This is a genomic window from Plebeiibacterium sediminum, assembly GCF_026013605.1.
GTDB classification, from domain to species: Bacteria; Bacteroidota; Bacteroidia; order Bacteroidales; family Marinilabiliaceae; genus Saccharicrinis; species Saccharicrinis sediminus.
On sequence record NZ_JAPDPJ010000009.1, the window covers coordinates 1 to 57,671 of the forward strand.

General features: G+C 34.1%; 42 protein-coding genes and 1 riboswitch (1 of these 43 running past the window's edge). Of the genes, 29 read left to right on the plus strand and 13 right to left on the minus strand.

Going from position 1 to position 57,671, the window contains the following annotated elements:
* Positions 1 to 27 precede the first annotated feature (27 nt).
* From OM075_RS05860 to OM075_RS05880, 5 genes are all read right to left on the minus strand, one after another.
* The gene (locus OM075_RS05860) at positions 28 to 1,029 is read right to left on the minus strand and encodes an MFS transporter (protein ID WP_301189554.1); all 1,002 of its coding nucleotides are present in this window, start codon (positions 1,027 to 1,029) and stop codon (positions 28 to 30) included.
* Between the two features lie 168 nt (positions 1,030 to 1,197).
* Positions 1,198 to 2,301 carry an ROK family protein gene (locus OM075_RS05865; RefSeq protein WP_301189555.1) on the minus strand — a complete coding sequence of 368 codons (1,104 nt, stop codon included), beginning with the start codon at positions 2,299 to 2,301 and terminating at the stop codon, positions 1,198 to 1,200.
* 4 nt (positions 2,302 to 2,305) lie between these two features.
* Positions 2,306 to 4,042, minus strand: coding sequence for a class I mannose-6-phosphate isomerase (locus tag OM075_RS05870; RefSeq protein ID WP_301189556.1), 1,737 nt, complete (start codon positions 4,040 to 4,042; stop codon positions 2,306 to 2,308).
* Between the two features lie 41 nt (positions 4,043 to 4,083).
* The gene (locus tag OM075_RS05875; protein WP_301189557.1) at positions 4,084 to 6,438 is read right to left on the minus strand and encodes a GH92 family glycosyl hydrolase; all 2,355 of its coding nucleotides are present in this window, start codon (positions 6,436 to 6,438) and stop codon (positions 4,084 to 4,086) included.
* Between the two features lie 473 nt (positions 6,439 to 6,911).
* Entirely contained in the window at positions 6,912 to 7,637 is a 726-nt protein-coding gene (locus OM075_RS05880) for a GntR family transcriptional regulator (RefSeq protein ID WP_301189558.1), read from the minus strand.
* 219 nt (positions 7,638 to 7,856) lie between these two features.
* Between OM075_RS05880 and OM075_RS05885 the strand changes: the two genes are divergently transcribed.
* The 10 genes from OM075_RS05885 (at position 7,857) to OM075_RS05930 (ending at position 21,138) form a co-directional block, all read left to right on the plus strand.
* Positions 7,857 to 8,564 carry a hypothetical protein gene (locus tag OM075_RS05885; RefSeq protein ID WP_301189559.1) on the plus strand — a complete coding sequence of 236 codons (708 nt, stop codon included), beginning with the start codon at positions 7,857 to 7,859 and terminating at the stop codon, positions 8,562 to 8,564.
* 196 nt (positions 8,565 to 8,760) lie between these two features.
* The gene (locus OM075_RS05890) at positions 8,761 to 9,453 is read left to right on the plus strand and encodes a DUF2202 domain-containing protein (RefSeq protein WP_301189560.1); all 693 of its coding nucleotides are present in this window, start codon (positions 8,761 to 8,763) and stop codon (positions 9,451 to 9,453) included.
* Between the two features lie 445 nt (positions 9,454 to 9,898).
* On the plus strand, positions 9,899 to 12,307 hold the full coding sequence (locus OM075_RS05895; protein WP_301189561.1) for a TonB-dependent receptor: 2,409 nt from the start codon (positions 9,899 to 9,901) through the stop codon (positions 12,305 to 12,307).
* Positions 12,308 to 12,352: 45 nt separating this feature from the next.
* Positions 12,353 to 13,633, plus strand: coding sequence for a DUF4374 domain-containing protein (locus OM075_RS05900; RefSeq protein WP_301189562.1), 1,281 nt, complete (start codon positions 12,353 to 12,355; stop codon positions 13,631 to 13,633).
* 69 nt (positions 13,634 to 13,702) lie between these two features.
* Positions 13,703 to 14,899 (plus strand): PepSY-associated TM helix domain-containing protein, encoded by a 1,197-nt coding sequence (locus OM075_RS05905; RefSeq protein WP_301189563.1) that lies wholly within the window; start codon positions 13,703 to 13,705, stop codon positions 14,897 to 14,899.
* Positions 14,900 to 15,557: 658 nt separating this feature from the next.
* Positions 15,558 to 15,754, plus strand: a riboswitch (cobalamin riboswitch).
* 115 nt (positions 15,755 to 15,869) lie between these two features.
* Positions 15,870 to 17,783 (plus strand): TonB-dependent receptor plug domain-containing protein, encoded by a 1,914-nt coding sequence (locus OM075_RS05910; RefSeq protein ID WP_301189564.1) that lies wholly within the window; start codon positions 15,870 to 15,872, stop codon positions 17,781 to 17,783.
* Between the two features lie 9 nt (positions 17,784 to 17,792).
* Complete coding sequence (locus OM075_RS05915; RefSeq protein ID WP_301189565.1) at positions 17,793 to 18,797, plus strand: FecCD family ABC transporter permease; 1,005 nt, start codon at positions 17,793 to 17,795, stop codon at positions 18,795 to 18,797.
* Positions 18,790 to 19,593, plus strand: a complete 804-nt coding sequence (locus OM075_RS05920) for an ABC transporter ATP-binding protein (RefSeq protein WP_301189566.1) — start codon at positions 18,790 to 18,792, stop codon at positions 19,591 to 19,593. Before OM075_RS05915 ends, OM075_RS05920 begins: the two co-directional genes overlap by 8 nt.
* Before the next feature lie 5 nt (positions 19,594 to 19,598).
* On the plus strand, positions 19,599 to 20,141 hold the full coding sequence (locus tag OM075_RS05925; protein ID WP_301189567.1) for a cob(I)yrinic acid a,c-diamide adenosyltransferase: 543 nt from the start codon (positions 19,599 to 19,601) through the stop codon (positions 20,139 to 20,141).
* Positions 20,142 to 20,235: 94 nt separating this feature from the next.
* Positions 20,236 to 21,138, plus strand: a complete 903-nt coding sequence (locus OM075_RS05930) for an ABC transporter substrate-binding protein (protein WP_301189568.1) — start codon at positions 20,236 to 20,238, stop codon at positions 21,136 to 21,138.
* A 688-nt stretch (positions 21,139 to 21,826) separates the two neighbouring features.
* Here the strand turns inward: OM075_RS05930 and OM075_RS05935 are convergent.
* The 3 genes from OM075_RS05935 to OM075_RS05945 all read right to left on the minus strand — a co-directional run bounded on the left by OM075_RS05935 (position 21,827) and on the right by OM075_RS05945 (position 25,580).
* Positions 21,827 to 23,125, minus strand: coding sequence for a flavin reductase (locus OM075_RS05935; protein WP_301189569.1), 1,299 nt, complete (start codon positions 23,123 to 23,125; stop codon positions 21,827 to 21,829).
* Positions 23,115 to 24,281: an FMN-binding protein gene (locus OM075_RS05940; RefSeq protein WP_301189570.1), complete on the minus strand. Its 1,167-nt coding sequence runs from the start codon at positions 24,279 to 24,281 to the stop codon at positions 23,115 to 23,117. The genes OM075_RS05935 and OM075_RS05940 overlap by 11 nt, the downstream gene beginning before the upstream one ends.
* 534 nt (positions 24,282 to 24,815) lie before the next feature.
* Complete coding sequence (locus tag OM075_RS05945; RefSeq protein ID WP_301189571.1) at positions 24,816 to 25,580, minus strand: DUF6261 family protein; 765 nt, start codon at positions 25,578 to 25,580, stop codon at positions 24,816 to 24,818.
* Between the two features lie 727 nt (positions 25,581 to 26,307).
* On the opposite strand from OM075_RS05945, the gene OM075_RS05950 reads away from it, so the two are divergent.
* On the plus strand, positions 26,308 to 28,092 hold the full coding sequence (locus tag OM075_RS05950; protein ID WP_301189572.1) for a DUF6119 family protein: 1,785 nt from the start codon (positions 26,308 to 26,310) through the stop codon (positions 28,090 to 28,092).
* A 135-nt stretch (positions 28,093 to 28,227) separates the two neighbouring features.
* Here the strand turns inward: OM075_RS05950 and OM075_RS05955 are convergent, their stop codons facing one another.
* The gene (locus tag OM075_RS05955; protein ID WP_301189573.1) at positions 28,228 to 28,836 is read right to left on the minus strand and encodes an NAD(P)H-dependent oxidoreductase; all 609 of its coding nucleotides are present in this window, start codon (positions 28,834 to 28,836) and stop codon (positions 28,228 to 28,230) included.
* Positions 28,837 to 30,153: 1,317 nt separating this feature from the next.
* Here OM075_RS05955 and OM075_RS05960 point away from each other — a divergent pair.
* Positions 30,154 to 31,839: a transporter-like protein gene (locus tag OM075_RS05960; protein ID WP_301189574.1), complete on the plus strand. Its 1,686-nt coding sequence runs from the start codon at positions 30,154 to 30,156 to the stop codon at positions 31,837 to 31,839.
* Between the two features lie 118 nt (positions 31,840 to 31,957).
* On the opposite strand, the gene OM075_RS05965 is transcribed toward OM075_RS05960, so the two are convergent.
* The gene (locus OM075_RS05965) at positions 31,958 to 32,716 is read right to left on the minus strand and encodes a YdcF family protein (protein WP_301189575.1); all 759 of its coding nucleotides are present in this window, start codon (positions 32,714 to 32,716) and stop codon (positions 31,958 to 31,960) included.
* 364 nt (positions 32,717 to 33,080) lie between these two features.
* On the opposite strand from OM075_RS05965, the gene OM075_RS05970 reads away from it, so the two are divergent.
* The 5 genes from OM075_RS05970 to OM075_RS05990 all read left to right on the plus strand — a co-directional run bounded on the left by OM075_RS05970 (position 33,081) and on the right by OM075_RS05990 (position 38,334).
* Positions 33,081 to 33,821: a hypothetical protein gene (locus OM075_RS05970; RefSeq protein WP_301189576.1), complete on the plus strand. Its 741-nt coding sequence runs from the start codon at positions 33,081 to 33,083 to the stop codon at positions 33,819 to 33,821.
* A 218-nt stretch (positions 33,822 to 34,039) separates the two neighbouring features.
* Positions 34,040 to 34,420: a thioesterase family protein gene (locus tag OM075_RS05975; protein WP_301189577.1), complete on the plus strand. Its 381-nt coding sequence runs from the start codon at positions 34,040 to 34,042 to the stop codon at positions 34,418 to 34,420.
* 647 nt (positions 34,421 to 35,067) lie between these two features.
* Positions 35,068 to 36,429, plus strand: coding sequence for an MFS transporter (locus tag OM075_RS05980; protein ID WP_301189578.1), 1,362 nt, complete (start codon positions 35,068 to 35,070; stop codon positions 36,427 to 36,429).
* Position 36,430: 1 nt separating this feature from the next.
* Positions 36,431 to 37,429 carry a glycoside hydrolase family 43 protein gene (locus OM075_RS05985; protein WP_301189579.1) on the plus strand — a complete coding sequence of 333 codons (999 nt, stop codon included), beginning with the start codon at positions 36,431 to 36,433 and terminating at the stop codon, positions 37,427 to 37,429.
* Between the two features lie 470 nt (positions 37,430 to 37,899).
* Entirely contained in the window at positions 37,900 to 38,334 is a 435-nt protein-coding gene (locus tag OM075_RS05990; RefSeq protein ID WP_301189580.1) for a DUF4488 domain-containing protein, read from the plus strand.
* Between the two features lie 31 nt (positions 38,335 to 38,365).
* Here the strand turns inward: OM075_RS05990 and OM075_RS05995 are convergent, their stop codons facing one another.
* Together OM075_RS05995 and OM075_RS06000 are read right to left on the minus strand one after the other, a co-directional pair.
* Entirely contained in the window at positions 38,366 to 38,605 is a 240-nt protein-coding gene (locus OM075_RS05995; RefSeq protein WP_363321541.1) for an AAA family ATPase, read from the minus strand.
* An 85-nt stretch (positions 38,606 to 38,690) separates the two neighbouring features.
* Positions 38,691 to 39,053, minus strand: a complete 363-nt coding sequence (locus tag OM075_RS06000; protein ID WP_301189581.1) for a hypothetical protein — start codon at positions 39,051 to 39,053, stop codon at positions 38,691 to 38,693.
* A 600-nt stretch (positions 39,054 to 39,653) separates the two neighbouring features.
* Between OM075_RS06000 and OM075_RS06005 the strand changes: the two genes are divergently transcribed.
* Together OM075_RS06005 and OM075_RS06010 are read left to right on the plus strand one after the other, a co-directional pair.
* Positions 39,654 to 40,739 carry a methyl-accepting chemotaxis protein gene (locus OM075_RS06005; protein WP_301189582.1) on the plus strand — a complete coding sequence of 362 codons (1,086 nt, stop codon included), beginning with the start codon at positions 39,654 to 39,656 and terminating at the stop codon, positions 40,737 to 40,739.
* A 296-nt stretch (positions 40,740 to 41,035) separates the two neighbouring features.
* Entirely contained in the window at positions 41,036 to 41,662 is a 627-nt protein-coding gene (locus OM075_RS06010) for a hypothetical protein (RefSeq protein WP_301189583.1), read from the plus strand.
* Between the two features lie 54 nt (positions 41,663 to 41,716).
* Here the strand turns inward: OM075_RS06010 and OM075_RS06015 are convergent, their stop codons facing one another.
* Positions 41,717 to 43,522: a glycoside hydrolase family 15 protein gene (locus OM075_RS06015; RefSeq protein ID WP_301189584.1), complete on the minus strand. Its 1,806-nt coding sequence runs from the start codon at positions 43,520 to 43,522 to the stop codon at positions 41,717 to 41,719.
* Between the two features lie 94 nt (positions 43,523 to 43,616).
* Between OM075_RS06015 and OM075_RS06020 the strand changes: the two genes are divergently transcribed.
* The 10 genes from OM075_RS06020 to OM075_RS06065 all read left to right on the plus strand — a co-directional run.
* Positions 43,617 to 45,818, plus strand: coding sequence for a bifunctional alpha,alpha-trehalose-phosphate synthase (UDP-forming)/trehalose-phosphatase (locus OM075_RS06020; protein ID WP_301189585.1), 2,202 nt, complete (start codon positions 43,617 to 43,619; stop codon positions 45,816 to 45,818).
* 166 nt (positions 45,819 to 45,984) lie between these two features.
* Positions 45,985 to 47,595, plus strand: coding sequence for a sensor histidine kinase (locus tag OM075_RS06025; protein WP_301189586.1), 1,611 nt, complete (start codon positions 45,985 to 45,987; stop codon positions 47,593 to 47,595).
* Positions 47,570 to 48,223, plus strand: coding sequence for a response regulator (locus OM075_RS06030; RefSeq protein ID WP_301189587.1), 654 nt, complete (start codon positions 47,570 to 47,572; stop codon positions 48,221 to 48,223). The genes OM075_RS06025 and OM075_RS06030 overlap by 26 nt, the downstream gene beginning before the upstream one ends.
* A 198-nt stretch (positions 48,224 to 48,421) precedes the next feature.
* Complete coding sequence (locus OM075_RS06035) at positions 48,422 to 48,832, plus strand: response regulator (RefSeq protein ID WP_301189588.1); 411 nt, start codon at positions 48,422 to 48,424, stop codon at positions 48,830 to 48,832.
* Positions 48,833 to 48,842: 10 nt separating this feature from the next.
* Positions 48,843 to 49,949 carry a methyl-accepting chemotaxis protein gene (locus OM075_RS06040; protein WP_301189589.1) on the plus strand — a complete coding sequence of 369 codons (1,107 nt, stop codon included), beginning with the start codon at positions 48,843 to 48,845 and terminating at the stop codon, positions 49,947 to 49,949.
* Positions 49,950 to 50,356: 407 nt separating this feature from the next.
* Positions 50,357 to 51,433 carry an efflux RND transporter periplasmic adaptor subunit gene (locus OM075_RS06045; RefSeq protein ID WP_301189590.1) on the plus strand — a complete coding sequence of 359 codons (1,077 nt, stop codon included), beginning with the start codon at positions 50,357 to 50,359 and terminating at the stop codon, positions 51,431 to 51,433.
* Positions 51,430 to 54,492 carry an efflux RND transporter permease subunit gene (locus OM075_RS06050; RefSeq protein ID WP_301189591.1) on the plus strand — a complete coding sequence of 1,021 codons (3,063 nt, stop codon included), beginning with the start codon at positions 51,430 to 51,432 and terminating at the stop codon, positions 54,490 to 54,492. Before OM075_RS06045 ends, OM075_RS06050 begins: the two co-directional genes overlap by 4 nt.
* A gap of 7 nt (positions 54,493 to 54,499) precedes the next feature.
* Positions 54,500 to 55,840 carry a TolC family protein gene (locus OM075_RS06055; protein ID WP_301189592.1) on the plus strand — a complete coding sequence of 447 codons (1,341 nt, stop codon included), beginning with the start codon at positions 54,500 to 54,502 and terminating at the stop codon, positions 55,838 to 55,840.
* 178 nt (positions 55,841 to 56,018) lie between these two features.
* Complete coding sequence (locus OM075_RS06060; RefSeq protein WP_301189593.1) at positions 56,019 to 57,095, plus strand: sensor histidine kinase; 1,077 nt, start codon at positions 56,019 to 56,021, stop codon at positions 57,093 to 57,095.
* A 16-nt stretch (positions 57,096 to 57,111) separates the two neighbouring features.
* Positions 57,112 to 57,671 carry the 5' portion of a LytR/AlgR family response regulator transcription factor gene (locus tag OM075_RS06065; protein ID WP_301189594.1) on the plus strand. 217 nt of this gene lie beyond the right edge of the window, so only the first 560 of its 777 coding nucleotides appear in the window; its start codon is at positions 57,112 to 57,114; its stop codon lies beyond the right edge, outside the window.

Here is a 57,671-nt window from a genome sequence, read left to right on the forward strand (position 1 = left end):
GTGTTTCAGATGTAAAATTCTTCTTGTTTAGGTTAACAAAAATTTTGCATGATTATTAATTATACAATTTAGACCCAACTTTTTTACATGATCCCCAATTACCCCAAATAAAACAAAGACAAAAGGCTTATAATAGGCAAAAATGAGTATTACTAAAGCCAAAACTGCCACAATAATATTTAACTGAAAAAACTTATGGGAGGAGAATTTAGCCAAAATGATTGCCCCTGCAAATGCGCCTAAAGTCCGCAGTGCAAAATATACACTAGGACCATAACCTGCTTGAATAGAATCCAATGAACATCTCTCCATTAAAATTTTAGGGGCTGCAGTGTTCATGCCAACATCAACTCCAACAACGAATACAATACCCAGAAATAATAGGAAAATAGTTTTATCCTTTAAAATTCCTAAAGCACTCCCAAAGGTACTCATCTTATTATGAATTGACTCTTCCTCAATTGGCGTAAACATTAACCACACAGTTGAGAATACCGTAATAACAGCATAAATTGGAAAAATATATTGCCAATTATTCAACTGTGTTGCGGCCAAAGCTGCAATAAATGGAGCACTAAAGGATGAAATAGCCTTAACAAATTGTCCGGCTGTTAAACTACTTGTTAATTTATCGCCCGCTACTACATTACTCAACAACGGATTTAAAGAAACCTGAAGTATTGTATTAGCTACTCCCAATAAAGCAAACGCCACTAACGACATAACAAACGAATATTCTATTAACGGAATAAACATTGCCACAACAGTAATAATATTACTTAGCAAAACGGTTTTCTTACGCCCTATTTTATTCATTAACATACCTGTTGGTATTGAAAAAATAAGAAACATGGAAAACAAAGCTACTGGAATGAGATTGGATAAAGTATCTCTAAAATCAGGACTATAAGCTCCCAAAAGATCTTCTTTAACATGCGAAGCTGTTATACCTACTACATCGCAAAATCCCATTACAAAAAAGCCAAACAGAACGGGTAATATTTGGGAAAGTGAATGATTTTTTTTCATGTGTTTAATATTTGTTTCACTTGGTCACATGGAACTCACCTATTTAGTCATCCTCGTGTGCGAGAACACCTTCTCATGGCTCGTTTCATCTGTATAAATTTAATTCTAAGAGTCGTATAGAATCCGCCATTTCAGCGATCCTCTTGTATAAGAATCCGTAATCACGACTCATTTCATACTATCAATCTGATGTAAAGCATAAGCATAAGCTCCCAACGAAATAGCTTTACTGGCACCCAGTTTCGAAACAACAATACCTGTTTTCTTTTCTGCCATATAAGGAACAGTCCTATGACTTCCGGGAATTTTTAATTCAACAATACCATCCTGAAGAAACAAATCCAATTGTTCTTTATCCATTAAATTATACACTTGAGCCTGTGATCTTGGAAACACTTCTCCATTTAATGTACTTATTGAATGATTCAACTCCTTTACCATTGCTGGTAAAATATATTCATATGCACCGCTTAAACCACCACCAATAACAACAATGCCATCTATTATTGTATTTGCCATAGCAATAGTATCCCCGGCCATCTCTCCCAATTCTTCAAAACTCTTTACTGCAGCTTCTCTATCGCCAGCTTTTAAACCCTGTGCAACCTTATAAATTTCTTCCGGAGTCAACTTTAAAGAATCTCCACTTAATTCTTTATAAACCCTTGTAACTGCCCTTTTACTAACACTCTCTTCTACAATACACTTGGGATACTTTTTATTCCTGAATACCCAGACATCTCCACCACAAGCATTATCGCCCAACACTAACTCCTGATTAACAACAGCACCTCCTCCAAAACCAGTTCCAAGCGTAACCCCTAATAAATTGTTATATCCTCTGGAACTGCCTTTTTCTTTAAGTAGCCTATTTATATCACTTAAAGCACCCGCCAAAGCCTCACCATAAGCAAATAAGCTTCCATCATTATTAATAAAGACAGGTATGTTAAATTCATTTTCAAGAAAAGGACCTAAAGGCACACCTCCTTTAAAAGACGGGAAGTTAGGCAAATCTCCTATTATTCCATTCGCATAATCAGCAGGTCCGGGAAATGCAAAGCTAAGGGCAACAGGTTTTTCTGGCAACTGCTGAATAACCTCTTCAAATCCATTTTTTATTACGTTCAAACACTGGTCCAAATTATCAGGAATGGCCGTTTTTCTTATCGGCCTAACGACCTCTTCATTTCCCTGAATGGCAGAAAATACAAAATTAGTACCTCCTGCATCAAGAGTTGCTACATATCTATGATCGGAATTGTATTTCATTAGATTATGCGTTTTTTCTTACAAATGCCTTAATTGTTCCTATCGTTTTTCCTTCACTTTCTCCATAGGGACGAATAATATAATCTCCCACACCGGCCGGAACGATAAAGGTTTCTGCATAATGTACAACAAAAGGCTCAAATGAACCAACCGGACTTTCAACAATAGCTTCACGTCCTTCTATTAAGTTTAACACATTTACTCCCCCATCCGTGTTATGATGTAGGGGTTTTGTAAACCAGTGCCGACGTGTTTCAATAAACTCTCTTTTGTGCAAGCCGGTACGCTCCTCAATCCAACCATCACCTTCAGCTAGTTTTGTTACCTGATTTACCAATTCATTTTTTGCAAAATAGGTATCTCGACTCCAATCAATTACCTTACTGGCATGCTTAATATTAATAGGTCTTGGTTTTCCATCAAGTCCCAATCGTCCCCAATCCCATAACTTAAACGTAAATATATAAGGTGTAGCACTAATTTCCAGTACCATGGCATCTTTTCCGGAACAATGTATGGTTCCTCCCGGAATTAAGAAATGATCATGCTTTTTTGCCGGAAATGTATTAACAAACTTATCAGCATTGAATCCTTGATCCTCCTTTTGTGCTTCGTTTAATTCATGAATCATTTGTACCGGATCCACATCTTTTTTCAGTCCTAAATAGACTTCCGCATTATCTTTAGCATCTAAAATATAATAACTTTCATCCTGCGTATAATTCATGCCAAAATTTTGTTGAATATAGGTGGTATCAGGATGAACCTGCAAACTTAAATTCCCTCCACCCATAGTATCTAAGAAGTCGAAACGAATTGGAAACTCCTGACCAAATCTGGCTTCTACCTCATCACCCAGTAATTCCTTACTTTGAAAGAAAACTAAATCTACAGAAGGTATTTCCACCACCTCATTATTAAAACCAAGCAACAAACTATTCTCTTCAGGAACACAATCAAAACACCAGGCATGATTAGGCTTTCCTTCCGTTTCCAAATCACAAACCTCTTCCATCCAATGGCCTCCCCATGGTCCCGGATCAAAAAATGGCACCAATCTAAAAGGCTGTTGTACTGCCTTTTTTAGTCCCAATTTAACCTGATCCATCTTAACCAGCTTTGGATTATTTTGTTTATTAGTATCCAAAAGATAATCACATTTAAAAAACCATTCCTTTTTAAACTTATCACAAACACGCCAGTCAACGAAAAAACCTCTTTTATACTGCAAATTAAATGGCTCACAACAATTTTTCACTCCCAATCCATTGACTTCATTGCGTCGCATTCTTAATTGAATTTCCCAACGAGCCATATCTGCATATATTTTTACATCTGCATTCGGAACACAAAGAAATGCTCCCGGACCACAAACTATTACCGGATCATCATTAGTTTTACTTTGAAGATTAATCTGAGCATTCGTAAGCTTTTTCATATCAAAAAAATCAATCAGATCTAATCTGGTTATAAAACCAAATATGGCATCATCCGTAACGTCAGCCTTTGTTAATTGTAGAACCTCTTCGTATGATTTCAATAAAGTATGGGTATCCAAAAAAACACCTTCATTTTCTAAAGCATGCTTAAATTCTAAAAAATCTACACCCGGATAACATTCAATTGCAATAACATTGCCTTTTGTATTTCTTAATACTTGAATAATTTCAGCCCACCCACTAACAACTTCACCTTCAAGGTTAATTGTAGGTAACTTATCAAAATTTGATTTTATACTCATTTACTAGTTTTTTAAATGCGTTTAATTACAATTATATTCCTTTATTGAATTGCTTTATTTGGTGTGTTATTCATTTCAAGAATAAGCTTACCACCATTTACCACATTCGAAAAACCAATAAAAGGTTTTGAGATTGTTTGATTATTTAACTCTATAGCCTTTAAATATTTATTTTCTTTAGAGTTATTATGTGCTTCAATAACAAATGTTTTACCTAAATAATAATCTTTATTTAACTGTATTGTTACCTTATCAAACAAGGGGCTACCAACCTGAAATTGAGGATTTGGATCTGTCAATCCTTTTACATCAAATAATCCCATTGCAGACATCACATACCATGCACCCAATTGTCCCTGATCCTCATCCTGACCGTATCCATAACCATGAACTCCATCAGTACCATAAAACTCATCACAAATAGCCCTTACCCATTTTTGAGACAACCATGGCTTACCCGAAAAATTAAACAGCCATGAAATATGTAAATTTGGTTGATTACCATGATTATACAACGCCTGTAATCCAGAAAACGCATTAACAGTTTTACCTCCACCAAAAATATTTTCCTGAGAACGAATAAAAATACTATCTAAACGATTATTAAACTCATCTTCGCCAATCAGGGAAATAAGTTGTTTAGGTTGATGCGGAACGTAAAAAGTATATTGTATCGCATTTCCTTCCTGAAAACCTACCCAGGGAGCTCTTGGATCAAAATCTTCAATAAATTTACCATCCTTACCTCTCGGCCTGATCAAGTTTGTTTCCGGGTCGTACAAATTTTTCCAGGAATCAGACATCTTCATCAGACGCATATAATCAGCATCTTTACCTAAAGAATTGGCAAACTGCGCCACTGCATAACTCGAAAAAGAATACTCTAAAGTATGAGAGGCACTAAAGGGAGAACCTTCCGGAATAGTATTAAAACCTATATCACCAATGTACGACACATAACCATTTTGTACAAATGCGCCAACATCCATTTTACCTGCCCCTTCAATTCTATCTCGCCACTCAACTTCATTTTTTAATGCCGCCTCATAACCTTTTTCAATATCAAAATCCCTGATACCACAATTGTATGCCGATGCAATTGCCAAACTTGTGAAATTTGTACCTACTCCCGATACATATTTACTATTTGCAATACCATCTCCCAACCATCCTGTTTCATTATAAACCAATAACTGACTTTGTACCCAATCAGAATAATATTCAGGATAAGCAATAGACCACAACTGTGTTAAATTCCAAAAACCACCCCAAATAGCATCTGTATTATAGTAACTATGCACAGGTATTCCATCCTTATCTAAATTAATACTGCCTACATCTCCATTATTCATAGGATATGCTCCGTTAACATCATTAACTAACCCTCTGCCCAATAAAGCATGATATAAACCTGTATAAAACTTAACTTTATCTTTCTCATCACCACCTTCAGCAACAATTCGTCCCAAATATGTATTCCATGTATCAATAGCCTTGCTTTTAGCTTCAGCAAACCCCATACTTCCTGCTTCAGCTGCCAAATTAAGCTTTGCATTTTCGATAGATGTATAAGACTGACCTATTTTAACGGTAATTTCCTCTTGATTGCCAGTTGAATAATTTAGTACAGCACAAACACCCTTACCTTTTAATTCCTTGGTTGGCAACACATCTTTACTCCGGTAAAACACACCTGAGCCTTTAGCAGCCTTATCCACCTCCGCATAAAAAAACATTCTCACTTCGGCTTCCGGTTGATATTTTTTTACATACTCTGGCTTTGTAATCACATAACCCTCAATGCTTTTATCATCCACAATCTTCACAAAAGCATCAATTACTTTACCACTTTCCCCAAGCTGATTTCCTACATCAAAAATAATATTTGCCTCCTCCGTCTTTGGGAAAGTATATTTTTGAAATCCAACTCGTTTAGTCGCTGTTAATTCAGCCTTTACATTGTAATCTTTTAATAAAACAGAATAAAATCCCGAGGTAGCGTATTCATCTTTTTTATCGAACTGGGATCTATATCCTTTGGAAGGATCTTCTAAAGTTCCCGGGATTGTTTGAACAACACCAACCGTTGGTTGAATTAATAATCCTCCAACCTGAAACTCATGAAAACATGCAAATCCTTCTATTGATTGATGCCCATCTTCATATCCTACCGCTTCCCATCCTTGCTCATTTCCATAGGTTCCATTTGTAGAAGGACCTAATTTTGACATTCCAAATGGTACAGCTCCTGGCGTATAAAAAAACCACCTACTATGTGTACTCCCAATATTAGGCTTAACATAATCACTTAACATCGTAACTGATTTTACTGTCTTATTCTTATTGCAACCAACTGCAAACAACATAACGATTATGTAAAAAAATACATTCTTCATTTTAATAGTATTTGTTTCTATTTGTATTTCTAATTACTGTGATCCCAAGCAACAGTTTATTTCATGCATCAAAAAGAGTCATCTATCACTTTATATAAGAGATTTTATCATTGTGATAACATAAAACAACACTTCAAATGTAGTAACATATATAATACAAAACAAATCCAATCTCCATCTTCTGATTATTCCAAAGAATTAATCCCTTCATAAAATCACACAACTCAATGATCCCCAAAATAATCGAACACAATAAAACAACCCATAGTTTTTATAAAATCTAAATCATTATGTACCTACATATAGTAACTAAATCACTCTTTATACAATCAAGCCCTTTAATAAATATCCGGTAGCACACCTTTAAGCCAGTACTAATCCGAACAAATAGATAACAGCCTTATTCTAAGACAAAAAAAAGGCAGGATATTCACATTCTAACATCCTGCTTTTTATTAAGTTATATCAGTAATCTAACGATTAAATACAATCGAATATTTAAAAGAATCAGCTTTATATAGTCCAACATTATACTCAACCGGATTTCCATCAGCATCATATACTTTCCTTTCCCTTTTAAAAATAGGCACTCCCTCCGATACCTTGAGTTTTTTTACACAAATTGCACCTGCCGAAACAGCACTTATTTCCTCTTGTGAAGTCTTTACTGTAATTCCATAATCTTTTTCTAAAATTGAATATAATGGCTGACTAAAATTCTCATCTCCTGTCAATCCTATCTTAGGATTAAAATAAGATACAAATAAAACGAATGGACCTTCAACAACACCACCTCTTAGTCTTTCCAATCTTAAGATTTCAGAACCTTCTTCAACCCCAAAAAAGACTGCCAATTCCTTATTTGCTTTCTCCCAAGTAGTATGCATCTCATAATTTCTTACTTCTATACCCATGGCATGCATCTCCTGAGTAAAACTCATCCATTCTTGACCATATCCTGTAATTTTGCTTTTTGCAACCCTGGTTCCAACCTTCTTTTTTCGCGTTAGTAAACCTTCAAAAACCAATTTATTAATTGCCTGCCTCACAGTTGTTCTTGAAACTCCTAATTGCTGAGCCAACTCCAACTCTGCCGGCAAAATCGAGCCATCATCCTTATACTCCTTCCTTTCAATTAAACTTCGAAGATAATATTCAACCTGTTCGTGAAGTGGTACACTGTTTTTTCTATTAATCATCATACTAAGATTTACACAGATACATATAAAACAAATCATTCTTTATGTAGGTACAAATATACAAATACTAATTCTTTTACAAAAACTCATCTGATGAAACTCATAATCTTTTACTTTTCTGGTGCTGTTTACTTACAAACTTCTACATTTATAAAACCTCATTTTAGTAAACCACAATAATTCATTATGTTTACCAACTAAAATTTTAAAATCTAACCCATGAATAAGAAAGAAGATAACTTTATTGAAGAATCATTAATAAGTGATACACATTTAACGCTGCGACGAAATTTAGGGATTATTGGTATTGCCCTGGCTCCTCTTTTAATCTGCCTGAACCATTTTCAAATACTGCCTTCCATAAGTCATTATTACTATTCCGAATCGAATGTACTTTTTATTGGATTATTGTTTGCCTATGGTTTGTATCTGTTTTCGTACAGGGGATATAAAAAAGATAAAACTAAGCTCGACTTTATTAACGATAACTGGGTAACTAATTTTGCGGGGATCTTAATTATTATAGTAGCATTTATTCCTACAAAAGCCGACCTTCAGCTTATAAACACTTATCATCTTTTTAATCCCCCAAGAGGTCATAACAACAATATACTTAACACCATTCATTTAATATGTGCCACAGGATTTTTCCTGATCATGGCCTATTTATCTTATTTCCGATTTACCAGAACGGACAATTTGCACGAATCAGAAAAAGAAAGAATTACTAAAAAGAAAAGAAACCGTATGTATAGAATATGCGCCATTATGGTTCTTATATCGCTATTATTTATTTTAGTTTTTGAGTTTATGATAACACCTCCTTTTTCTCAATGCATTGTGCTTATTGGTGAAGCTGTTGCATTATTCTTTTTTGGACTGGCGTGGCTGGTTAAATCAAAATCTCTGGCAATTATAAAATTATAACAAGATCAATTTCCCTTATTACTCAAACACATCCTATAATTAATACTCCTTCCGATTTGTTTTTGGATAGGAGTATTTTTTTTCTGCATATACCTGATTACAAAAAAAACAAATATTACCCGTAGGAAATATTCGACATCTGTGTCTAACATTTAAATGATCACCAGAACGTAAGTATTATTTAAATATTAGGGTTATGAAAAAGATAAACAGAACGTTGATTATTGCAGGCTTAATGGCCTCACAACTAATTTTTGCCGCATCGTGCGATGAAAAAGAAATAATAGAAGAACAAGTTACAGAGCTTGCTTACAGCAGCAATGAAGAAATAAACATTGATGATTTATTAGCAAATTTTGTTGATACAGAACCATTAACTACAGCAGAAACAAAAATGCTTCAATTTATGAAAGAAGAAGAAAAACTGGCTCGCGATGTTTACTATGCCTTAAATGAAATATGGAATGCAAGAGTATTTACCAACATTTCAAAATCGGAAGAAAGACATATTGCTGCAGTGATGGGACTGGTAGAATACTACAATTTAGGAAGTACTGAAGTTTTAGCTCCGGGAGAATTCGAAAGTGAAGAATTTAAAGCCTTGTATGATCAGCTGGTTGAACAAGGCTCACAGTCTATTGAGGAAGCAATGAAAGTTGGTGCTCTCATTGAAGAATTGGATATCAAAGACCTGCAGGAAAAATTGGATGCCACCAGTAATGAAAATATTACAATGGTTTTTAACAATTTACTTCGCGGATCCCGAAACCACCTTAGAGCATTTAACCGTCAGCTGGTAAAATATGGCATTACTTATTCTCCTCAGTACATCTCTCAAGATCAGTACGATGAAATTATTAATGGACCAAATGAAACGGGTAACAGATAATATTACAACTCGTATTATCCCTCAAAATATATTGAACTACCATTTTGAGGGATATTTTTCACTTAACGTCTCCGAAAAATTCCACATACCAACATATAGCTAATAAAAATTATTACCCTCCTATCCCTTTGCACCATAACAAATCAATCCTTTATAGCCCAAATCACTTTTGCTGTCCTAACTAAACAAATGTTAAAATCGCTATTTAAGCAAAAGTATACTTAATTATATTTCAAGCTTATATTAACTATGCTCATACACTGGTAAACGTTATCCTGAAATATCAGTTATCTACAAAGTTGTGTATAGTTTATTTCAAACAATAACCTCCCCTATTATAGTTATTCATAGCATCTCCTACATAAAAGCCTACTTTTAATTCCCTATAAGTTGTGATTTCAAGACTTGGGTAAATACCTGATTTTTGCTCAAAAGTTTTAGACACATGACTATTTATAAGAAGTACCGAATACCAAACATACATTTTATCATTACTCTTACCCTTATTTTTGGGTGTGCACAATTAATAAGCGGACAAAAACCGCCGTGTACCATACGAGGAATTATATACGACAATGAAGGAAATACTTTACCTAATGCCAGTGCGTATATCAAGGAAACATTTAGAGGTGTAAGTTCAGATGCAAAAGGTAAATTCAGTCTGAGCGTAAATGAAGGAACACATACTTTATGTATTCAAATGCTTGGATTTAGACCATTGGAGCAATCGGTTACGGTTGGTAATAATGAAGAGAAGTTTCTCCAAATAAAACTAAAGCCTGATAATGTAAAACTGGATCATGTGAATGTTATTGGGCAATCGGTTGTAAAGCAAATTAACAAAACAGCCTACAATGTTGTAGCCATTGATGCCAAACAATTTCATAACAACACAACTGGTGTAGCACAGGTGTTAGATAAAATAGCAGGTGTAAAAATAAAAGAAGACGGAGGTGTTGGCTCCAATACCAATGTGTCTATCAACGGATTTACAGGTAATCATATTAAAATATTTATGGATGGCGTTCCTATGACTGGGAATGGTTCTACCATGCAGATCAATAAAATTCCCATCAATATGGCCGAGCGTATCGAAGTTTACAAAGGCGTAGTACCTATTGAATTAGGTGGTGATGCCTTAGGTGGTGCCATAAACATTGTTACCAGAAAATCAGATATGAGCTATGTTGATGCTTCTTATTCTTATGGATCATTTAATACACATAAATCATATGTAAGCATAGGAAAAACTACCAAGGAAGGTTTCATAGGTCAACTGGATGTTTTTCAGAACTACTCAGATAACAACTACAAAGTTAAAACTCAGCTTCTGAACCTGGAAACCAATAGGTACTCATCAGAAGAAAGCTGGTTTCGCCGATTCCATGATCAATACCATAACGAAGGATTCATGGCTCGAGCCGGAGTAAAAGATAAAAGCTGGACCAGCCGTTTTATGGTTGAGGTGAACTATAATCAGGAATACAATCAGATTCAGAATGCCAACCTGATGAAAATTGCCTACGGAGGAAGAGAAAGCAAATCAAAGAGCATTATTCCTGCAGTTTATTATAAAAAGAAGGATCTGGGATTGGAAAACCTTGATTTGTCGTTTACCGGAAAATATAGTTTTGTACAAACCAATAATGTGGATACTGTAAGAGGACAATACAACTGGGCCGGCGACTTTAGATACAACAGCAATTTAGATAGCGAGTATCAAAGAACATTAGGCGAATTCAACAGTAAAACGGGTTCTTATGTTACTACCTTAAAATATACATTGCTAAACCAACACGCTTTTGTTTTAAACAATACAACAACCTCTTTTTCAAGAGAAAATACAGATTCCGAAGCAAACTCAGAGAACAGCAATGAATCTGACTTTATCAAACGTAGAAACATTAAAAACATTACCGGATTCAGCTACGAATATAAACCAAGTGATAAACTCAATGTATCTGTTTTTGGCAAATACTACTATGTAAATACCATTGGGCCAATGGATGCTGACAACTCTACTTCACGCACTAATTTTGTTGAAGTAGAAAAAGATTATAGCACTTCAGGATATGGTTTGGCCACCACTTTTCATCCTTTTAACAAGTGGCAAATCAAAACTTCGTACGAAAAAACAGTACGGGTTCCTTCGCAAACGGAGTTATTTGGAGATGAGATTTTAGAAACAGGGAACGCCAGTCTGAAACCTGAAAACAGTCATAACATCAACCTTAATTTTGGATACGAAACATCGGGCGAAAACATATCATTCAATGCCTATGCTGGCTTACTTTACCGATATACCTACAATTATATTCGAAGACTCATTGGGGAAAAGTATGGTGAAGGATATTACTTAAACCATGGAAAAGTGCGAACAAGTGGAGCTGAATTGGAGATTAACTTCTTTTACAAGAATCTATCTCTTAATTCGAACTTTACCTACCAGGATATCCGCAATATTGAAAAATATGATACGCCTTCGGACAGGGCTACAAACAATATAAGCATCAGATATAAAGACAGGATGCCGAATATGCCATATATGTTCTCTAATGTAGATCTAACCTACAGTCTGAAAAACTTTTTGCATGAGGGTAATCATCTGTTGCTTACCTATGGCTTTCAGTTCAAGTATGAGTTTTATAAAAGCTGGCCTAGTGAAGGCGGTGACATAACCATTCCTACTCAAACACCACACAATTTTCAGATTGGATATTCCATCAAAAATGGAAGGTATAATATAACATGCGAAGCCAAAAACTTTACTAACGAGTTATTACTGGATAATTATAGTCTGCAAAAACCCGGCAGAAGTTACTCAGTGAAATTAAGGTATTACCTACACAAATAATTGGCATCGACTCAAAAGTATTTAATAATTAAAAACTAATATAAAATGAATAAAAAACGATGGATAGAAACGGGCCTGTTATTTCTATTAATGATAGGAATGGCATCATGCGATGATAATAATGAAGTTGCTCCTTCTGTGGGATCATATTTTGTTTCCGTTTCGGGAGAGAGTTCAGATTATGTAATGCAAATAGAAAATTTGGAGGATGCAAACTATAGCATCAATCAAAACGTTTTTGAACTTGAATCGCAAATTCAAACATGGCTATATAACGATAATCCTTCCACAGTGATTGGATTGATATACAACCAGGCCAATCCGGGCGTGGGAGTTGCCATCCAAAATAATAATGAAAATATACCAGAGGTTGTTGGAGAGTTTCAGATAGGCTCTCGCTTTACTAACTATGGTTTCTTTGGCGATTATGCCATTACTTCAGTTGGAGGTCAGGCTCCTGTTGGCGAAGATGGAAATACGCTAACCTACGAAGATGGCTCTACACGCGATGATGGTATCAGTTTTAACTTTATCAATATTGCCGACGGATCCTTAAGTCTTACTACTAAAACCATGCAAACTCTCAACATTACAGGTAATGGCGAAAAAGCAACAAACTCAGGAATTGTAGATTTAGGTAATGGTGAGTTTCTAACTGCTTTGGTATGTTCACAGACCGGAGAGGTGATAGAAGGTGGATCAAGTTCAGGTATTGTTAATTATCCTGATAGTGTTTGGGTTGCAGCTATGGATGAAGACCTAAATGTAAAAAGAATTTATCGCGATGACAGAATCAGTTATGCTTCCGGAAGATATCGTTCTCGTTATTATAATATGATGTCAAAAGATGAAAATGATGATGTTTATGTTTTTTCAGGATCATATGAAAGTACTTCAACACGACCATGTGGAGCTTTACGAATAAATGATGGTGCTACAGATTTTGATCCTGATTACTATTTTAATATTGAAGAGCTTACAGACAATTATCACTTCAGAAGAATATGGTATATCAGCAGAGGTTACTTTTTAATGGTTTTCTATAACGACCTTGAAATCACCTCATCTTCACCTGCTACCCGCTTTGGTTTAGTAAACCTGTATGATAAAACATTTAGCTGGATTAACAATTTCCCTACTTACGATGAAATTGCCAGTTATGGAGAACCTTTAGTTCAAAACAACAACTTATACCTGCCGGTAAAATTAGAGGGGTATGATCCTGCAATTTATAAGATTGATCCTTCAACAGCTTCCGCTACAAGAGGTACTGAGATTGATGGAGCAACCAATATCAAAGCAATTTACCCACTGAGGGCTAATTAATTATATGTTTAATTGTGTTCGGGATGTTATAGATTTTATAACGTCCTGAACTTTTTTTGGATTAATACCATGAAGTACTTTTTACGACAAGTCCACCTATGGCTTTCCTTACCATTTGGATTGATGATCATATTATTATGCGCAACTGGAGCCATTTTAGTTTTTCAGACTGAGTGGCTTAAATTATTTACCCCCGATCACTATTATGTGGAAGAGGTATTGGACCATACAATTCCCTTGAATGAATTAATACCCGCAGTGGAGGATCAATTACCGGATTCCTTAACATTGGGTGCTGTTACCATAAGTGCAAATCCAAAAGAGAATTACACCTTTGATTTAGCTGGCCTTAGACATGCTTCGGTAATGGTTGATCCTTATTCAGGTAAAGTCCGCGATATATCTCTTCCGGGTCAGGGAGGATTTTTCTGGTCGGTATTCAGATTACATCGCTGGTTAATGATGCCTTTAAAACGAGACGAAATATCATGGGGTAAATTGATTGTTGGTATTTCCACCATTATGTTTTTAATTATTCTGATTACCGGCATCATCATTTGGATTCCGAAAAGTATAAAAATGCTGAAAAACCGATTAACAGTTAAATGGAATAAAGGCTCCTATAGGAGGTGGTACGATTTTCACTTAGCAAGTGGTATTTATGCTTCCATCTTTTTAATTGCGTTTTGCATCACCGGATTAACATGGTCTTTTGATTGGTACCGAGATGGAGTATTTAAACTTATGGGCGTTGAAGTAACCAGTAATAATCCTCATGCACAAGCTCATCAACCACAAAAAGCAAAAACGCAAACATCAGAGGGAACTAAAAGTAATCCTAATTCTAAAAGAAACAATCAAAAGCAACATGATGATACGCAACATACAGATGTGGATTTAGCAGTTGACAAATATGCAATATGGGATAAAGTAGTCAAATCACTAGCAAAAGAACACCCCGATTTTTCGCTTATTTCCGTAAATGACGAGATGGCTTTACTAGCTATTGATGGCGCTGAAAACACCCGATCTGCAGATAGGTATTTGTACGATCCGAAAACAGGTGATATCACCAATGTACAGTACAATAAGGATTTTCAGACCCGACGATCAAAAGTATTTAGCTGGATTTACAAAATACATGTTGGTAAGTGGGCTGGCTTCTTTTCTAAATTCCTATCGTTTATTGCTTGTATAATTGGTATTGCCTTAACTGTTACGGGTTATTATATGTATTTTAAAAAGAAGATGATACGAATTAAGTAATTTCATTTCACACTTATAATTCCAACGCACAAAACGTTACAATTTTATTATGATTGTAGGTTTTGTGCGTTTTTTGTATCATCTAATGGCTCCACTCAGCGTTTAAACACTGAGCTTAATGACTTCGGACTTTCAGCTCAAAATAGTATTTTCAAAAGCAACATTTTTTATTTAAAAATTGGCTGTTAAGATTAAACTTTTCGCTCAAGCCGCTGGGCTCTTCATTTTTGGCTTAGCCCAAAAACGAAGCCAAAAACCCAAGGCTACATCTGCCTCAATCATAAAACTACGGTCGTTTGACTGAAATCGTTTAAACTCGCTGCACTCAGACAAAAACGATTTTTAACCGTCAAACCATCCTTGTTTTATGGTTCACCAGCTGAGGCCGTACACACCATACTTACAACGAGGAAAATATGATATAAAATATTAAAATCTCACTTATAAAATATTGACTATGTGTGATGGCCGGTTCAAAAGGATTTTTAAAAGTAGACCTTAAATATTCACGCATTTATTTACTTTAATTACACAAATAAATCCTACCATCCATAACCAACTGATAAACGGCATATAACAAAATAGTAAACCCCTAAATAACAAGTATTATTTTACGCCTGAAAAAACAAAAACAATTTGCTTATACAAAATCTTTTCTACCTTTGCGGCCGATTACGGTAAATCTGTTTGATCAAATCAGATTGAAAGGGAATCAGGTGAAAATCCTGGACAGTACCCGCTGCTGTAAACTCCTAAAAAAGAAAAGACTCTTAAAGCCACTGTTTCAACAAAATGAAATGGGAAGGCGTCTTTTCCGGAGTAAGTCAGAAGACCTGCCATAGTCACAAGTATCGTAGCTTTCGGGAATAAAAGTGAAGAGACAGACAGGACATTCTAGATAATTCATCCATCTTCTCATCTATCCTTACTGCTACCATTAGTTTTAATGTATAATATATTATTTGAAAAGATGAATTATTTAAAACGTCTCCTTATCGGAGGCTTTGCAATGAGCTTAGCGGTAGTAAAATTACAAGCACAAGCCAGTGATACGCTGATTGTGTTAACTGAAATAAATATTACTGAAAATCGTTTATCCAATTTTAATGCAGGTAGCACTGTTTACCAGCCATCCAAGGATTTACTTGGAGAAAAATCAACATTAGGTTTAAATGAAGTGCTTGAGTTTTTATCTCCAATGAACATTGATGCCTACGGAACAGGTTCTGCTAGCATTAACGCCAGGGGAGCCGGAAGTAATCGTACTCCTATTTTATGGAATGGTTTTAATTTACAGAGCATTGCCAACGGAGCTACTGATATTTCTACTCTTCCTATGATTTTTGCTGATGACATAAAAATGGAAATGGGTGGAAACTCTGCTCTTTTTGGAAGTGGTGCTGTTGGTGGAGTTATTTATTTAGATAACAAGGCCAACTACAATACCGATAAAAACTCTTTTATAACTATTAGCGGAGGCAGCTTTGAGCGCTTTAACGGAGCATCAGGCATTCAGTTTGGCACTAAAAATTACAGTGGTGCTATTCGTACATTTTTTTCACAGGCTGATAATGATTTTCCGTTTACAGGAGAGTATACTTCTGGTGGCACAACAACTACTGTTGACCAGAATTTACCCAATGCCAATATGCATCAGTTTGGAGTCATGTCAAATAATCATTTCCGATTAAAAAACGGTCAAAACATCAGTGTTCATTTATGGTATCAGGATGTGGATAAACAAATTGCACCTACCGTAAGAGATTTGGCCAGAGGAAATACTTCGGATGCAGAACAACGTGATAAAGCTTTTCGTGGAGCTGCCGAATGGAAAGCCCCACTTAAAAACGGACTAGTAAGTGTTCGTACAGGACTGTTTTCAACTAAAACACACTACGAAAAACCATCAACATCAAGTCATACCAATACAACAGGACTGGCCTCAGTTAACGAAGCTGAGATGGATCTTAATTTAACCAACTGGTTAAAATGGAATCTGGGAGTTAATTATACTTATGAAGAAACAGAATCTTCTTCGTATGAAGGGGCTAACAACAGAAACAGATATGCTGTTTTTACTTCGTTTGGAATCAGCAATGCCTCAAGTGGTACATTTGTTAGTATAAACGGAAGAGGAGAAAAAGCGGGCGACAGTGATTTTACAGTAACAGAAAACATCGGAGTTACGCAACAAATTATTTCAGGTTTATCAGCTAAAGCCAAAGCCGGTACCAGTTATCGTATTCCAACATTTAACGATTTATACTGGTTTAGTGCTACTTCTATTGGTAATCCGGATTTACAGGCCGAAACAGGATTTAATTACGAGGCAGGATTACATTATCAGAAAACTTTTGCATCAACTAAACTGCAATTACAGGCAACCTGGTACAACAATAGTCTTGAAAAATGGATAAGCTGGGGACAAAGAGAAGATGGCATCTGGACGGTTTTTAATCAGGATAAAGCAGAAATCAAAGGTATTGAAGTACAGGCAGATCTTACTACCGATTTTAAAAAGGGTTCTGCAGGTATTAACATCAACTATACCAACCAGGATGCGATTGATCCTGATACTGATAATGAATTGGCTTATGTACCTAAATCAAAAGCAAATGCAGCTGTTTATGCTGAATACAGTAACATCCGTTTGATGTATGCACATAGTTTTGTGAATGAAAGATACACTACTGCGAGCAACTCAACTCAGATGCCTAAATACGATCTTGGAAACCTATCATTAGAGAAACAGTTTGAAGGTAAAATTGATGCCATCCTTTCTGTTAAGGTGAATAATATTTGGGATACGAATTACGAAACTCGTCAGTATTACCCAATGCCAGGACGAAATTTCATGATCGGTCTTCAAATAAGCTTAAACTAATTATTGCACATGATTTCATCTGCCAATTATAACTGGAAAGTAGCCATATCTCTGGTAGTTTTATTGCTACTTTCTTTTGTTGCCATATCCGTAGGACCAACAAAAATTACCATCACACAAATCTGGATGAGTGTGACTCAATCGCAGGATGTTGATTTTGGAATAACTCAAACATTATGGCAACTGCGATTACCCCGAATTGTAATGGCATTATTGGCAGGTATGGCTCTTTCTGCATCAGGAGGGGCCTTTCAATCTGTGTTTCGTAACCCAATGTCCGATCCTTATGTGTTGGGTATTTCATCGGGTGCTTCTGTTGGAGCCGCGATTGCCATTATTCTGGGATTAAACTCACAATTATTGGGAATTCCTTTCTTTGCCTTTTTAGGAGCCACATCGGCCTTGGCAATTGTTTACTGGTTAGCTTTCAGCTTAAAACAGTCGGAACAAAACACACTACTTTTAGCTGGTATTGCCATGAGTTTAATGCTGGGTGCCATTGTTTCATTGCTGTTAGTGATTAACCGTGAACAAATGGAGAGTATCTATTTTTGGATATTGGGAGGTTTTAATGCAGTAGGTTGGCAACAAATCTATATTGTTGGACCGGTTGTTATCTTATCCATATTGCTGCTTTTTAATTATTGCAAAGATATGAACCTGCTTTCCATGGGTAATGAAACAGCTCACTCTTTAGGTATTAATGTAAAACAAAAGGTGGCCATCATCTTATTAATCTCAGCTTTATCAGTATCTATAGTAGTTTCGTACAGCGGAGTGATTGGTTTTGTTGGATTGATTGTTCCGCATATGGTTCGTTTTGCCATTGGCGCTGATAACAGACGGCTACTTCCACTGGCTGCCATTTGGGGTGGAATATTTTTAATATTAGCCGACACCATTGCCCGAACGGTTATTCAACCCGGAGAATTACCTGTAGGAAGTATCACAGCATTGTTTGGTGCACCCTATTTCTTTTTCATCTTAATTAAAAAAAGCCGTCGCCATGTTTAAGATAAATAAAGAACTTCAAGAGCAATCCATTGTGATGGAGTTTGAAGAAATAAGCTTTAAGGTTGGACCTAAAAAGATACTGAAAGAGGTGTCGCACAACTTAAAAGAAGGATGCTTTTATAGCATAGCCGGATGCAATGGCTCGGGAAAAACAACATTATTACAAACCCTACTTCAAATAAAAAAGGCCTCATCGGGTAAAATATATTTACAGGATAAGGTTGAAAACAATGCACATTATTTCAGTTATGTTCCTCAAAACACTCAGCTGGAGTTTGACTTTACTGTTGAAGAGGTTGTAATGATGGGCAGATACCCTTACTACTCCGGAATTACTGGTCCGGGTAAAGAGGATAAGGAAAAAGTAAAACAGGCTCTGAAGCTTACAGATATAGAACATTTAAGTAAACGCCTGGTAACTACACTAAGCGGAGGTGAACGTCAGCGGGCTATCATTGCACGGGCACTAGCTCAGGATACTCCTATTATGTTTTTGGATGAACCTGTGTCGCAACTGGATATTTACCATCAACTGGAAGTACTAAATCTGCTTAGAGAAATTGTAGATACGCAAAATAAAACCATTGTAACTGTTTTGCATGATTTAAACCAGGTAAGTAAGTTTACCGACGAAGTAATGGTGATGGACAATGGAGAAATTGCTGCCTACGGACCCCCGCACGAGGTGCTGTCGCCATCATTATTAAAAGAAATATTCAGAGTAAATGCTGAATGGATATACACTGAAGACCATAAACCTCATCTGGTTTTTCATTATCACCACAACAAAAAATAAAAATTATGACACAAGGATTAGTAGTAGTAATCACCGGTAACGGAAAAGGCAAAACTACCTCTGCCCTGGGTATGCTTATGCGTACTTTAGGCCATGATAAAAAACCCTGCATGATTCAGTTTATAAAATCATCAACATCAGGATATGGTGAAATAACCATGATGAACCGCTTAGGAATAGAAAACTATCAAGGTGGAGCCGGATTTACCTGGGTTGCTACAAAAGACGATACTAAATCAACACTTTTATCGGCCTGGAAACTGGCTAAAGAAAAGATATTAAGTGATGGATACGATTTAATTGTTCTGGATGAAATTAACAATGCCCTTTCATTACCTAAAAAATTTGAAGAACCTGTTATTGCTTATCAAGAGGTATTGGAAGTAATCAGAGAAATGAGACAAAAATACCCTGAACGTCATTTGGTTTTAACAGGTCGCAATGCATTGCCTGAGATTATTGAAGAGGCTGATTTAGTTTCTGAAGTTAATGTAATTAAACATCCTTACCAGAAAGGGATTAAAGCTCAGGCTTGTATTGAGTTTTAAATTAGTCTTTGCGAGAAAACCGGAAAATCAGCAGTTTTCTTGCAGCTACTATTTAAGAATATACATCAGTTAAGTTCACAATAAGTCATCAAATATGAAACGAGCCATAAAAAATAGTTCTCTAATTATAATGATGTTGACCTTGTTCCTATCAGCATGTAATCAGAATGGAAACCAGAAAAAATCTGCCATTCATTTTGTCGACTCCAATGGAACTCAACTTGATTTAGATACAATACCACAACGTATCATATCATGCTCACCAGCCATTACCGAAGTGATGTTTGCATTGCATGATGATCACAGATTGGTTGGCAGAACGGATTATTGCAATTATCCTCCTGAAGTAGTGAATATATCTTCTATTGGCGGATTAAGAAATCCTTCTTTAGAAAAAATGCTTTCGCTAAAACCTGATTTGATATTGGCTTCAACTCATTTTAAAAATGAAACGGCCAAACAGATTGATCAACTGGGAATGCCTTTTGCCTGGCTCATGGATCAAAAATCGATTGAGGGAGCCGGTAGTTTAATTTTAAATATAGGTAAGCTTATTGGCAGTGAAGAAAAAGCAGATTCTCTTTGGAAATTTATTCAGGCCGATATGAAGCACACGGTTGATTTAATACCGAAATCGGTTAAAAAACCAACAGTTTATTATGTGGTTGGCTTTGGTAAAGGTGGTGACCATACTGCCGGAGGCAATACTTTTATTTCGGAACTGATTAATAAGGCCGGAGGTATTAATATTGCTCAGGATGTAAAAGGATGGAATTATAATCTGGAAACTCTGATGCAGAAAGATCCGGATATTATTATTCTTCCTCCAACGCTAAAGGAAAGTTTTTGTCAACATGAACATTATAAGGAATTAAAGGCCGTAAAAAACAAACATGTGTATGCCGTAAATCATCATATGGTACAGTTGAATGGTCCTCGTATCCATTTGGCGCTTCGTATGTTTGCTGAAATATTTTATCCTGATGTAGAATTTTAATAGAGAAGGATATTTGAGATAATTCATCAACCCCAGCGGGGTTAAACGTTTATAGTTATAGGGTATCAATAAAAAACGTCTCCATAGGAGTCGCACATCAAAACAATGATATGATAGGTGTGACTCCTATGGAGACAATTAATCTTGCGCCACAGAATACTATAAACATGTGATGCCTACGGCATCAATTAACAACACACAAAGGTGTTTCTTTCATACCGTTCAGCAAAGTGTCTCGCTTTGTTGTTTTATAACGACCTCAGGCCTTTTAAAGGAACTAAATATTTATATGATTCATATTTGGTGACTTACATAAACATTATAACATACACTGTACTTGTTTCAGACCTTCAGCCTGATATTTACATGATGACCATAACAAGGGGCGTTGCCACCTTGCTGTAATGTTACAGGCTTTCAGCCTGAGGAGTAATTTTCAAAAATAACTTTTCTTAATTCTGAAAAATAGGAGTTTTTTCGATCTAGCTGTTGGTCTCTTCATTTAACCAACAACTCAAATGGGTAATATACAAATTGAGCTGTCCTTACAGGACGCTGAGTTACATGATAAACAGTACCCCAGACTATGCCTGGGGCTGAAGTGAATTGAACTTTCAGTCCGAAGATCTGTATTGATGATGATTTGTAACTTTTGACTTCTGACTCCTAACTTCCGGCTTCCAGCTCTCTACCATTGATTCCAATGAAGATTATTTTCATCCCATTTATCTTTGGGTTGATCTTCGCCTGTTGGATAACCAATTGCTATTACATTCAACGGAATTTTATCATCAGGAAGGTTTAGAATTTTTTGTACTTCTATTTCTTTTTCCTGATCAGGATGTACTCCTGTCCACACAGCACCCAATCCTATACTTTCGGTGGCCAGTAAAATATTTTCGGTGGCAGCAGAACAATCCTGAATCCAATATGCCTTACGATAACCTTCTGCAGTTTTTGACAGATCACCACATACCACAATGGCTGCGGTTGCCTGCTTTAACATTTTTGCATACGGAAGCGATTCTGCTAATTGATCCAACACAGCTCTGTTGTTAATAGCAACAAAGGCCCATGGACGTTTATCTACTGCTGTAGGTGCTGCCATTCCGGCTTTAACCATAAGTGTTAACTGATCATTTGAAACCTTTTCAGATGTATAATGACGAACACTCTTCCTACTAAATATAGTTGCCAGGGTTTCGTTTGCTAACAGATCAGGTTTGTATGAAGGTTCTTTACCCTCTACCAAAGTTTTATATATATCAAAAGGCTTCGCCAATCGCTTGCCATATCCATAATAAAAACCTTCACCTAAAATTAATGGCTTTAGTTTTTCAACATTTACCTCATCATTATCATATAAAAGATCGGCATCTACTTTAGTATCTATTACCTTACCAATAAACTGTACATGCGATCCTAAATGAATGGTATCTGTTACCTGACACTCAATAACCACAGGAAATTCGCCTATATAAGGTGCATTTACATAATCGCCTTTAACAGGAGTTAACCCAAGCTTTTGAAACTTATCTTCATCTCTGCCTGAGATATTTCCAACATAATCGGTTTCTACCACAAATTTTTCAGAAGGAACATTCACTGTAAAGCATCCTGTTGCAAGAATATTTTCGTAAGTCTGGCGTGATTCCCGTATAGAAACTGCAATACTCAAAGGATCAGAACTGGCAATACCAGTCCAGGCTGCTGTCATAATATCAGGTTTACCATCTTTACTGTACGACCCTATAACCAATGCTGGTTTTGGCATGATATATCCTTTAACACCAACAGATTTTTTCAGATTTACAGAACGACTAGTATTTACGGTAGTATTTTGCAATTCTGTAGCAGGTGTATCCTGCGAAAAACTGTCGCTTGGTTGATGATATGAATCTCCTCCACCACGTTGGGTGATTTGAATTACCAATACTACAATAACAATGGCTAATACAATATTTAAAAGTGTGGATTTATTTTGCATGATTATACTTTTTCTTTGTTTTTAATGAAGGTACTGAGTTAAGTAAACATCCGGTTGGACAAAGCTGACACCACGGACGATTGAATACTAATGAAAGTATTACAATCAACAAACCTGCAATCAACATGATGTTAGATGCTACTGCAAATGAAAATGCCTTAAAAGGTTCCATATCTGATAATGGTAAAGTAAATCCCAGTAATAAACTCACCCAGATAAATGTAAGATAAACAGAACGCAAAGTTACTTTTGAAATTTTTAATTGAAAACCATGCTTTTTAAATGGTGATATCTTTGAAACCAATGCCTGTATGGCTCCCATTGGACATAAATAGGTGCAATAGTAGTTTTTATGCCCCAGTAACCCCATGGCAACAGCCAATATTAATACTAAAATCAGTTCCCAATTGCTTTGCCAGGGTAATCCTTTTACCAACCAATTATACAAAGTTTCGGTTGATAGCATTTGCTTTAACCACAAGCCAAATACCCCCAATACAGCAACTAAATAATACCAATAATATTTACGAAACCACTTTTTAAGCAACATGCTTAACGAAACCAATAAAAGGATAATGGTTAAAACCGGCTGTACAACTTGTTTAAAAGATAAGCTCTGACTTTGGTAATGAATGGCCAGATAATTTCCCATGGTTTTTTGAACCGTTTTAATAATGGCATTACTACTATAAGTAGCACCAGTGATGGCATCAACCGATTTTAATGCCGTAATAGTATCCACAGGCAAATCTGTCCAACTATTAAACAGGCCTTTTTGAGCAACATGATCAATATACTCAGGCGACTCTTCATTATTTAAAAGCTGTACTTCAGTAATTAAATTCTCCTTATTAAAATAAATCATTAAAGGAGTTTCGCCGGCATACCCCTGAAACTTTGCATCAAAATTTCTTGAATACAATGCTTTGGAAACAACATCGTTATTCTCATCAAGGATGCTAATGCTTTGATCAGAATTTTCTTTAAGCTTTGTCGCATTTGATATCACCTTTTGAATATCGCTTAAGGAATAGACGACATCTTCGTGGGGTTTAAGCCATTCAAATGTAGCCCCTCCCCTTATGGCTACGGCAACTAAAAGTAAAATAACAACAATAACATTGTAAATGCTGTTAATGGAAAGTTTTTTAAACATATAAGTTTGTTTGTATGTGATGTTTGTCAACGGGTGGGTAAACAAAGTTAATTTTTGGGAGAAATGAAACTTACTGATCTCAATTAACAACACATTAACAGGATAGTAATTCATAAAACAAGCACCCGTAAGATTTTATGCCTTATACATATGATGAACCCCAGTCAAGAATAGGTAGCAGTAATTTAGATACGTACTTTTGTCATTTCCCTGAGATGTTGGCAATGTACAAATGTTTGCAACAAATAGTAAAATACATCGGTTGATGCCGTTTGAAACCATTCGTAAGAGAAATCTTATTAAAAAAAAGAACACCCGTATGGTAAGACAATTTACACCATACTTACTAAACAAATAACTTTTAGGCGCTGTAAATAACTCTCCTCCTTTTGAAGTAGGAGTATGGTAAGGAACGAACCGGGAGGTGGTTTTGAACCCTTCTATCCTTCTACCATATTAACCATCATTGTAACAAAAAAAGCAATGCCTTATGAGCACTGCCTTATACTTTAACAAAACCCTGTTAGGTTTAATTTAATTTTCTCCTGTTGTATTAATATCGATATCCGAATTTTCATCATCCTCTACTTCCATTCCTGTAGATTTTTTTGATAATCTGGCACGAAGCATTTTATTATACTGATTGATTAAAGCATTAATCTGATCTATAGTTTTGGTATAAACCTCTGTCTTTTCAATCATTGCATATGCTTTTATAAAGCCAATTAGTTCATTGTATGCTTCAACAATAATATTGCGAAGTTCAACAACTTTAATGTTATTATCTTCGGCCGTCTCTTTTACCCTGTCTAAAAATCGGGTATTAAATAAAATATTGGCCTCTTTTAACTCACCTACCCAATCGGTTAAATTTACAGAAGCGATACGCTCTGGTTTCAATTCCCACTTAGCCAAAATATCTTCAATGGCATTGGTTTCGTATTGATAATTATATTTTACAATATCGCGGCCATATACATCAAGTTCTTTTTTGAGTTCAACGGCAGCGCTACAAACATCAGCATTAAAATGATTTGTATAAGTTTCAATAACATTGTAAATACTACTTAAGGCAATATCTCTTCGTCTGTCGAGCTGGGCTAGTTGTTCTGAATAGCTACTACCGGTATTTTTTTTATGAGTTAATTGTAATAGTGCCAGCGATTTGTTTAAAGCACTGTATTGTTCCTGTACTTTTAGTGTTTCAGGATTGTTTGATAATACAATTTCCTGCAGATTTTCAAAAAATTGTACAAACTCATTATTTCGTAAGTTTTTTAAATAAATATTTTTAATCATTACTTGCTCTGTTTAAGTGAGTTTTGTTAAAGTTTTGTAAATGTAACATTTCCCTCTAACGGTTATTGTGCTAACTCAATTTTTTCTTGAAAATAAATTCATTTCGTCAAATATTGTCTCTGGAAACCTTGCCGACTACAAGCAGCACATTTTCCAGAGTCTGGAAAGCTTGTCGACTGGAAGAAACACGTTTTCCAGAGTCTGGAAAGTTTGCCGACTGCACGCGGCAGGTTTTCCAGAGCGTGGAAAGCTTGTCGATTGTACGCGGCAGGTTTCCCAGAGTGTGGAAAGCTAGCCGATTGCAGGAAACAAGCTATTTTATGTAATAAAGGCAGCGTTTATTAGCAAATCCAACCCATCGAAAGCCCGGTATTTACAGGGATTCATAAGCTATTTACAATTAAAACTTATGAATAAGGAGTGCATTACACTTCGCTCTCTACCCTAATCACTACACGATCCTCTTTAATCAATAATCATTACATGTTTATCCATTATTCATAATTTTTTATTGATATAATGAAACCTTTGAAAATAAATAAAGTAAATTCGAATCAGTTATTTATAATAAATTAAATCTGGGATAGGTAAAAGCTGAAGGATAATAAGAGTAACTGATTATAACATCCATTTGAGTATATAAAGATAGCTATGATGATTTTTTATTCTGATGCGTTTATATTTTAGTTGATAATTTGAGGAAACCACCACGAAACAAGATAGAATTATGATACCAGATCGAGCAAAATTTAATTTAAAAATTTTTCAGATTGATAAGACTTACTATGAGTTTAAAGATAAGTCTTCACAGGAAATCATAGATATAATAAAGGATAATCATGAGAAAATGCTTCTTCATAAGTATGATAGCTTGGCATTAGCACAACCTCAAATTACGCACGAAATTGATAACAAATATGAATTTTGGTCATACTGCTATAACCAGCCTAAGGAAAAATATTACTGGAAACTTTTTTTACCTGAGAGTTTAACCGAAAACCAAAACTTTGAAGTAATTGAGTTTTCATTTGTTCTGTTTATCAACTATAAATCATCAATATATTGTGTGATAAGTGGTAGTGGAATGAGTGTTATAAAGAAATATATACATCCTAATTTTGGAATTGATGTTTATCAAAGAATTGCCAAACCTCAAGAGGATGTTATAATTGACCTTGAAACTAGAGGAATTGCAAATAATATTTCTCATAAAAAGCAAATATTCAATTTTAATCAAACAATTGCAGAAACACTTGAGTATTCAGAAATCCCGAATAAAATTAAACTTCGAATTAGAAAAGACTTAAAAGAAAATGAGTTCAAGAAATTCGATTCTGAAGATTTGACTTTATTAGAAGTGGGGTCATATTTCTGTTTAAGAAAAAAGCTTGATTTTGATGAACTCAAAGAGTTAATAAACGATATACATGAGATAAGATTAAATAATAAACCAGTTCAACTTACCTTGTTTCTAAAAATTAATGATACTGAACTGGTAAGCAAATTAGATGAGAGTTTAAAAGAAATAATTGTTGATGACATATTGCTACATGATAGACCTGATAAATGGATTGCAAACCAAAGTGATATAATTGAGGTAGTGCATCCTTCAAAATTAGAAAGGTTTTATGAGTGCGATAGTTTTAACATCAGAGCAAAGTTTTCAAGGGGCAAGCATGATATTGAGGTTAAAGATAGGTCAAAGCTATATGAGGAATGTACAAGACATATATACAATAGTCTGGAGAAAGTAACAGATAGATTTGATGCAAAAGGGAAATTATACACTTTAAATATTTCTGGGCAAATAAATACATCAGAAGTTACTTACGCTAATTTCTTTTCTCATATCACTGCTGAAATTGATTACCTGTATAAAAAATATTTCAAAATAGATGGTCGTTGGTATTTGCTTGAAGACCATTTCTTGGAATTGATGAATAACGATGCAATAGAATATTACACAAAATATAAATTGGAAGAAGATATTTTATTAGCATGGCCTAATGACAAAGATGAAGACTTTTATAATAAGAGCCACAAATCTTTTGATAGTCATTTTGTTTTAGATAAAGTAATAAATGATAATATAGAATTATGCGACCTACTTGTACTAAAGGATGATAAAGTATTCTTTATACATGTTAAAAATGGATTTAATACTAAAATGAGAGATCTTTATATCCAAGTCATTCTTTCCGCAAAAAGATTATCGAATGATTTAAAAAACAATGACGGAAGTAACTATTTCAAAAAGACATTGCAAAAATATAACAGAGAGAATCCGCGTAAAAGAATTAACCATAAAGACTTAATTGAACGTTTACGAAAAGACCCAGCACAGATTAATTTTGTAATGGCATTTAATAATCATCACTATAAAGGCAAACCGATTCTAGAACGGATAGAGAAATGCAAGTCAAACATTGCTAAATATTCACTAGTTCAAGTAGTTAAGGAAATGCAACAATATAGTTTTGGAATTAAATTATTTGATATATCAGAAAAATAAACTATTACTAATTGTAACTAGCCACTAGGCAAAAAACCTAGTGGAGAAACTCTCTCTATCCTAATTATGAGTCGCACATACTTAGGCTTATAAATCCAATCCATTGTAAACCTTAGCAATAATATGATTCCAACATTAATCAACCAGACTGAATAGCTGGCTTAAATGATTTTTATAGTTATTCAGCAGTTGCTTAATATATTCAGGAGAACTGTTTTTTTCTATATCATGAAAGTGCATATTTTGTAATGGTTCCAAAGCTACAAAGGCATTCATTCTATGAAAGCCAAATAACACGCCATCATCCACACTACGTTGTTGAAAAAATTCACCTGGTAAAGTAAATGCTGTTTCGGGCGCATTCCATGATGTAGTTACCATATATTTTTTGCCATGCATTAACCCTCCGGTTCCATAATTAATAGCCGGATTATCGCTTTTTCTTCCATCACTTCGGTACATGCCTTTGCGGTGACCTTCGGTAAAAACCCTGTCAATATACTCTTTTAAAGGATAAGGCATTCCCATCCACCAAATTGGGAAGTGATAAATAATGGCATCTGCCCACAAAAAATTATCTACTTCCTCATCCGCATTATAAGCATCGTTAATATCTGTGTATTTAAATTCAAACCCATTGTCTTCGGTAAAAAAAGAAACATCAACATCAAACAATGCTTTATTTATATCGCCATTTGCATTTGCAATTTTCTTTCCTCCATATACTAAAAATATTTTCTTCATCTGTTTATTATTTTATCGGTCGCATCCTTTTATGTGAGAATCTTTTAAGTCGTAATCTGACAAGTAATGATGTTTCCTTATTAATATTGACAGATTCATCTGCCGTGATTAATAAACAGTCAACCAATAAAAAAGTTGCAAAGTGATGGTATGGCTCCATGAGATGATGCCGTTTGCAACCATTCGTAAGAGAAATTTTTATTAATCAAGAAGTGGTTATTTTGAAATATGGACCAAGTGCGATGGCCGGTTCAATTGGCCCGGGCCTGCGGTGGCGTGACGAAGACGAATGCGGGTGATATTGGGATGTGTGAAAGGAAAAATTCGGCAAGGAAGTGCGGTGAAGGATGAATTGAACTAGCGTTTTTAGTTCTTTTTGGGCAATGACAATTATTGTGATAAATGAGTGCAGAGTCAAGTTTACTTGAACTATGCCAGCAGAACAATAATCTTTTTAAAAAAAGAATGAAACAGGTATTGTTTAAAACGTAAATATTTGTCAGTTAAAGAATAAAAGTGCTGTAAATCAACTCTCCTCCTAATTTAGGAGGAGTACCCGAAGTATGAGGGGGAGGTGGTAAACAAAGTAAACCCGTCTGCTATGGCATTGTTATCTTCTCCAATTTTTTGCTTCGATACAATACTGATTTTGTTGTTAATAATGTCTTTATAAAATACATTGTTCCATTTTGTCATTGCCACAAAACGGAACCCAAAAGGTCTAGTCGAGGAGAATGCCATCGCTCTCTTCTCAATTCTTTATTATTATACAGATGTAAATGTTTTTCAAACATAAGGACAAGCCCCATCTGTTAATAATATAACAATTGAGAATTCACACCCACAATGGCCTTCTACTCCTCGACAGGCTCACCCGCAATCTTGACTTCAAATGACGTATTTATTGAATTTAAAAGTTCCGTCCTTAAGAAGCATATTAAAAACTGAGCTGTCCTTTCAGGACGTTGAGTTACATGATGAATAGTAACCCAGGGGATCCCTGGGCTGAAATGATTTGGGCCAGAAGTATTATTTCCGAAAGAAAATTTAATTACTATAAATAACTCCCCTACTTACAACGGAAGAATAGCCATAATAAAATGATGATTATTCATTAAAGAATAATTTCTGCTTATTTGTTCAAAACCTCTAAACAAACCGCATAAAGCCGTGTTTACTTTATTTAATAATTTGTATATTAACCGCACAACGGTTAATCTCAGACCAGGTATTTGTGGTCAGATTTATTTTATTACCATGCCGTTGTACCAAATTATTAAGTGTTACAATTAATAAAAACCAATTTTCTTTTTCTGTATGCAAAACACCACCAAAGATCTCAGTTTCTATACTTTTTTTACAAAGTATTCCTTAATGGAGGACTATGGATTTACGTCTGGTTTAATAAGCAGATTATATAAGAAAATTCTCCCCTCTATTCCTGAAGAAGATACTTTTGAGTTTTTTTTATTCAAAAACAAAAAAAATATAGAATACATATTCAGCAATCTTGATTTTAATATTACTGATGACAACCACATCTCTAAAGATTTAACATTAAGCATTAAAGCGTTATGCTCAAAAATATCGGCTTTTGGACTTGATAGCGATATCAACTATAAATTTAAACTCCTGAAATTAAACCATCGCTGTTTTGAAATCCTGCTTAATAAAATGAGCACTTTAGATTGTAGAGATGATCAAAAAGTCAGGTATTTAATTCATCTGTTAAACGAGATTGAAAACAATATCAATTCCCTAAGAATGTATAAAAACAAGATAGGGATTAGTCTGCATATGACTATTGTTACAAGAAGAATTCTGGAATATATTGAAAGAGTAAAAGAACTCATTGATTTAAGTTTAAATATTAATTCTCCAGAACATTGGAAAGCAATTATTACCAACCATCTTGCCTACAATAAGAAAAAATACAGCTTAAGAAGATTTATTGTCCGACATCTGGATTTATTGATATTTGAAGCTGTAGAACACACTTCGAACAGAGGAGATAAATACATTGCTGAAAATAATAAAGAATACTGGCGCTTTTTATACAAATCAATGTTAGGAGGTGCTCTTATTGCTCTTTTTGCCCTTTTTAAAATATACTTTGGGTCTAACTACGAATTTGATGCAATTGGAGATGCAATTATTTTTAGCTTGAATTACGCCATCTGTTTTATTCTGGTTAAACAATTAGGCGGTATCATTGCTACAAAACAACCAGCAATGACGGCTTCTACAATAGCCAAGCATATCGATAAAAACAATAACCTACAAATAGGCTCCAAAAAAGAAATTATCAAGATCATAAAAAAAGCTCTGGGTAGTCAGTTTATATCATTGGTCGGCAATTTTACTATGGCCATTATTTTTGCTTCTGTTATATACCTCATATTTGCACAATTTGGAATGCAAAAATCATTAGGCATAAAACCTGATTACCTGATGAAAGATATTATGCCAACATTTAGTCTTTTTGGATATGCTGCTACAGCTGGTGTTTTTCTGGCTTTATCTGGAATTATCTCCGGGTATGTTGATAATAAAGTAGTAGCCTCCAGAGCTGCACACCGCATTGTCAATACAAAACTATTTTTTAACAGTAAAAAAATGGCTGATTTTGTTATCCATAAAGGTGGATCTTTAATGGGGAATATTAGTCTGGGTTTTTTCCTTGGAAGCGCATTTCTTTTGAGCTACATATTTTCTTTTTCAATTGATATACGCCACATTGCCTTTAGCACCTCCTATCTAGGTTACTCATTAATGAGTCAGCCTTTTGAAACCATAATTATAATTAAAGCTCTGGTAGGAATATTAATTATTGGACTAACCAATCTTGTGGTTAGTTTTTCCATAACCTTGGTTTTGGCATTAAAATCAAGAGGTGCTACATTCCTGTTTATCCCTCAACTATTTATGTATTCAGTAAAAGATTTTTTTAGTAATCCTCTCGATTACTTTATTGTAAGAAATAATAATCACGAGAAGAAATAAGTTGAAATTTAAATAATGCTGACTTGGTTTATTTTAGTGTAACAAGTCTAGTTTAGCGTTCTCCTATACATTTTGAAAACAGGAAAAACACGTCTTTGAACTACAGGCGGATATTACACTACACATACCCCACAAAGCGATAAACAGTATATCCAACCCATTCTTTAAGGATGGTTTTCCATTTTTCGAGATATACAGTTGATGGATGAAAAATACCAGAAAAGTCAGAGCTTCCAAATTGATACATAAAGTCTGTTGAAAAAGGCGTTACTGAAATACCTTCTTTTTTAAAACAATCCATCGATCTTTTAATATGATAACCAGAGGTGACCAACAAAAAATTCCCATTCATAATACCTGCCGATTCCAATAACTTTGAGGTTTCAACAGCATTTTCGTGTGTATTCAATGAATTCCATTCAACCAAAGTACTATCTTCTGGTATATCAACCTTTTTCAGATAGCACTGCACCACCTCTCCTTCCTTAACCTCGCCACTTGACCCTCCTGAAAAAATAAATCGATCAGCTTTTCCCATTTTAAATAATTCAATGGCCTTAAATAATCTATCCGAACTACTATTCTCAAAGTTAATTTCTTCTTCCTGCTGGTTATATCCTGCAACGCCTCCTCCCAATACTATAATACCATCGTAATGTTGCACAGCGTTTACATCCTGATTATAATCCTCCCACCAACTACTCACACGATAGAATATATAAGGATTAGTAAATACAAACAACAATCCTACAGCAAATATTAAAACACCTTTTTTAAATGAAGACTTCTTTATAAACAAGGCTAGTATTATAAGAATCCCAATCCATAAAATTGGCGAAATGGCAAATGAAAATAATTTAGATATCGTAAAAAACATAGGCTTTACTTTATAATTGATCCATTCATCAATCAAAATAAAGACCACGAATTTTACTTTGCACCTATTTATCTATAATACAAAAGCTTATTTAAAAACTTCCTTTAATCACGCTATAATAACTTAGCCACACTATGTGGAATTACTCAACACTATGTAGAATTATTACATCATTTTATTTGAAGACAGGTCTGATATAAACGTTATCTCTGCCCCTTGCGGTTTAATTGTAATCTTTCTTCTTGTTGCTTTTATCTAATAAAAACATCATTTAATCATAATAATGTAACCTTTGAACTTAATTACTGTAAAGTCCAATCTGTTATTTCTAATGACAATGAATAATAATAAGTTTTAAAGATTTATGGAAGCCAAAGTTTTATTTATCGTTTTTATATCAATATTCACTATAACAGCAGTAATCACTTTACTAGGTATTACTAACTTAATAAAAGGAATTAGAGAAAAATATTTAACGCCTTTATTTACAGCTCTAATATTAGAAGTTGTTGCTGCAGTAGTTTTACTCTTCAAAAATCAGGATTTTTCAGATCATAATATCATTCCGGAAATCATTTATCAGGAGTGCTCTCTTAAACAGTCTGAATCAAGCGACAAGGATTGTTACAAAATCATACAAATGATTAATGATAGAAAAAAGTTAGATAGCTTGATATTTATAAAGGACCATGAAATTAAACTTTTAAAAACTAAAATTACAGAATTATCTCCCGATACACTAAAAGACTTTTATTACTACATCCAACAAATAGAAAGAATAAGGCTATCATCAAAAGGAATAATAAACTTAAAAAGTAATACAGAACAAACAGATGAGGCCATTGATATTATTGAACAAATTTTATTACTAAACGGAAGATTGACCAAAGATATAAACTCAAAAGAAGAAGTTATTGCAGCTTATGCTAAGTTTAAACAAGAAAATAATAGAGATAATAAATTATATAAAATATACCTACAGGATGTTCCTTTATTTGTAAAAGAATATTTGATTGAGAATTATGAACTGAAGTTTTATATTTCAAATCCAGACATACCAGCCTCACTTATTTCAAAAGTTGAAACCCCTAATAATTTAAATTAAAGCAAATATTAAATGCTATACTTCCGAGATTTCAAAATCCCTAGTCCAATAATATAAATTATTTAATAGATTAATACATCCTTAAACATTCTACAACAAACCTTACTTTCTTTTATAATACCTAACAATCTATTATTCGTTATTATTATTGAATATTTAGTTTATGGTTATACTTTTGCCGAAATATTAAAAAAGAGACTTTAATTAATAAATATAATATGATGAATATACCTGTTGGATTAAAAGCGGATAAAGAAATTAATGTTGAAACAAAAGATACTGCTAAAGTTTTAGGCTCGGGTGGACTGGATGTTTATGGAACTCCTGCAATGATTGCTCTTATGGAAAATGTAGCCATGACAATGATTGCTACTTATTTACCTGAAGGTGGTGATTCTGTTGGTATTAAAATGAATGCAGATCACATGAAAGCATCTCCTGTTGGGGCAAAAATCAAGTGTGAAGCTACTATTGCTGAAGTTGACGGAAGAAAAGTATCCTACGAGATTGTATGTACAGATGAAACAGGTGCTACAATTGGAAAAGCATCTCACGACAGATTTGTGGTTGATGTAGAACGCTTTTTAAGTAAGTTGTAAAAGCAATGTCCTCAAAATAAAATCCAGTCTTCAGCTTTCACGGTTGTTCACAAAAGTGATAGCTGAGGGCTTGATCTCTTAATCCTGCCTTCTCTGAATAAAATTTTCTGCATTTTATATTACATTAATTCCACATAAATACAGTTCAACCAAATCAGTAAATCTATAAATCCAACAAATAAACAAAACAAATATCTCTCCTATTCTCTCTCCTAAAACCATAAATCCAAAAACAAACTAAACTCCTGATTACATTCTTATTACCTACATATTAACACACTACTGCTTTACTAAAATTATACATAAATCCACCAATTTAGAATTATAACTCCCCCTGTTTTACATTTTTGTTAACAATCTTTGTACGGATGGAGAAAACCATCTTTTATAAATTAAATAGAGAGAAAGATAAATCGTAATATAAACAGATAAAATGACCTTGCTTAAGTAACAACTCAATTTGTTTAATTGAATATACCATCAAATTACAACACAAAAACAAATAAACAGAACGTTACATTCGATAAGCATAATAAATTAAAACTAATGAAACGAACATATAAATTTGATGATCCCAATTATAACACAAAAGGAGAATTCAATTTATTTGAAAGCTTCATACAGCCTTTGAAAATTAAATTATAAATATGAAACCACAAAAGTTAAGTGTACTTGAAAAAGTAGGTTATGGATCAGGAGATGCGGCAGTAAATGTTGTTATTTCTTCTATGTTTTTGATCATCACCTATTTTTATACCGATGTATTTAAAATTAAGCCTACTGATGTTGCGCTAATGTTCTTATTGGTAAGATTAATTGATGCAGTAAGCGACCCATTAATGGGGATTATTACCGATAAATATAAATCAAAAAAATATGGTCGTTTTCGTCCTTATTTCTTGTATTTGGCTATTCCTTTCGGAATTTCTGTATTCCTTACCTTTACAACACCGGGATTTGATTATACAGGTAAATTGATTTATGCATACGCTACTTACATCTTAGTTACCTTAATGTTTACTTCAGTTACTATTCCATATATTTCATTAATTGGTGTACTTACCAACGATCCAAAAGAACGCTTATCAGCAAGTGGGTATCGCTTATTCTTTGCCAAAGTTGCTGCATTTGGAGTATCTATTTTAGTTCCTATCATGGCTAAATCATTCGGAGCAGGAAACATTGCCCGTGGATATCAGTTAGCAATGGGTGTTATGGCACTAGGTGGTACGCTTTTATTTTTATTTTGCTTTGTTACCACTAAAGAGCGTATAGAACACATCGTAGAAACTACACCTTATCTTAAACAATTAAAATACTTATATAAAAACGGGCAATGGATGTTATTGCTAGGTTCATGTTTATCAGGAACTACCGGTTATGTTATTCGTGCATCAGTAGCCATTTATTATGCAAAATATTACCTGGGTGGTGATGAAGTGGTGCAATCTACATTTATGGGAACTGGTGTTGCTGCTGCTATTTTAGCCATGCCAGCCTCTACACTTATTACCAAACGTTTCTGTAAGGTGAAATTATTCTGGATGTCACAGTATGGCGTAGGAATACTTAGTGTTCTTATGTTTTTCCTAATAAAACCTCAGCCAGAAAGTATGATGTTCGCTTACGTAATGTATTTCATTCTTTCATTTGTTGTAGATGTTCATGCTCCTATATTCTGGACAGCGATTGCCGAAGCTGTAGATTATGGACAAGCAGAAACAGGCGTACGTGTATCTGGATTATCATTTGGAGGTATTTCATTTGCACAAAAAGCCGGAATGGGTATTGCCGGAGCAGTTGTTGGTTTATTACTTTCAGGATTTGGATATGTGGCTCCAACTGAGGAAATTCTTAATCCGGTTCAATCCGAAACAGCTCTTTTAGGATTATCTTTAATGCTAACCATTATTCCTGGAGTATTCCACGTAATCAATGGTATGTTGATTATGCGTTATAAGATTACGGATAAATATTACGAAACAATAAAAGCTAAAATTCATATTTAAGATGGCAACAGATAAAAACGCTCCTTTAGTAGAGCAACGTGCTGATCCTTTTGTATACAAACATACTGACGGTTACTATTATTTTACAGGTTCAGTACCTACTTATGATCGTATAGAACTACGCCGATCGAAAACCATTGAAGGATTAAAAGACGCTGAAACATTTGATGTTTGGTTTAAGCATGAAACCGGACCAATGAGCAGACACATTTGGGCTCCGGAAATTCACTTTTTAGATGGTAAATGGTATGTATATTTTGCTGCCAGTGAAGAGGAAGATATCTGGAAACTTCGCCCTTATGTTTTAGAATGTACAGGTGAGGATCCTTTGAAAGATGAATGGATTGAGTTGGGACAAATGCAAGCTGCTGATGGTGATGAAAAAACATTTATCGACTTTTCTTTAGATGCCACCATCTTTGAAAATAATGGCAAAAGATATTTTTGCTGGGCAGAAAAAACCGGAGGTCAGTTTGCTGCCTCAAACTTGTATTTAGCAGAAATGGAATCGCCTATTAAGCTAAAAACAGTGCAGTTTATGCTTACCACTCCTGATTACGATTGGGAAAGAGTTGATTTTTGGGTGAACGAAGGTCCTGCTGTTATTAAAAACAATGGAAAGATCTTTATTTCATTTTCAGCAAGTGCAACCGGAGCTTGTTACTGCATGGGATTGATGGAAGCGGATGAAGATGCTGATTTATTGGACCGAAACTCCTGGAAGAAATCGAGATATCCGATTTTAGAAACCGATTACGAAAAGAAAATATACGGACCGGGACATAACTGCTTTACTGTGGCTGAGGATGATAAAACACCTTTATGTATTTATCATGCCAGGGATTATGAAGAGGCTGTTGGTGATCCTTCTGTAGTTCCTGCTTCTGATAAAAGACCTCTGGACGAGATTGTTAAAGATCCTCTTTATGATCCAAACAGACACGCCAGAGTTATGGAAGTTAAATTTGATACAGACGGAAGACCGGTATTTGAATTTTAGTAAAAAGAATAAATGGTCATTCTTTTATAGAATGGATTTTATGAATAAGGAAAGGGCAAAGAGGGTGTTTCGATAGTTGAAACACCCTTTTTTCATTTCAAAAAATGGCTCGTCTTAGAATAGCATGACATTTAAAATTATCATTACAAATCAACATCACCGGAATAAAAGATCATTGCAAAAATGGTTATCAAATAGAAAATATTTCTGCAACCAGACATTATCTTATGATAGAAAAACCAACAAAATTAAATTTAATACTAGAAAAAGTATTGACAGAAATAAACAGTTATAAGAAGCAAGGTATAATTGTAAAAATCAAGTATTAGTTTATAATCCGATACCATTTATTTATTACATATCACTTTTTATTTATATTCTACAATTTTTGAATATTAATGTAGTATATTCAAATGTTAAATGCCGACTTAAATAATATTTCAATTTTATACTAATTAAAAATTCTACAAATGAAAAATTCAATCTTTAAATCCATTATCCTAATTGCATGCATAGTGTTTCCATGTGTTTTATTTGCCCAAAGCGAAAAAAATACCAGTAAACAACAACTAAATTTGCAAAAAAGAATTGATGGAAAGTGGCAAATGTGCAATGCCGATAGTACAATAAATATTATTAATGGAATGACATCATATAAAATTTATTCGAAGGGAAATTATTCCCACATCAAAGTTATTGAGGAATCAAACAGTATTGCACTCTCTATATGGGGAAATTACAGTTTAAATAATGATGTTTATGATGAATCACCAATGTATGTAACCCCAAATATAAGCTCAGTATCGGGCAACCATTTTCATTTTAAATTGAAGATTGATGGAGATTATTTGGTAATAAAGGGAATTAACAATGGGTTTAATGAACTTTGGAAAAGAGTTAATTAATAAGCATATTAACTGCACATTTAAAATAACTCTACAAGTCCGAAAACATATTCTTTACAGCCTCAACACACTTATTAAATCGTTCATCCCAATTACCTTGTATCAAGTGATAATTGATGCCATGTTTTTTAAGTGTGTTTTTATGATAGCTGTCTAATGTATTTCTGTCATCTTCCGTAAGACGCGTGCCATCCTGAACGTACGGAGCATCTTTGTCTAAGTATAAATACAAATCGCATTGGTTGGCTTGGGTAATCCATGATTCTACTATAAGCTCGCTATTGAAAAGATAATCAAAGAGGGTGTTTCAATAGTTGAAGCACCCTTTTTTACAACCCAATCCATAATTCACATCATTAACAACAACCCACTCCTTCTTTTCTATAAGCTCGTTTGGCAGCAGTTTGTGTTTTGGTACTCTCAGAAGTCACCTTCTTTGCCTTAACTTTTAACCTTCTGGCATACTGCATATCCAAAATCTTCTTCCAATCTGTAATATCTATAATCTTTAATTCCATGCATTTTAATTTGGAATCTCTTTCAGAAACTGAACCATTTATATGCGTAAAAAGTAAATCTACCTGAACAATTAAATCATCTCCAACATGATATGCTTCTTTTGCCTCATCTTGAATTTTTAAAGTAATATCACAAGCATTTACTAATGATACACTAGTAAGTATAATACCCAACAATATAATTAATCTTATTTTTATCATATCCCTATAATTTTTGAACCCTTACAGCAGGATTAAAGAGTCTCCAAACCCTTTTTACCCCTAAAAAATCACACTAAAATCAAATAATTTCATTTATTAGGAGGCAAATTACCGAAATATGAGTTTTTTGGATATTTTTACTAGATGAAGGAGAAAAATAAACCTTTGAAGTGGGAAAAATACAGAAAGTTAAAATGGAGTTATTTAGATTCAGAAGGGTATTATAAGTTTTTAAAGCAAAATGGAAATTTATATGAAGTGAGCTATCAAAGCAGTTAGTCAACAACTTTATATTTTTCTTACAATATGAAATGATTCAGTTGACAAACTGAATTTGTTTGCTATGAGCGTTTCATCTCACGAGGAGGCTTAACAACAATACGTCCTCTGCAAGCCGGACACATATAAATTTCACATCCGGTACAAGCAAAGCAATTGCTACAACATCTTCGTACTTCTAATTTTGAATACGTTTTATTGCACTTAGGGCAAACTACATTTTGACTTTTCTCCTCTCTATTCATCAATAAACAAAAATATATTTTTTATGTTATTTTTAGACAAGGTAGTTTACTTAAAAAAATCTAAAAATTGAACCAGATGCCTAAAAGAAAGAAGAGTATACTAAGAAAACTATTTAGAAACATGATGTTTTTTGGAGTATTAATGGGATTTGTATTTCCTGTGTATGCTCACTTTTTTGTTGAATGGAAAGATGGTTTATTTATCTACTTTTTAATTGGCTGCATCATGGCAGGAGTAATAGTAGGCATTGTATCGTTTTCTTTTGTTAAAACGATACTTATTAAGGAACTGCTTAAAGTTTCTACCATTGCCAAAAATGTAACCCAAAAGGATATTTCTGTGCACCTGAACCTGAACAGTGATGATGCTGTTGGCGAAATAGCCCATGGATTTAGTGAAATTATCAAATCACTTAACCTGTTTGTTTCTGAAACAAAAAAGATAACCAATAACGTCCAAAAGTTTAATGGCAAAAGTAAGGATCACTCAACCAACGAAATTTCTCATTTAGAAAATTCTATAACCGACATTAAAGCAGTATCCGACAAAATATCCTCTTTATCCAATACCATACAACAAGATATTTTAAGTATTCAAACAACGGTTTTAAGATCAGGTGAAACCTTACAAAACATTGATAAAAAGGTCAATGATTTTTCTGATAAGATGAACACCTTGATGTCTAAAACAGAAGAAATCAATTCCATCATAAATATTATTAGTAATGTGGCTCAACAAACCAATTTGCTTGCATTAAATGCATCTATTGAAGCTTCAAAAGCTGGTGAATTTGGAAAAAGTTTTGCTGTTGTGGCTAATGAAGTCCGACTACTTTCCGGAAATATTAATAACTCGGTAGCTGATATCATACACATTAGTCAATCCATCAACGAAAACTTAAATGATGCCAACCTGATTAATAAAGATATCATGAATCAATTTAAAAATAATCTAGTTGAAAACATTAAGTTCTCTGAAGTGGTAAATGGAGTTGAAAATCATACAAGTTCAAACATGTTGGAAAACGAAAACTTAATGCAATCCATCAATCAATTAAAGGATACTGTACTTGTTATGAATGCCTCCTTTGAATCATTTTATGATTCTGTATCTCATTTAAATTCATTTGTAAAAGACTATAAAACGATCAGTAAAAACTAAGTCTTATTCTCTTAAGAGCCCCCACTGAAAAATAAAAATACTATATTCATGACCTTAATTGATAATGCAACTACTCATAAATCATTAAGCCAGGTTTATTTAATGAATGAATTCATAACATGAAACGAGCCATGAGAAAAACTTCTCACACACGAGAATGACTATTTAGGCGAGTTCCATGTGACCAAATGAAACAACTTTATAAATTTGAGCATTCCTATTTATATAATTAGGATGATCAATTTTATGGTGTGTTTCATCTGACCAATGAAAATAAATTTAAATTTTATTCAGATATGAAAATAGTATTTTTAGTTATTGCAGTATTTAGTTCTATAATAACGTTTGCTCAAACACAAGAAGCGACAACCGCCGAAGGGAAAACTGTTATTTTATATAATGATGGCACCTGGGAGTATAAAACAGACGCTGTAGAAGATGTAAAAGTGGAACCTACTAGTATTTCAAACGATGTAAATGCAGAAGGCGAAATGACAGAAGTCTATTTTAGCACAAGTGATCGCTTAGACCGTTTCTTTAGTAATCCTAAGAACAAAATTAGAGGAAAGGCAAAGTGCTTTATAGTAAATGGCCAGTCTAAAATTGAATTTATGTGGGAAACTTACCTAGGTGACGGTAATCGCTATTTCGGTTATTTAAAGGAAGGAACCTTAGTTACTTTAAAACTTAAAGATAATAAAGAAGTTCAACTTACATTAGGAGAAAACATCAATACCGATGCCCGTGAAAAATACCATGTAACGATCTTTACAGGAACAGCAAATGTTACTAATGAACAAGTAGCGCTTTTAGTGCAATATCCAGTAGAAACTATTACGGTGGAATGGAAAAAGAAACCTGAAGAATACAAGGCAGAAAACACCAACTACTTTAGAAGTGAATTTGTTAAATTATTAAAATAGTTTTAATGGGCATTGAGCATTTAAATTTAACTGCTCAATGCCCATTAATTTTTATTAACTGATTGCACTCTTAATTTTTTCTTCCTTCGAAACCTCTCCTTCCGAAATATTAATTGCGGTTTCAATTAATGCCAAATGCGAATAAGCCTGAGGGAAATTACCTAACTGACGTTTGGTTTCAAAATCTAAATCTTCACTATATAATCCTAAATGATTGCTATATACCAATAGTTTTTCAAAACGCTCAATTGCAGCTTCCTTCTCTCCTATTTTATACAAGGCATTCACCAACCAGAAAGCACAAATTGTAAAAGCACTTTTGGGCAAACCAAAATCATCATGATTTGCATACCTATACATCAGACCTTCATGCTCTAATTCCTTTTGGATAGCATAAACTGTTGATCGGTATCTCTCATTCTTGCCATCAATATATCCGTAGCTTTCCATTAAAAGTACAGAGGCATCCAAATCTTCACTACCATATGCCTGAGTATAAGATTGCTTTTCTTCAGACCAGGCATTATTTTCAATATCCTCTCTGATCTTATCTTCTAACTGCTTCCATTTTTTCATGTAGGATTCCTGCTCCAGTAATGCAGCTATTTTCTGAGCTCTGTCAATAGCAACCCAACATAAAACCTTACTAAAGGTAAAATGCTTACTTTCACCACGAATCTCCCAAATACCCTTATCCGGTTTTTTCCAGTTACGCTCCACCATTTTAACCACATTACGAACAACGGTCCATAAGTCTTCACTAAAATCAAGCGTTGCTGAATACAAGCTAAAATGCTGATATATAGCATCCATCAAAATACCATAAATATCATTCTGCTTTTGCTTATAAGCTGCATTCCCAACTCTTACCGGTTTTGAATCAGCATATCCTGAAAAATGTGGAAGTTCATATTCCGACAATTTCTTTTCGCCGCTAATGCCATACATAATTTGCATCTTCTCATCTTTCTCAGGAAGAATATTGATGATGAAGTTTAAATAATTTTTGGCTACGGTTTTATGATTCACCTGATTCAGTATTTTAACTACCATAGAACCATCCCGTATCCAACAATAACGATAATCCCAATTACGAACTTCGCCAATTGTTTCGGGTAATGAAGTGGTTAAAGCAGCCAAAACAGCGCCTGTTTTTTGATAGCTTAGTAGTTTTAATGTTAAAGCACTTCTATTGATTTCATCATTGTACTTACTAAATGTAGTGGTTCTTTCCGACCAGTTTAACCAATACACTTTAGTTCGCTCCATCTGAAGTTTTACACGATGAATATCTTGTTTTAACAACTTCTGGTTGTAACTAACAAGAATAAACTTGCTAGAGGTTAAAGTAATCTCATTGCTTTCTGTAATATCCTTAAAGTCAAAATCAGAGTAAAGATAAAGAGAATCGTATGCTCCCTTTTTGGTTACCCCTTTAATAAACTTTGAGTGAACAGATAGCTCCGTTGGATGTAGCCCATACTCCAACTTTGGCTGATATTTTACTTTAAACACAGGAGCTCCACTTATTCTATTAAATACTCTTATCACATCAGGTGGAGCATACGCTGAACCTTGTGTTGTTTTATAACGAGGCATAAAGTCGATGACTTCAAATACACCTTCCTCACAAATAAACCGAGTACATAGAAGATTCGTTCTATCAATATATTCCTGTCCTATTGATAATAAATTTTTAGGTTCGATACTTAAAGCTCCCCCTTTGTTTTCATCCAGCAGTTTTGCAAAAACTGATGGTGCATCAAATTTTGGCAAACATAACCAATCGATACTTCCCTTTTCAGAAACTAATGCGGCAGATTTACAATTTCCGATAATCCCGTAATTCAGATTCTCCATATATTGAACTATATTAAAAATTATTGGTTAGTTTTGTAGTAACCTCAAAAAAAATAGTAATATTTCTAAAATTCAAATAAAAAACGCTATATCTATGCAAAAAATTCACATTGTTTCAAACAGACTCCCCTTTAGCATTAAAGAGGAGGGAGATGAAATCTCTCTCGAAGCTAGTGTTGGGGGCTTAGCCACAGGTATGAAATCCATTTATAAAGATTATGGAGGTACCTGGATTGGCTGGCCTGGAATAGATAGCGATACCATTTCTGATGCAAAGCAACAGAAAATCAATAATTTATTTAACAAAGAGAAATGCGCTTCTGTTCATTTAAACTCTGAAGAAATTCATTTGTTTTATGAAGGTTTTAGCAATCGCACTATCTGGCCATTATTTCACTATTTTACTCAGTATGCAGATTTCAACCAGGCTGACTGGGAAATCTACAAAGCTGTAAATCAAAAATTCGCAGACGCGGCAATTGAAACACTGGAAGATGGCGATGCTGTATGGGTACATGATTATCAATTATTATTAGTACCCGATATGATTAAGTCAAAGAAACCAAATGTTACTGTTGGTTTCTTTCTGCATATTCCATTTCCTTCCTATGAGGTATTCAGAATGTTGCCTTGGCGAAAAGAGATTATTCAGGGTATGCTTGGCGCTGACCTCATTGGTTTTCACACTTATGATTATGAACGTCACTTCTTCAGTTGTGTCAGACGATTGTTTGGTTATGAGATTTCATTTAACCAAATCCATATCGATGAACGAATCATAATAGCAGATTCGTTTCCAATGGGTATCGATTACGAGAAGTTTATGACTAATGCTCAAAATGTTAGTTTAAAATCCGTTAGTGAAAAATCCGAACTCCACAAAGAGTTAGATAAGTATTTTCTTTCATCTCCGGAACGTAAACTAATCTTATCTATTGACAGGTTAGATTATACCAAGGGAATACCTAACCGCCTTACTGCTTTTGCTCGGTTCCTGGAAAAATATCCTGAATTCAGACAAAAGGTAACGCTAATTATGCTCGCAGTTCCTTCCAGAGGACAGGTTGATCATTATCAACTCTTAAAGAAGGAAGTTGATGAGCTTGTAGGACAAATTAACGGTGCCTATGGTACCATTAACTACACTCCTATCTGGTACTTCTATCGTTCATTACCATTTAATAATCTGATAGAACTTTACAGTTCCTGTGATGTGGCATTAATTACTCCGGTACGTGATGGTATGAATCTGGTAGCCAAAGAATACGTTGCATCCAGAATAAACAACACTGGTGTTTTAATACTCAGTGAAATGGCTGGTGTTGCCAAAGAAATGGGTGAAGCTCTATTGATTAATCCTGTTGATGACGAGGATATGGCTGATAACATATATCAGGCATTAACCATGCCTATTGAAGAACAAAAAAGCAGAATGACTTATATGAAAGAACGCATTCAACGCTATGATGTTTTTAAATGGGCTAATGAATTTGTAAAGTCACTCAAAAAAGCAGAAAGTATTCAAAATGATTTTCTTGCCAAAAGAATTACTAAAAGCTTAGCTGAAAAATTAATCGACAAATACCATGATTCTAAAAAACGAGCAATTTTTCTTGATTATGACGGAACGCTGGCTCCTTTTAAAAAGAATCCTCAGGATGCAAAACCTGATGATGAATTACATGATATTATTAAAAATTTAACTTCTAACGAGCTAAATACGGTTACCATTATTAGTGGTAGAGATAGATATACGCTTGAAAAGTGGTTTGCCGGCCATAAGGTTAATTTAATTTGCGAACACGGAGTTTGGCTTAAAACAGTTAATGGTGATTGGGAAATGCTTACTACAGTTAATAACAACTGGATGCCTAATGTTCGTCCAATCATGGAACATTTTGTTGACCGTACACCTGGTAGTTTTATTGAAGAGAAAAATTATTCTTTAGTTTGGCATTATCGCAAAGCTGAACCTGACCAGGGAGAATTAAGAGCAAATGAACTTAAGGATGAATTAAATACCCACTTATCAAATCACAACCTTGAAATTATGGAAGGTAATAAAGTGATTGAAGTTAAAAGTGGTGGTATTAATAAAGGTGTTGCTGCCTTAAAATTCCTGAATAATGAACCTTATGATTACATTATGGCTATAGGTGATGACTGGACTGATGAATTTATGTTCCGCGAATTACCTGAAGATGCTATTACAATTAAGGTAGGAATGAAACACACTAAAGCAGCCTATAAAGTAGAATCTGTAGATGCTGTAAGAAGCTTATTGCAGAAAATGTAAATTCCCAGAAAACAAAAAAAATTACGAAACCGGATAGTAACTTATCCGGTTTTTTTTATGTCTGAAATGAAACAACGCACATAAAATAAAATCATTTCAATACTCCAACGGTAATTAGTTTTATATTTTATTACTATTATTGTTACATAAGCAACAACACAATCACATGACACACATATTTTCAGAACCTTACATCTTAAATAACAAACCTGAAGTAATTAAAAATAAGATCTTAAACATTCTTTTTATTATTTCAGCAATCGGACTCATTCCAATATCCTCAATAGCATATCTAAGATCTTCGTTGGGTATAGGTAACCTGATTTTATTAATAGGCGATATAGTTTTATTCTTTGTAATATTATTTCTCCTTTTTTCGAAGAAAATATCCTACACAACCAAAAGCCATATCCTTTTAATATCTGCATTATTAATTTCCATATCCAGCTTTTATGTTTCCGGAATTTATGCGGGAGGAAAATACATATTTGTAATAATAAGTGTTTTATCGGCCATATACTTAAGTAACAAATGGAGCATATTTTACACATCTATAATAGTAATATCATATGCCATCATTACGTATTTATACATTAATGGATATCATACAAATATATTAAGTAAGGAAAGCTTTGCCAATTCATGGGTTTCATGGGTCAACGAAGGAATCGTTCTTTTGTTTGTTATGATATGCTGTATGATCATCATTGAAATCTTACTTAATGGCTACAAAAAAGAAGTCATCAACCTAAGAACCAGCGAACAAATTCTTTTCCAAACTATTGAAAAAATGCCTGTTTCAGCTTTAATCATTAATGATAAACAACAAATTTTATATGGTAATACACAATTTACAGAACGAAGTGGTTTAAAATCTTATGTAGGTCAGAAAATCTCAAAGATAATAGAGCAAATATATGATGACCCCAAAGATATAGATGCAAACGTATACAAATTCGTTAAAAAGGTAGAAGAAGTATTTCAATCAGGAGAACATCCTCCTATGACAGAATTTAAATATTTCGATAAAAAAGGTAATCCTCGCTGGTCGGAAATACATTACAATTTAACAACTCCTAATATGCTAATTGTTATGTTTGTGGATATTACAGACAAAAAATTAAAACAAAGGGAAGTCATTGAAGCAATGGTTAATGCCGAGGAAAATGAAAAAAGCAGAATGGCTAAAGAATTACATGATGGTATTGGTCCTTTGATTTCTACAGCTAAAATATACGCACACAGTATAAAAGGAATTGATGATAAAGATAAGCAACAGGAACACGCTAAGCGTTTAATTGAATTACTGGATGAAACATTACACGAGGTTCGAAGTATTTCAAATAATATTAGCCCACATATTTTAAGAAATTACGGTTTAAAGGATGCTATACAATCATTTATTGATAAAATTCAGCCAGTTACTTCCATCCTATTTCATGTTGATATTAATGAAAAGATCAAATTTTCAAACACATTTGAATATACCATTTACCGAACAATAGTTGAAATGGTGAATAACTCACTCAAACATGCTAATGCAAAAAACATTTATATTATTTTTAAAAATTTTGAATCCTCTATTGAATTCATCTACAAAGATGATGGTGTTGGCTTTAATTTAAGCGAGGCAAAAGGTAAAGGATTTGGACTTTTAAATATGGAATCGAGAATGCTGACTCTTGGAGCTGAATACAATTTTCACACTGCTCCAGGTGAAGGTGTTAACGTGACAATTAATATACCATGTAATGACGCTAAAAATTGTATTAGTTGAAGATTTAGATTTAATCAGAGAAGGAATTACTGTTTTAATTAGTCAAATTAAAGATTTTGAAATTGTAAACATCTTTAAAAATGGGCAGGAATTTGTTGATCATCTGGATGAACTGGACTGTGATATTGTTATTACAGATATTGACATGCCCGTTTTGGATGGTATTTCGGCAACAAAAATTGCTACTGCCCGCAGACCCGAAATGAAGATTATTGCCTTGTCAATGTATAACGACACAAAATATTATTACGAGTTAATTACTGCAGGGGCTAAAGGTTTTGTTTTAAAACAATCCAGTGTTGAAGAACTTGAAAAAGCAATCCGGTTGGTTAATGAAGGAAAAAGTTTTTTCTCGGAGCAATTACTTTATAATGTAATTGTTAACATGCAAAATATAGAACAGACACTTGTAAAAGAAAAAACAGAACTGCTTAAACTAACAGAAAAGGAAATTGAATTGTTACAATTGATATGCAAAGGATTATCAAATAAAGAATTGGCAGAACAACTATTCTTAAGTGTAAAAACAATAGAAAGCAATAAAGCCAAACTAATGCGTAAAACTGGTGCCAAAAATAATGCAGCACTCATTATCTGGGCAATAAAAAATAGGGTTGTTGATATTTAAAACGTAATTCTATAAAAATACCAAACCTCCATTTTTCTATACCCCCCCACTTCTTCTATTCATATAGGGTTTTCCCTATTAAAAAAACAAAGTTATCCCCACGCTAAATTGGGTGATTACATCCACATGCGCATAAATCTAGCTTATATATTTGCTACATAGTTTTTGATCTCATTGTGAGCAATTAATTATTGGTAAATGAATGATACAGAAAAAATATCGGTCATTATTGTTGATGATAATCCCTCTGCCATTGAAGGTGTGAAATTACTGCTAAGTACTTATAACAAGTTTAAAGTAATCGCCACTTTTAACAATGGTGAAGAGTTATTGAATTACAATAATATCCATATCTGCAATATCATTTTAATGGACATAGAAATGCCTGTCATGGGAGGAATTGAAGCAGCAAAAAGAATAAGTTTTCTATATCCTGACACCAAAATGATTGCTATAACAATGTATCAACACCGACTATATCTGAGAGATATTTTGAGTGCAGGTTTTCATGGTTTTGTTAACAAAGGGAGAATGGCGGAAGATCTAAATGATACAATAAATAAAGTAAACTCAAACAAAAGACATTACCCCAAAGACTTAAATATTTAAAATAATAATTATGAGCGATTTAAGTATTGAGATTTTAAAAACCCTAGCTACCTTTCCTGTGGCATACGTAATTTTAAAACTGATTTTTAAAAAATCAGTAATGTTCCAGGTAAGTATGCTAACTGTATCGTTTACCCTCCTTGTAACTATTTTAAAGTCTCTTGAGTTTTATTATGGGATGATCTTTGATTTTATCATCACTCCAATAAACGTAGGTATTGGTACTTTACTTTTTATCTATATCAATAAATTATTGCGAAAACCTTTATCTAATGCTATAAATAAACTTGAGGAATTATCGAAAGGAAATTTAAATATTGAGTTACAGCATTCAGATTCTAAAAATGAGTTAGGTGTATTAGTTAATTCTGTTATTAACTTATCTACTAAACTTAAAAATATTATTTCTGAAATAGAAACCAGTGCCGAAAATGTATTAAGTGCCAGCCTTCAGTTAAGTGGAACAGCTGAGGATCTATCACAAGGATCAACAGAACAAGCCTCATCACTCGAAGAAATTTCTTCAACAATGGAAGAAATATCAGGAAACGTAGCCAACAACACTGAAAATGCTCAACAAACTGCCACAATTGCTAACAAATCATCAATGGGCATAAAAGAAGTATCAAGAGTTTCTGATGAAAGCTCAACTTCAGTTTATAATATCGCTGAAAAAATCAACGTTATCAATGACATTGCCATGCAAACCAACATACTAGCACTTAATGCCGCTGTTGAAGCCGCCAGAGCCGGTGAGTCAGGAAAAGGCTTTGCTGTAGTAGCTGCCGAAGTAAGAAAGCTGGCTGAAAACAGTAAAAAAGCGGCAGATGATATTGTACTAAAAGCGGATCATAGTAGAACACAAACAGAAATGGCTAATAGTTTATTAAATGAAATTAGTCCTGAGATCACAAGAACCTCTGACCTGGTCAATGAAATAACAGCTGCCAGCATGGAACAACACAACGGTGTCAATCAAGTAAACAACGCAATACAACAACTAAATTCGTTAACACAACAAAATGCTGCTGCAGCCGAAGAAATGGCTTCCAGTTCAGAAGAGCTAACAAACCAGGCCGAGGGACTTAAGAAATTAATTACCTTTTTTAAACTATAAGTGCGATTTGTTTTAGATTAGTTAAGTACAATGTGTATGAAATAAGTATTCCCATTCTTAATCATTAGAAGGATTGTCGTTTACCCATCCTATATCATGCAGTGACAATCTAAATATTATAAAAATTCCTATCACTATTTTTATAATAACTTATTTCATACCTTGTTGAGGATGCCGAAATTCGGCATCCTCTTTTTGTTTAAACCTAACAAAATCAGCCAACTAATCATAACAATACTACTTTTTAAACTTTTCCTTCAAATAGTCACTTTCTCTATTCAGCAAATTGTGTACTTCAATCTTACATTTTTCCACTTCAGTTTCTTCTTAATAATAATTGCCTAATACTCATCTAATTTTGTATTTGAAGAAGAATATAGTTGAAGAATTTATAATCAGAATTTACAATGAAAAAGATTAGCTTTTATATTCCAGCAATGGTTTTAGCTATTGGTCTACTATCATCTTGTGGTGATAATACGACTGAACACACAGAAAGTATCAGATATGTTAAAGCAACAGAAGTATTACCATCTCAAGGTAATGATGTTTTAATATACAATGGTGTTGTTAAAGAACGCAGAGATGTTACGCTCTCCTTTAAAGTGGGCGGTCCGGTTAACGAATTATTAGTCGATGTTGGTGATTATGTAACCAAGGGACAAGCTATTGCAAAAATTGATAAGCGTGATTATAACATACAACTTCAGGCAAGAGAAGCTCAATATACTCAAGCTAAAGGGGAATATGAACGCTATCAGGAACTGTATAAAAGAAAAAAATTACCTGAGAATACTCTGGACAAATTAAAAGCTGGATATTTAATGGCCAAAAGTCAGTATGAAGCCGCCGTTAATGCACTAGAAGATACTGAATTAAAAGCACCTTTCTCAGGATATGTAAATAAAAAATTCATTGAAAACTTTGAAACTGTTGGGCCAGGTGTGCCAATTATCCAATTACTGGATTTCTCAGATCTTGAAGTTGTAGTTAGCATTCCAGAAAATAACATCAATGAAATGAGTGAAGTGTATAAAATCACTTGTGATATCAGAAACGCTAACAAAACAAGCATTCCAGCTACTGTAAAATCAATTAGCAAAAAATCAGGAAGTGACAGAATGTTTGAAGCAAAAATTCTTCTTGAAGATAGCGATGCTAATCATGAAATCAAGCCTGGAATGGTTGCCAAAGTAAAAGTTCAAAAAAGCAATTCTGACAATAAAAATTTATTAGTTCCAATAGAGTCTGTATTTTCTAGTGGACAGAAAAAGTACGTATGGTTGATTGACAACAATAGTCACAAAGTAAAAAAGCAGGAAGTAAATGTTTCAGAAATTCAAGGAAATGGATTGGTTGAAATCTCAGCAGCTATAAACATTGGTGATATTGTTGTTACAGCAGGAATACATTCATTAGTTGAAAACCAGGAAGTGAAAGTTTTACCTAAAAAATCAGAAACAAACATCGGAGGTTTACTATGAATAAAGGAATGTTAGAAAAAGTTCTTGGGCAAAAGGCCTTTATTACTTCTCTACTCTTTGCTGTTATACTTGGCGGGTTACTTGCCTTTGATGGATTAGGAAAATTAGAAGATCCTGAGATTCCGGTTAAGTCAGCAGTAATTATGACACCATACCCGGGTGCTTCAGCCAGTGAGGTTGAACTTGAAGTTACTGATGTTTTAGAAAAAGCAGTTCAGAAACTGGCCAATATTGATTTCATTGAATCGCGTTCTATTGCGGGATTATCTGAAATTACAGTAAATATTGACCCGAATGTTCATACTGCTAAAATGCCTCAGTTATATGATCATTTAAGAAGAAAAATTCATGATATAAAAGGCGATTTGCCACAAAGTGCATCTGACCCTATAATTCTTGATGATTTTGGAGATGTATACGGAATATTTGTTTCTGTAAGTGCAGATGGTTATTCATACGAAGAATTAAATAACTATGTAGAATATATCAAAAGAGAATTATTACTTGTTGATAATATCAGACGAGTTGAAGTTTATGGCAAACAAACAGAAACCATTGATATTAAATTCTCTACTGAAAAATTCGCTCAGCTTGGACTAAACCCAATGCTTATTGTGCAAGCTTTAAACGACCAGGTTTCAACTGTTAACCCGGGAAATGTTGTAGTTGGAACTGAAAGAATCCGAATGGATTTGGGCGCCAAGTTTAAAAGCATTGATGACATAAAAAACTTATTGGTAAAGGTTCCTAATGGGGGATCTTTTTTATTGGGTGAAATAGCATCGGTAGAACGTTCGTTCTACACACCCAAACGAAATGATTTTAAATACAACGGACAAAATGCAATGGCTCTTGCTATCTCGATGGAAAGCAAAGTGAATGTTATTAAAGTTGGTGAGGTATTTGAAGAACGAATTGCTCAACTTAAAGAAAACTTACCTGTTGGAATTGAAATAAACAAAGTATTTTTTCAACCGGACAGAGTGAGTGAATCCATCAGAGGTTTTATGATTAACCTGATTGAATCTGTTGTCATTGTAATCATTGTATTACTTTTTGCAATGGGATTAAGATCTGGTTTATTAATATCCAGCGGATTGGTATTTACCATTTTAGCCACATTCATCGTAATGAAAGCTACAGGTATTGAACTTCAACGAATATCATTAGGAGCAATTATCGTTGCTATGGGTATGTTGGTTGACAACTCAATTGTTGTGGCAGATGGTATTCTGATCGACCTGAAAAAAGGAGTGGAGCGTAAAAAGGCATTTGTTAATACGGCACAAAAAACAGCCATGCCTTTACTTGGAGCAACAATTGTTGCCATCCTTGCATTTATGCCTTTAGGTTTTTCTCCTGGTGCTGCTGGTGAGTTCCTAAAATCATTATTTTACGTATTGGCTATTTCGCTGTTTTTGAGTTGGATCTTTGCTATGATTCAAACTCCTTTTATGGCCAATTGGTTTTACAGAGGAAAAGTTAAGAAAAGCAAAGGTGAAGATACCGAACTTTTTAACAATGGCTTATATCGTTGGTTCCGCAAGATTTTAAAGATGATGCTGTGGCACAAAACATTGTTTACTATTGCAACAGTATTTGTTTTAGTATTATCTATCTGGTCTTTTAAATTTATAAAACAAGAGTTCTTCCCTGCCCTTGATTACAATCAGTACATTATTGAATATTGGTTGCCTCAAGGTAGTGATATATACCAGGTTGAAAAAGATTTGGATGAAGTTCAGAAAGAACTGAGCACCTGGGATGATGTAAAAAAAGTGGTGACTTCGTTGGGTCAAACTCCTGCTCGTTACACCTTGTTACGTCCAATGACTACTTTAAATAGTAATTACGGTGAATTGATCATTGATGCAGTAGATTTTGATGCGGCGCAAAAATCAGCCATCGAAATTATTGATTACTTAAATAAAAATTTCCCTCAGGCCTTTGCCAGAGCCAGAACATATAGTCCAATTTTCGGAGACTACCTGATCGAAGCTAAGTTTACCGGACCGGATCCTGCTGTATTAAGAGAGTTGGCAGAAAAAGCTAAGGAAATTATGCGTGCCAATCCGATAACAGCTGTAACTACAGATAACTGGAAAAACCAGGAAAAAGTAATTCGCCCTGAGTATTCAGTTGAACAGGCTCGTTTGCAAGGAATTTCCAGAAGTGATGTGGCAAATTCTTTGGCTGTAGCTTCAAATGGTATGCCTGTAGGTGCCATTTATGAAGGATCTGATATGCTTCCGGTTATTTTAAAGATGGAAGAGCCGGTAGGTAATCATGTAGAAAATATTGAATCTGTTCCAGTGTGGAGTTCTCGCAGCATGACAAGTGTTCCATTGGGTCAGGTGATCGACTCTGTCAGAGTTAGCTGGGAAGATCAAACCATCAGACGATATGATGGATTAAGAGCCATTAAAGCTCAATGTGATCCAAAACCCGGACATACTGCTCCTGAATTATGGAGTCAGATTCATGAGCAAATTGAAGCTATAGATCTACCATATGGTTATGAATTAGAATGGTTGGGTGATCATAAGCATAGCGAAGATGCAAACAGAAGATTGTTTTCTCTTTTACCACTGGCACTGGGTTTAATGGTATTAATCATCATTTTATTATTCAACAACTTAAAACAACCTATAATTATTATGAGTGTTGTGCCAATGGCCATAATGGGAGTTGCTGTTGGTTACCATGTGATGCAGGCTAAATTTGGTTTTGTTGGTATTATTGGTACACTGGGACTAATTGGTATGATGATTAAAAATGCTATTGTTCTGTTGGATGAGATCAATGATGAAATTTCCAGGGGTATCGATCAGGTTAATGCAATTATTAATTCTGCTACCTCAAGAATGCGCCCGGTAATGATGGCCTCACTCACAACAATTTTAGGTATGGTTCCACTCCTTACGGATATTATGTTTAAAGGAATGGCTATCGCTGTTATGTTTGGATTACTTGTAGGATCAATTGTTACCCTTGTTGTAGTACCTGTTATGTACGCTATTTTATACAAGGTAGATACTAAAATTTTACATGATAAATAGTAAAGTAATGATCAATAATATAAAACCCATAATCATATTATTAATGGTGACTGCTTTTTGCAGTTCATCATTTTCTCAAAAAGCACTTAGTCTGCAAGAAACCAGGGATATTGCATTGGAGTTCAATAAGATACTAAAAATATCCTCACAACAAAAAATTGCTGCTGAATCGCAAAAAAAAGCGGCTTTCACAAACTATATGCCCAAGATTGAAGCTAACGGAACTGCCATGTACTTTCCTACCATGGAAAATATGGAAGTTCCCGCAATGACTTTACCTTCAGCCTCTGATCATACTGCGGCAAGTGATGCCTGGTTTCCTGGTTTAAACCTGGAAACAGAAAATCTTGCAGTTATTTCTGCTGGAGTAAACCTTGTTCAACCCATTTATGCCGGAGGTAAAATCAGGTTGGCAAACAAAATGACAAGTACTGGGGTTGAAATAGCCGAACAAGCATATCAGTTAAAAGAAGCTGAAGTTATTCTTCAAACCGACGAAGCGTACTGGAACCTATCTGCAATGAATGAGAAAGTAAAATTAGCTCAGAAATATGTTCTTATGCTCGATAGTCTTGAAGGCACTTTAAATGATTCTTATGAATTAGGCTTAGTTCCTAAAAGTGAAAAACTAAGAGTTACGGTAAATAAAAATGATGCAGAATTAAATTTACTAAGAGCCCGTAATGCCTATCGCATCATGCAAATGAACCTTTGCAGAATTATTGGTCTTCCATTAAATACTGAAATTGAGATAACAGAGCAATTAAACGACTCGCTTCAACTTCCGGATTTTATGGACGGAACCAGTCAGGCTATAGCTAACAGACAAGAACTGCAAATTTTAGATGGTCAAAAACGTATTTCTGAATACCAGAAAAAAATGACGAATGCTGATTTCATGCCTGAACTTGGAGCTCAGGTTGGATACCAACACTACAAAATCGGTGACTTACTGGATGAAGGAGACTTTACTGTAGCTGCTTCGCTAATTGTTCCTATTTTTCATTGGAACGAAAGAAAACACAAGTCTGCAGAAGCAAAAGCTAATTTAAACCAGGCCATGTTAGAATTGAGTAATACTCAAGATTTAATACAACTTGAAGTGCAACAAGTACAGATTCAATTGCAAGAAGGTTATCAGTATATTTTGTTATCACAAAAAAACAAACTCGAAGCAAAAGAAAGTCTGGAAGAAACTTCGGCTAGTTTTGAAGTTGGATTAAACACAACTACTGATTTATTGAATGCACAAGCAGCCTGGCAGGATGCTGTGGCTCAGGAAATCGAAGCCTTAACTCAATTTGAGGTATTAAAAACAAAATATAAAAAAGTGATAGGTTTATTATAAGATATAGAATGCTAAAATCTCGTTCCTAATTTTTAATTTCTTCAACAATTATGATTCTTGTTTAGGGACGAGATTTTCTTTAAAATCAACAATAAACTTAAGATACTGTTGTTATGATTTAAGATTTTTGTTTTACAGGTATAATTGTATTTTTGAACTATACCTATAAAGCAATGCAATGAGAGACTCTATGGTGAAGCGTTTGAATAAATTTGATGAAAAGTGTAAGCACTGGCGCAAACTTCATAAGGAGGATTCTTTAAAATTTAAGAAAAGAATTCTTTTTACTTTATTGCTGGGTTTTACCTTTCATTATACCATTTATAAAATTATCCTTTCCGGTGCAGAATACAGCATTGACGGTATTTTGTTTTCAATGGCTGTGTTTTTTATTTTTTCAGAATCCATATTCCTTTTTGATAAAATAATTGCCATTAAATTCCCCTGGCATACCTCCGTTAAAAAAAGAATTATCTCACTGTTTTTATTTGCTGTTGCCTTTTTCTTTATAGCACAGATATATATTCCTCAAATTGAAAAAAGTGTTGTAAAAAACATTATTGACGACCCTGAAAAATACAGACTCATCCTACTCGTAGGATTCTTATATCTAATTATTTATGTCATCTTAATCATTGCTCGTAATTTTCACGAAAGCCTTAATTTCTTTGTTTACGAAAATGAAAAATTAAAGCAAGATAAAATACTCAGTGATTACAAAGCTCTGCAGGATCAGCTTAATCCTCATTTTTTATTTAACAACCTTAGTACATTAATAGCTATTATTCATAACGATAAAAACAAGGCCATTGATTTTGCTGAAAATTTTACCGATGTTTATCGCTATGTGCTAACAAAAGAAGGACAAGTTGCTGTTACTGTTAACGATGAATTAGATTTCTTAAAATCATATACAACTTTACACCTAGCACGAATTGGAAGTGGCTTAAAAGTGGATATTGATGTCGATTCGGATTACAGAAATAAAAAGGTTCCCCATTTGAGTTTACAAATACTTGTTGAAAATGCAATAAAACACAATATCACTTCTAAAACAAAACCTTTGATTATCAGAATTGGTATTATTGAAGACAGACTTTATGTAGTTAACAACAAACAACTTAAAGAATCCACTTATTCAACAAAAACCGGACTCTCAAATCTGAGTAAACGGTTAAAGATATTAACTGATGAGGAATTAAAGATTATTGAAGATGATGATATTTACAGAGTTGAAATTCCTCTGATCAATTAACTATAAAATATTTACTATGGCTTTTAACGTTATTATTGTAGAAGATGAAATGCATAGTGCTCAGATGCTTGAGAGCATGGTAAATGAACTACGCCCCGAATGGAATGTTATCGACATTTTTGACAGTGTTGAAGATACTGTTAACTGGCTAAAAAACAACGAACAACCCAGCCTAATATTTTTAGACATACAACTTTCTGATGGTATAAGCTTTTCAATTTTTGATAAAGTTGAAGTAGATTGTGGAGTTATTTTTACCACTGCTTATGATGAATATGCAGTTAAGGCCTTTAAACTCAATAGTGTTGATTACATCTTAAAACCTATAAAAAAAGATCATCTCCTTACTGCAATTGAAAAGCTGGAAAGCATCATTAAAAAGTTTGAACCAAATCCATCTGAAATACCCGATTATAAAGATATTTTAAGTGGTTTAAAAAATGGAATCAATCCTTTTCGCAAGCGTTTCCTGGTTTCAAAAAGAGATGCCTTCTTCTCTATTCCGGTAACTGAAGTTGCCTACATTTATTTTGAATCCAAATTAACTTATGCTGTAACTTTTGACAATAAAGAGCA

Excerpts from the sequence above, each read along its gene's own strand:
- OM075_RS05860 (WP_301189554.1), bottom strand. The coding sequence starts at position 1,029 with ATGAAAAAAAATCATTCACTTTCCCAAATATTACCCGTTCTGTTTGGC.
- OM075_RS05865 (WP_301189555.1), bottom strand. The coding sequence starts at position 2,301 with ATGAAATACAATTCCGATCATAGATATGTAGCAACTCTTGATGCAGGA.
- OM075_RS05870 (WP_301189556.1), bottom strand. The coding sequence starts at position 4,042 with ATGAGTATAAAATCAAATTTTGATAAGTTACCTACAATTAACCTTGAA.
- OM075_RS05875 (WP_301189557.1), bottom strand. The coding sequence starts at position 6,438 with ATGAAGAATGTATTTTTTTACATAATCGTTATGTTGTTTGCAGTTGGT.
- OM075_RS05880 (WP_301189558.1), bottom strand. The coding sequence starts at position 7,637 with ATGATTAATAGAAAAAACAGTGTACCACTTCACGAACAGGTTGAATAT.
- OM075_RS05885 (WP_301189559.1), top strand. The coding sequence starts at position 7,857 with ATGAATAAGAAAGAAGATAACTTTATTGAAGAATCATTAATAAGTGAT.
- OM075_RS05890 (WP_301189560.1), top strand. The coding sequence starts at position 8,761 with ATGAAAAAGATAAACAGAACGTTGATTATTGCAGGCTTAATGGCCTCA.
- OM075_RS05895 (WP_301189561.1), top strand. The coding sequence starts at position 9,899 with ATGACTATTTATAAGAAGTACCGAATACCAAACATACATTTTATCATT.
- OM075_RS05900 (WP_301189562.1), top strand. The coding sequence starts at position 12,353 with ATGAATAAAAAACGATGGATAGAAACGGGCCTGTTATTTCTATTAATG.
- OM075_RS05905 (WP_301189563.1), top strand. The coding sequence starts at position 13,703 with ATGAAGTACTTTTTACGACAAGTCCACCTATGGCTTTCCTTACCATTT.
- OM075_RS05910 (WP_301189564.1), top strand. The coding sequence starts at position 15,870 with ATGAATTATTTAAAACGTCTCCTTATCGGAGGCTTTGCAATGAGCTTA.
- OM075_RS05915 (WP_301189565.1), top strand. The coding sequence starts at position 17,793 with ATGATTTCATCTGCCAATTATAACTGGAAAGTAGCCATATCTCTGGTA.
- OM075_RS05920 (WP_301189566.1), top strand. The coding sequence starts at position 18,790 with ATGTTTAAGATAAATAAAGAACTTCAAGAGCAATCCATTGTGATGGAG.
- OM075_RS05925 (WP_301189567.1), top strand. The coding sequence starts at position 19,599 with ATGACACAAGGATTAGTAGTAGTAATCACCGGTAACGGAAAAGGCAAA.
- OM075_RS05930 (WP_301189568.1), top strand. The coding sequence starts at position 20,236 with ATGAAACGAGCCATAAAAAATAGTTCTCTAATTATAATGATGTTGACC.
- OM075_RS05935 (WP_301189569.1), bottom strand. The coding sequence starts at position 23,125 with ATGCAAAATAAATCCACACTTTTAAATATTGTATTAGCCATTGTTATT.
- OM075_RS05940 (WP_301189570.1), bottom strand. The coding sequence starts at position 24,281 with ATGTTTAAAAAACTTTCCATTAACAGCATTTACAATGTTATTGTTGTT.
- OM075_RS05945 (WP_301189571.1), bottom strand. The coding sequence starts at position 25,580 with ATGATTAAAAATATTTATTTAAAAAACTTACGAAATAATGAGTTTGTA.
- OM075_RS05950 (WP_301189572.1), top strand. The coding sequence starts at position 26,308 with ATGATACCAGATCGAGCAAAATTTAATTTAAAAATTTTTCAGATTGAT.
- OM075_RS05955 (WP_301189573.1), bottom strand. The coding sequence starts at position 28,836 with ATGAAGAAAATATTTTTAGTATATGGAGGAAAGAAAATTGCAAATGCA.
- OM075_RS05960 (WP_301189574.1), top strand. The coding sequence starts at position 30,154 with ATGCAAAACACCACCAAAGATCTCAGTTTCTATACTTTTTTTACAAAG.
- OM075_RS05965 (WP_301189575.1), bottom strand. The coding sequence starts at position 32,716 with ATGTTTTTTACGATATCTAAATTATTTTCATTTGCCATTTCGCCAATT.
- OM075_RS05970 (WP_301189576.1), top strand. The coding sequence starts at position 33,081 with ATGGAAGCCAAAGTTTTATTTATCGTTTTTATATCAATATTCACTATA.
- OM075_RS05975 (WP_301189577.1), top strand. The coding sequence starts at position 34,040 with ATGATGAATATACCTGTTGGATTAAAAGCGGATAAAGAAATTAATGTT.
- OM075_RS05980 (WP_301189578.1), top strand. The coding sequence starts at position 35,068 with ATGAAACCACAAAAGTTAAGTGTACTTGAAAAAGTAGGTTATGGATCA.
- OM075_RS05985 (WP_301189579.1), top strand. The coding sequence starts at position 36,431 with ATGGCAACAGATAAAAACGCTCCTTTAGTAGAGCAACGTGCTGATCCT.
- OM075_RS05990 (WP_301189580.1), top strand. The coding sequence starts at position 37,900 with ATGAAAAATTCAATCTTTAAATCCATTATCCTAATTGCATGCATAGTG.
- OM075_RS06000 (WP_301189581.1), bottom strand. The coding sequence starts at position 39,053 with ATGATAAAAATAAGATTAATTATATTGTTGGGTATTATACTTACTAGT.
- OM075_RS06005 (WP_301189582.1), top strand. The coding sequence starts at position 39,654 with ATGCCTAAAAGAAAGAAGAGTATACTAAGAAAACTATTTAGAAACATG.
- OM075_RS06010 (WP_301189583.1), top strand. The coding sequence starts at position 41,036 with ATGAAAATAGTATTTTTAGTTATTGCAGTATTTAGTTCTATAATAACG.
- OM075_RS06015 (WP_301189584.1), bottom strand. The coding sequence starts at position 43,522 with ATGGAGAATCTGAATTACGGGATTATCGGAAATTGTAAATCTGCCGCA.
- OM075_RS06020 (WP_301189585.1), top strand. The coding sequence starts at position 43,617 with ATGCAAAAAATTCACATTGTTTCAAACAGACTCCCCTTTAGCATTAAA.
- OM075_RS06025 (WP_301189586.1), top strand. The coding sequence starts at position 45,985 with ATGACACACATATTTTCAGAACCTTACATCTTAAATAACAAACCTGAA.
- OM075_RS06030 (WP_301189587.1), top strand. The coding sequence starts at position 47,570 with ATGACGCTAAAAATTGTATTAGTTGAAGATTTAGATTTAATCAGAGAA.
- OM075_RS06035 (WP_301189588.1), top strand. The coding sequence starts at position 48,422 with ATGAATGATACAGAAAAAATATCGGTCATTATTGTTGATGATAATCCC.
- OM075_RS06040 (WP_301189589.1), top strand. The coding sequence starts at position 48,843 with ATGAGCGATTTAAGTATTGAGATTTTAAAAACCCTAGCTACCTTTCCT.
- OM075_RS06045 (WP_301189590.1), top strand. The coding sequence starts at position 50,357 with ATGAAAAAGATTAGCTTTTATATTCCAGCAATGGTTTTAGCTATTGGT.
- OM075_RS06050 (WP_301189591.1), top strand. The coding sequence starts at position 51,430 with ATGAATAAAGGAATGTTAGAAAAAGTTCTTGGGCAAAAGGCCTTTATT.
- OM075_RS06055 (WP_301189592.1), top strand. The coding sequence starts at position 54,500 with ATGATCAATAATATAAAACCCATAATCATATTATTAATGGTGACTGCT.
- OM075_RS06060 (WP_301189593.1), top strand. The coding sequence starts at position 56,019 with ATGAGAGACTCTATGGTGAAGCGTTTGAATAAATTTGATGAAAAGTGT.